The sequence below is a fragment of the Halanaerobaculum tunisiense genome (assembly GCF_054657635.1).
This window is the reverse complement of sequence record NZ_BAAHYI010000005.1, coordinates 57,672-115,342: the sequence shown is the minus strand read 5'-3', so window position 1 is coordinate 115,342 and position 57,671 is coordinate 57,672. Positions and strand designations below refer to the sequence as shown.

57 protein-coding genes, 1 tRNA gene and 1 other RNA gene (2 of these 59 cut by a window edge) are annotated in these 57,671 nt (G+C 33.4%); 55 read left to right on the top strand and 4 right to left on the bottom strand.

Annotated elements, in window-relative coordinates; all coding sequences use genetic code 11:
• The 11 genes from uvrA to ACYQ3D_RS06235 form a co-directional block, all read left to right on the top strand.
• Nucleotides 1-1,144, top strand: the end of a protein-coding gene (gene uvrA / locus ACYQ3D_RS06285) for an excinuclease ABC subunit UvrA (protein ID WP_459837162.1). Its footprint begins 1,673 nt before the window's first position; the window shows 1,144 of its 2,817 coding nt (coding positions 1,674-2,817); its start codon lies beyond the left edge, outside the window; its stop codon occupies nt 1,142-1,144.
• A 531-nt stretch (nt 1,145-1,675) separates the two neighbouring features.
• Nucleotides 1,676-3,490, top strand: a complete 1,815-nt coding sequence (uvrC, locus tag ACYQ3D_RS06280; RefSeq protein WP_459837160.1) for an excinuclease ABC subunit UvrC — start codon at nt 1,676-1,678, stop codon at nt 3,488-3,490.
• A gap of 382 nt (nt 3,491-3,872) precedes the next feature.
• Nucleotides 3,873-4,082: a heavy-metal-associated domain-containing protein gene (locus tag ACYQ3D_RS06275; protein ID WP_459837158.1), complete on the top strand. Its 210-nt coding sequence runs from the start codon at nt 3,873-3,875 to the stop codon at nt 4,080-4,082.
• Nucleotides 4,083-4,156: 74 nt separating this feature from the next.
• Entirely contained in the window at nt 4,157-4,429 is a 273-nt protein-coding gene (locus ACYQ3D_RS06270) for a metal-sensitive transcriptional regulator (protein ID WP_459837157.1), read from the top strand.
• A gap of 25 nt (nt 4,430-4,454) precedes the next feature.
• Nucleotides 4,455-5,258 carry a Cof-type HAD-IIB family hydrolase gene (locus tag ACYQ3D_RS06265; RefSeq protein WP_459837156.1) on the top strand — a complete coding sequence of 268 codons (804 nt, stop codon included), beginning with the start codon at nt 4,455-4,457 and terminating at the stop codon, nt 5,256-5,258.
• Nucleotides 5,259-5,342: 84 nt separating this feature from the next.
• Nucleotides 5,343-6,380, top strand: coding sequence for a nicotinate phosphoribosyltransferase (locus tag ACYQ3D_RS06260; protein WP_459837154.1), 1,038 nt, complete (start codon nt 5,343-5,345; stop codon nt 6,378-6,380).
• Nucleotides 6,381-6,799: 419 nt separating this feature from the next.
• The gene (locus ACYQ3D_RS06255) at nt 6,800-7,768 is read left to right on the top strand and encodes an ROK family protein (RefSeq protein WP_459837153.1); all 969 of its coding nucleotides are present in this window, start codon (nt 6,800-6,802) and stop codon (nt 7,766-7,768) included.
• Between the two features lie 243 nt (nt 7,769-8,011).
• A complete protein-coding gene (gene hprK, locus ACYQ3D_RS06250) occupies nt 8,012-8,950 on the top strand; it encodes an HPr(Ser) kinase/phosphatase (RefSeq protein ID WP_459837152.1) in 939 nt (312 codons plus the stop codon).
• A gap of 29 nt (nt 8,951-8,979) precedes the next feature.
• Nucleotides 8,980-9,456: a HutP family protein gene (locus tag ACYQ3D_RS06245; protein WP_459837150.1), complete on the top strand. Its 477-nt coding sequence runs from the start codon at nt 8,980-8,982 to the stop codon at nt 9,454-9,456.
• Between the two features lie 386 nt (nt 9,457-9,842).
• Entirely contained in the window at nt 9,843-10,718 is an 876-nt protein-coding gene (locus ACYQ3D_RS06240; RefSeq protein ID WP_459837148.1) for a glucodextranase DOMON-like domain-containing protein, read from the top strand.
• A gap of 75 nt (nt 10,719-10,793) precedes the next feature.
• Nucleotides 10,794-11,114, top strand: a complete 321-nt coding sequence (locus ACYQ3D_RS06235) for a carbohydrate-binding protein (RefSeq protein ID WP_459837146.1) — start codon at nt 10,794-10,796, stop codon at nt 11,112-11,114.
• Between the two features lie 138 nt (nt 11,115-11,252).
• Here the strand turns inward: ACYQ3D_RS06235 and ACYQ3D_RS06230 are convergent, their stop codons facing one another.
• Nucleotides 11,253-11,513 (bottom strand): hypothetical protein, encoded by a 261-nt coding sequence (locus ACYQ3D_RS06230; RefSeq protein ID WP_459837145.1) that lies wholly within the window; start codon nt 11,511-11,513, stop codon nt 11,253-11,255.
• Nucleotides 11,514-11,708: 195 nt separating this feature from the next.
• Here ACYQ3D_RS06230 and ACYQ3D_RS06225 point away from each other — a divergent pair, with 195 nt between their 5' ends.
• The 22 genes from ACYQ3D_RS06225 (at nt 11,709) to ACYQ3D_RS06120 (ending at nt 32,298) form a co-directional block, all read left to right on the top strand.
• On the top strand, nt 11,709-12,623 hold the full coding sequence (locus tag ACYQ3D_RS06225) for a hypothetical protein (protein ID WP_459837144.1): 915 nt from the start codon (nt 11,709-11,711) through the stop codon (nt 12,621-12,623).
• Between the two features lie 4 nt (nt 12,624-12,627).
• Nucleotides 12,628-13,371, top strand: a complete 744-nt coding sequence (locus tag ACYQ3D_RS06220; RefSeq protein WP_459837143.1) for a phosphatase — start codon at nt 12,628-12,630, stop codon at nt 13,369-13,371.
• Nucleotides 13,372-13,548: 177 nt separating this feature from the next.
• Nucleotides 13,549-14,298: a PHP domain-containing protein gene (locus tag ACYQ3D_RS06215; protein WP_459837142.1), complete on the top strand. Its 750-nt coding sequence runs from the start codon at nt 13,549-13,551 to the stop codon at nt 14,296-14,298.
• Nucleotides 14,299-14,393: 95 nt separating this feature from the next.
• Nucleotides 14,394-15,251, top strand: coding sequence for an RNase adapter RapZ (rapZ, locus tag ACYQ3D_RS06210; RefSeq protein ID WP_459837141.1), 858 nt, complete (start codon nt 14,394-14,396; stop codon nt 15,249-15,251).
• 12 nt (nt 15,252-15,263) lie between these two features.
• Nucleotides 15,264-16,553, top strand: coding sequence for a gluconeogenesis factor YvcK family protein (locus ACYQ3D_RS06205; protein WP_459837140.1), 1,290 nt, complete (start codon nt 15,264-15,266; stop codon nt 16,551-16,553).
• Nucleotides 16,554-16,571: 18 nt separating this feature from the next.
• Nucleotides 16,572-17,258 carry a response regulator transcription factor gene (locus ACYQ3D_RS06200; protein WP_459837139.1) on the top strand — a complete coding sequence of 229 codons (687 nt, stop codon included), beginning with the start codon at nt 16,572-16,574 and terminating at the stop codon, nt 17,256-17,258.
• Nucleotides 17,245-18,186, top strand: a complete 942-nt coding sequence (locus ACYQ3D_RS06195; protein ID WP_459837138.1) for a sensor histidine kinase — start codon at nt 17,245-17,247, stop codon at nt 18,184-18,186. The genes ACYQ3D_RS06200 and ACYQ3D_RS06195 overlap by 14 nt, the downstream gene beginning before the upstream one ends.
• Nucleotides 18,187-18,359: 173 nt before the next feature.
• Complete coding sequence (locus tag ACYQ3D_RS06190; protein WP_459837137.1) at nt 18,360-19,043, top strand: sensor histidine kinase; 684 nt, start codon at nt 18,360-18,362, stop codon at nt 19,041-19,043.
• 76 nt (nt 19,044-19,119) lie between these two features.
• A complete protein-coding gene (locus ACYQ3D_RS06185) occupies nt 19,120-19,302 on the top strand; it encodes a hypothetical protein (protein ID WP_459837136.1) in 183 nt (60 codons plus the stop codon).
• A 52-nt stretch (nt 19,303-19,354) separates the two neighbouring features.
• A complete protein-coding gene (locus tag ACYQ3D_RS06180) occupies nt 19,355-19,816 on the top strand; it encodes an OmpH family outer membrane protein (protein WP_459837135.1) in 462 nt (153 codons plus the stop codon).
• Nucleotides 19,817-20,038: 222 nt separating this feature from the next.
• Nucleotides 20,039-20,983 (top strand): DNA-binding protein WhiA, encoded by a 945-nt coding sequence (gene whiA, locus ACYQ3D_RS06175; protein ID WP_459837133.1) that lies wholly within the window; start codon nt 20,039-20,041, stop codon nt 20,981-20,983.
• Nucleotides 20,984-21,208: 225 nt separating this feature from the next.
• Entirely contained in the window at nt 21,209-22,225 is a 1,017-nt protein-coding gene (locus ACYQ3D_RS06170) for a sugar-binding transcriptional regulator (protein WP_459837131.1), read from the top strand.
• A 45-nt stretch (nt 22,226-22,270) separates the two neighbouring features.
• Nucleotides 22,271-23,266 carry a type I glyceraldehyde-3-phosphate dehydrogenase gene (gene gap / locus ACYQ3D_RS06165; RefSeq protein ID WP_459837129.1) on the top strand — a complete coding sequence of 332 codons (996 nt, stop codon included), beginning with the start codon at nt 22,271-22,273 and terminating at the stop codon, nt 23,264-23,266.
• A gap of 151 nt (nt 23,267-23,417) precedes the next feature.
• Nucleotides 23,418-24,605, top strand: coding sequence for a phosphoglycerate kinase (locus ACYQ3D_RS06160; RefSeq protein ID WP_459837127.1), 1,188 nt, complete (start codon nt 23,418-23,420; stop codon nt 24,603-24,605).
• Nucleotides 24,606-24,810: 205 nt separating this feature from the next.
• On the top strand, nt 24,811-25,563 hold the full coding sequence (gene tpiA, locus ACYQ3D_RS06155) for a triose-phosphate isomerase (RefSeq protein WP_459837126.1): 753 nt from the start codon (nt 24,811-24,813) through the stop codon (nt 25,561-25,563).
• Nucleotides 25,564-25,581: 18 nt separating this feature from the next.
• Nucleotides 25,582-27,126, top strand: a complete 1,545-nt coding sequence (gene gpmI / locus ACYQ3D_RS06150; protein WP_459837124.1) for a 2,3-bisphosphoglycerate-independent phosphoglycerate mutase — start codon at nt 25,582-25,584, stop codon at nt 27,124-27,126.
• Nucleotides 27,127-27,143: 17 nt separating this feature from the next.
• Nucleotides 27,144-28,424, top strand: coding sequence for a phosphopyruvate hydratase (eno, locus tag ACYQ3D_RS06145; protein WP_459837123.1), 1,281 nt, complete (start codon nt 27,144-27,146; stop codon nt 28,422-28,424).
• Nucleotides 28,425-28,567: 143 nt separating this feature from the next.
• Nucleotides 28,568-28,789 (top strand): preprotein translocase subunit SecG, encoded by a 222-nt coding sequence (gene secG / locus ACYQ3D_RS06140; protein WP_459837121.1) that lies wholly within the window; start codon nt 28,568-28,570, stop codon nt 28,787-28,789.
• Between the two features lie 129 nt (nt 28,790-28,918).
• On the top strand, nt 28,919-31,057 hold the full coding sequence (rnr, locus tag ACYQ3D_RS06135; protein ID WP_459837120.1) for a ribonuclease R: 2,139 nt from the start codon (nt 28,919-28,921) through the stop codon (nt 31,055-31,057).
• A 119-nt stretch (nt 31,058-31,176) separates the two neighbouring features.
• Nucleotides 31,177-31,644, top strand: a complete 468-nt coding sequence (smpB, locus tag ACYQ3D_RS06130) for an SsrA-binding protein SmpB (RefSeq protein WP_459837119.1) — start codon at nt 31,177-31,179, stop codon at nt 31,642-31,644.
• Between the two features lie 130 nt (nt 31,645-31,774).
• Nucleotides 31,775-32,136: a transfer-messenger RNA gene (ssrA, locus tag ACYQ3D_RS06125) on the top strand.
• 86 nt (nt 32,137-32,222) lie between these two features.
• Nucleotides 32,223-32,298: transfer RNA gene (locus ACYQ3D_RS06120), tRNA-Trp, on the top strand.
• Between the two features lie 105 nt (nt 32,299-32,403).
• Here the strand turns inward: ACYQ3D_RS06120 and ACYQ3D_RS06115 are convergent.
• From ACYQ3D_RS06115 to ACYQ3D_RS06105, 3 genes are all read right to left on the bottom strand, one after another.
• The gene (locus ACYQ3D_RS06115) at nt 32,404-33,549 is read right to left on the bottom strand and encodes a site-specific integrase (RefSeq protein WP_459837118.1); all 1,146 of its coding nucleotides are present in this window, start codon (nt 33,547-33,549) and stop codon (nt 32,404-32,406) included.
• A gap of 123 nt (nt 33,550-33,672) precedes the next feature.
• Complete coding sequence (locus ACYQ3D_RS06110) at nt 33,673-34,173, bottom strand: ImmA/IrrE family metallo-endopeptidase (protein ID WP_459837116.1); 501 nt, start codon at nt 34,171-34,173, stop codon at nt 33,673-33,675.
• Between the two features lie 23 nt (nt 34,174-34,196).
• Nucleotides 34,197-34,622, bottom strand: a complete 426-nt coding sequence (locus tag ACYQ3D_RS06105) for a helix-turn-helix domain-containing protein (RefSeq protein ID WP_459837114.1) — start codon at nt 34,620-34,622, stop codon at nt 34,197-34,199.
• A gap of 166 nt (nt 34,623-34,788) precedes the next feature.
• On the opposite strand from ACYQ3D_RS06105, the gene ACYQ3D_RS06100 reads away from it, so the two are divergent.
• From ACYQ3D_RS06100 to ACYQ3D_RS05995, 22 genes are all read left to right on the top strand, one after another.
• Complete coding sequence (locus tag ACYQ3D_RS06100) at nt 34,789-35,073, top strand: hypothetical protein (RefSeq protein WP_459837112.1); 285 nt, start codon at nt 34,789-34,791, stop codon at nt 35,071-35,073.
• Nucleotides 35,074-35,122: 49 nt separating this feature from the next.
• A complete protein-coding gene (locus ACYQ3D_RS06095) occupies nt 35,123-35,416 on the top strand; it encodes a helix-turn-helix domain-containing protein (protein ID WP_459837111.1) in 294 nt (97 codons plus the stop codon).
• A gap of 111 nt (nt 35,417-35,527) precedes the next feature.
• The gene (locus ACYQ3D_RS06090; protein ID WP_459837109.1) at nt 35,528-36,439 is read left to right on the top strand and encodes a hypothetical protein; all 912 of its coding nucleotides are present in this window, start codon (nt 35,528-35,530) and stop codon (nt 36,437-36,439) included.
• Entirely contained in the window at nt 36,360-37,184 is an 825-nt protein-coding gene (locus ACYQ3D_RS06085) for an ATP-binding protein (protein WP_459837107.1), read from the top strand. The genes ACYQ3D_RS06090 and ACYQ3D_RS06085 overlap by 80 nt, the downstream gene beginning before the upstream one ends.
• A gap of 88 nt (nt 37,185-37,272) precedes the next feature.
• Nucleotides 37,273-37,428: an aspartyl-phosphate phosphatase Spo0E family protein gene (locus tag ACYQ3D_RS06080; protein WP_459837106.1), complete on the top strand. Its 156-nt coding sequence runs from the start codon at nt 37,273-37,275 to the stop codon at nt 37,426-37,428.
• A gap of 63 nt (nt 37,429-37,491) precedes the next feature.
• Nucleotides 37,492-37,839 (top strand): hypothetical protein, encoded by a 348-nt coding sequence (locus ACYQ3D_RS06075; RefSeq protein WP_459837105.1) that lies wholly within the window; start codon nt 37,492-37,494, stop codon nt 37,837-37,839.
• Between the two features lie 204 nt (nt 37,840-38,043).
• Nucleotides 38,044-41,973 (top strand): YecA family protein, encoded by a 3,930-nt coding sequence (locus ACYQ3D_RS06070; RefSeq protein ID WP_459837103.1) that lies wholly within the window; start codon nt 38,044-38,046, stop codon nt 41,971-41,973.
• A gap of 648 nt (nt 41,974-42,621) precedes the next feature.
• On the top strand, nt 42,622-43,032 hold the full coding sequence (locus tag ACYQ3D_RS06065; RefSeq protein WP_459837102.1) for a phage holin family protein: 411 nt from the start codon (nt 42,622-42,624) through the stop codon (nt 43,030-43,032).
• 25 nt (nt 43,033-43,057) lie between these two features.
• A complete protein-coding gene (locus ACYQ3D_RS06060; RefSeq protein ID WP_459837101.1) occupies nt 43,058-43,567 on the top strand; it encodes a glycoside hydrolase family 108 protein in 510 nt (169 codons plus the stop codon).
• A gap of 17 nt (nt 43,568-43,584) precedes the next feature.
• The gene (locus ACYQ3D_RS06055; protein WP_459837099.1) at nt 43,585-43,953 is read left to right on the top strand and encodes a hypothetical protein; all 369 of its coding nucleotides are present in this window, start codon (nt 43,585-43,587) and stop codon (nt 43,951-43,953) included.
• Nucleotides 43,954-43,955: 2 nt separating this feature from the next.
• Nucleotides 43,956-44,165 carry a DUF3006 domain-containing protein gene (locus tag ACYQ3D_RS06050; RefSeq protein ID WP_459837098.1) on the top strand — a complete coding sequence of 70 codons (210 nt, stop codon included), beginning with the start codon at nt 43,956-43,958 and terminating at the stop codon, nt 44,163-44,165.
• A gap of 190 nt (nt 44,166-44,355) precedes the next feature.
• Nucleotides 44,356-46,749, top strand: coding sequence for a DEAD/DEAH box helicase family protein (locus ACYQ3D_RS06045; protein ID WP_459837097.1), 2,394 nt, complete (start codon nt 44,356-44,358; stop codon nt 46,747-46,749).
• The gene (locus ACYQ3D_RS06040; RefSeq protein WP_459837096.1) at nt 46,749-47,336 is read left to right on the top strand and encodes a class I SAM-dependent methyltransferase; all 588 of its coding nucleotides are present in this window, start codon (nt 46,749-46,751) and stop codon (nt 47,334-47,336) included. The genes ACYQ3D_RS06045 and ACYQ3D_RS06040 overlap by 1 nt, the downstream gene beginning before the upstream one ends.
• Before the next feature lie 52 nt (nt 47,337-47,388).
• A complete protein-coding gene (locus ACYQ3D_RS06035; protein ID WP_459837095.1) occupies nt 47,389-49,533 on the top strand; it encodes an McrB family protein in 2,145 nt (714 codons plus the stop codon).
• On the top strand, nt 49,517-51,379 hold the full coding sequence (locus ACYQ3D_RS06030; protein WP_459837094.1) for a hypothetical protein: 1,863 nt from the start codon (nt 49,517-49,519) through the stop codon (nt 51,377-51,379). Before ACYQ3D_RS06035 ends, ACYQ3D_RS06030 begins: the two co-directional genes overlap by 17 nt.
• Before the next feature lie 248 nt (nt 51,380-51,627).
• The gene (locus tag ACYQ3D_RS06025; RefSeq protein WP_459837093.1) at nt 51,628-53,304 is read left to right on the top strand and encodes an AAA family ATPase; all 1,677 of its coding nucleotides are present in this window, start codon (nt 51,628-51,630) and stop codon (nt 53,302-53,304) included.
• A gap of 470 nt (nt 53,305-53,774) precedes the next feature.
• Nucleotides 53,775-53,948 carry a hypothetical protein gene (locus ACYQ3D_RS06020; RefSeq protein ID WP_459837092.1) on the top strand — a complete coding sequence of 58 codons (174 nt, stop codon included), beginning with the start codon at nt 53,775-53,777 and terminating at the stop codon, nt 53,946-53,948.
• Between the two features lie 6 nt (nt 53,949-53,954).
• Nucleotides 53,955-54,104: a hypothetical protein gene (locus ACYQ3D_RS06015; protein ID WP_459837090.1), complete on the top strand. Its 150-nt coding sequence runs from the start codon at nt 53,955-53,957 to the stop codon at nt 54,102-54,104.
• 636 nt (nt 54,105-54,740) lie between these two features.
• Entirely contained in the window at nt 54,741-55,814 is a 1,074-nt protein-coding gene (locus tag ACYQ3D_RS06010) for a TRAP transporter substrate-binding protein (RefSeq protein ID WP_459837089.1), read from the top strand.
• The gene (locus ACYQ3D_RS06005; RefSeq protein WP_459837088.1) at nt 55,807-56,322 is read left to right on the top strand and encodes a TRAP transporter small permease; all 516 of its coding nucleotides are present in this window, start codon (nt 55,807-55,809) and stop codon (nt 56,320-56,322) included. Before ACYQ3D_RS06010 ends, ACYQ3D_RS06005 begins: the two co-directional genes overlap by 8 nt.
• The gene (locus ACYQ3D_RS06000; protein WP_459837087.1) at nt 56,319-57,602 is read left to right on the top strand and encodes a TRAP transporter large permease; all 1,284 of its coding nucleotides are present in this window, start codon (nt 56,319-56,321) and stop codon (nt 57,600-57,602) included. The genes ACYQ3D_RS06005 and ACYQ3D_RS06000 overlap by 4 nt, the downstream gene beginning before the upstream one ends.
• A 57-nt stretch (nt 57,603-57,659) precedes the next feature.
• Nucleotides 57,660-57,671 carry the beginning of a M15 family metallopeptidase gene (locus tag ACYQ3D_RS05995; RefSeq protein WP_459837085.1) on the top strand. It continues 741 nt past the right edge of the window, so only the first 12 of its 753 coding nucleotides appear in the window; it begins with the start codon at nt 57,660-57,662; its stop codon lies off the right edge, out of view.

Genomic DNA, 57,671 nt, shown 5'->3' with positions numbered 1-57,671 from the left:
TGGCCCAGGAGCAGGCCGGCATGGAGGAGAGATAGTAGCCCAAGGTGATTTAGAAGATATCAAACAAGAACCAGCCTCAATTACTGGTCAGTATTTGGCAGGAGAGAGAAAGATAAAAGTACCAAAGGAGCGGACTAAACCAAGTGGTGATTTGCTAACGATTAAAGGGGCTCAGGAGCATAATCTCCAGAATATTGATGTCGAGATTCCTTTAGGAGTTTTCACCTGTGTAACAGGAGTTTCTGGCTCAGGGAAGAGTACTTTAATTGATGAAACACTTAAGCGACGCTTAATGCAGGAGTTTTATGATTCCAAGTTAAAGCCGGGCCAACATGAGGCAGTAGAAGGTTTAGACCAGGTAGATAAGATAGTTAATATTGACCAGTCCCCAATTGGGAGGACGCCTCGGTCTAACCCAGCTACCTATACTAAAGTATTTGATTATATCCGCGAAGTCTTTGCTAAAACGCCATTGGCCCAGGAGAGAGGTTATAAGAAAGGACGGTTTAGTTTTAATGTCAAAGGAGGCCGCTGTGAGTCCTGTAAAGGCCAAGGAATCGTTCAGATAGAAATGCACTTTTTAGCTGATGTCTATGTGCCGTGTGAAGTCTGTGATGGAGCAAGATATAACCGGGAGACACTAGAAGTAACCTACAAAGGAAAGACAATTGCCGATGTGTTGGATATGACAATAGAAGAAGCATTAGATTTCTTTCAGAATATCCCGAAGATTAAACGTCGGCTCCAGACGTTATATGATGTAGGGTTAAGTTATATGAAGTTAGGCCAACCATCTACTACGCTCTCAGGTGGGGAAGCCCAGCGAGTTAAATTAGCTTCTGAGCTGAGTAAGCGGAGTACAGGTAGTACAGTTTATATCTTAGATGAGCCAACGACTGGTCTCCACTTTGCAGATGTAGATAAATTATTAAGTGTCTTACAGCGATTGAAAGAAGGCGGCAATACAATTATTGTTATTGAGCATGATCTTGATGTTATTAAATCAGCTGACCATATTATTGATCTTGGTCCTGAAGGTGGAGACAAAGGAGGAGAAGTAGTAGCTACTGGAACTCCAGAAGAGATTGCCGAAGTAGAGGAGTCTTATACAGGACAGTTCTTAAAACAAATAATTGAGAATTGATAATTGAGAGTTAAAAATCAAGTCCAAAACCAACTACTTTTATAGTTTACTAGGCAAGAGTTTTCTCACTTTCTGAATTTTTTCAAACTCATCTACAGCTCACTGCTTAAAAATAAGGCTAATCTAATTTAATGTCCTGCAAATTAGATTAGCCAAGCCTTATTTTTATTCCAGATCGCTAAGATTCGTTACTAAAAAATTCAAATTTCGTTGTGAAACTCTTACCTAGTAATATCGTTTTAGTTTTGGTTTAATTTAAGTAGAACAATCAGTGCCCTGTGATTAAAATGAGTGGATAATATATGCTCTAGAATTACTTTAAATGCTGTAGAAACTTTTTAATGGTATAAAACATTGATTGTTCTACCCTTGAAATCTTTTGGTAACTTTTATAGTTTAATAAAAGTTACTCGGAAAAAAAGCTACTTTGTAGCTTTTCCGAACTAGCTGTTGAATTTTTATTACTAACTTTTTATTAAAAAGTGAAGTATTATACTGTCAATTGTAAATTGAAGTTTGGGGGTGTTACTAGTGGAACTAAAAGAAAAAGCTAAGAATTTACCTCACGAACCAGGAGTCTATCTAATGAAGAACCAACGAGGCGAGATAATTTATGTGGGGAAGGCTAAATCTTTACGCCGGCGAGTTGGTTCTTACTTTAAACAAGCTAAGCACCAGCGGTTTAAGACAACAGTTTTAGTCAACCGAATTACTGAGTTTGATTATATTATTACGGATACCGAGATGGAAGCTTTGATTTTAGAGAATAATCTGATCAAAAAGCATAATCCAAAGTTTAATATCCAGCTTAAGGATGATAAGACCTATCCTTATATTAAGGTAACACTAGAGGATAGATATCCCCGCGTCTATAAGACAAGACTAGTCAAACAGGATGGGGCGCGTTATTTTGGCCCTTATACTGATCCTAAGGCAGTAAATGATATGTTGGAATTGCTTCATGATCTCTACCCTTTACGGACCTGTAAGCAAGAGTTAACAGCTCAGAAAAAAGATCGGGCTTGTCTGAATTATCATATTGATAAGTGTCTAGGGCCTTGTATTAATCAAATTAGTGTAGCTGATTACCAAGCTATGGTTGAGCAAGTAGTTATGATCTTAGAAGGTAAAGCAGCTGATTTACAAGATGAGTTAGAAGAAAAAATGGAAGCCGCAGCAGAAGAGTTAAATTTTGAAAGAGCAGCTCAACTGCGAGATCAGCTAGATGCTATTGATCAGATCACCCAACAGCAGAAGGTGGTTACAGAAGAGTTAGTGGATCGAGATGTAGTTGCTGTAATTGAGCAGGAAGAAGTTATCTGCTTACAACTGTTGATTATTCGCAATGGTAGATTAATTGGGCAAGAGGACTTTATCTTTACTGAGGTACAGGATAAACGGATTACTTTAACTTCTTTTCTACAGCAGTATTATGATACTGCTTATTATATTCCGCAAGAAATCTTAGTAGATACTAAATTAGAAGATCAGGATTTGCTTGTTGATTGGTTATCAGAACGAGAAGGACGTAAAGTAGAGCTTAAAGTACCTCACCAAGGAGAGAAAAAAGAGTTAGTAGAGATGGCAGTTCGCAATGGCCGGCAAAATCTAAAAGAGTATAATCTCCAGCAGGTATTACATTCGGCGGGGACTGGCTCAGGGGTAAAGGAGCTACAACAAGAACTAGAACTGCCCACTCCTCCCTACCGGATTGAAGGATTTGATATTTCTACTATTCAGGGCCAAGCTACTGTAGCTTCATTAGTTGTCTTTGAGAATGGGCAGCCAGCCAAGAGTGACTACCGCCGGTTTAAGATCAAGAGTTTAGAGGGCCAAGATGACTTTAGAGCTATGCAAGAGGTGATCAAGCGTAGATATTCTAAATTATTAGATGAAGGAAGAGACTGGCCTGATTTAATCCTGATTGATGGCGGTAAAGGTCAATTAAATGCTGCTTATGATGTTTTAGCAGAATTAGGGAGAAGCTCTCAACCAATTATTAGCCTGGCTAAACAGGAAGAAGAGATCTTTAAACCTGGTAGAGAAACCCCTGTTATCTTACCTCGCGATTCAGCTGCTTTATATCTAGTCCAGCGAGTTAGAGATGAAGCTCATCGCTTTGCTGTTAGTTACCATCGTAAGTTACGCTCGCGGAGACTAACTCATTCTATGTTGGATGATATCCCTGGGATAGGGAAGCAAAAAAGACAGGCTTTATTACAACATTTTGGTTCGCTTAATGATATCAAACAGGCTGCTCCAGAAGAACTAACAGCAGTAGAAGGGGTTGGGCCTAAGTTGGCCCGACAGGTTAGAGACTATATTAAGGCCAATTTGCGTCCGTGATAAAGCAATAGTTGTCTAGTGGAGCTGTTACTTGTTTTCAGAAAATTAATTCATTTCATAAAAATTTGATAATTAGTCAGAAATAGTGTATACTGAATATCTAATAAAAGAAGTATACTAAGCAATTTTTATTATGAATATAAACCAGGCCAATATCTAGCTTATCCTTGCCAATGTTGTGGACAGAAGATGCAGTTAGAGGATGAATTCTCCCGTAGAGATAAAGTTGCTTTAAAATGTAATGATTGTAAAGAATAAACAAACTTTTTAGTTGGTAAGTAATGACTTTCATAACTCATTATGTTGAATTTAGTATAAAAGTAATGCTCCTAGAACACAATAATTAAGTAGTAACAGATAGATTGTTTTAGGAGGCGGTAAAATGAAACATGCTACCTTTAAGGTAACAGGTCCGGCTAAAGTTAGCGGTAAGCAAGCTATCAAAGCAGCTTTGACTCAGGTGGAAGGGGTTAAAAAAGCCCAAGTTAATCTTAACCGAGATCAAGTTACAGTTCGGTTTGATACTTCACAAACAGAATTAAGTCGCCTGAAAGATGAAGTGAGAGCTGCTGGATATGAGGTTAGTAGTTAATTTTAGACCACTTCCTAGGAAGTGGTTTTTTATTTTGCTTGATTTATTATATAATAGACTAAGAGGTGATTAAAATGGCTTCTTATCAAGATCAAAAAGAGGAATTAGTTACTCGATTAAACAGAATTGAAGGTCAAGTGCGAGGAATCAAGAAGATGATTAAAAAAGAAAAATACTGTGTTGATGTTTTGACTCAGATAGCTGCTAGTAAAGGAGCATTGAATAAAGTTGCTAGGAATATTTTAGAGAATCATATTCATGGTTGTGTTCAGGAAGCTATAGGTAATGATAATGGTGAGGAGATGATTGATGAACTAATGGAAGTGATTGATAAATTCACTAATTAAATTAGAATTTAGGGGAGGGATTAAAATGGAGTATGAATTATTAGCAATAGATTTAGATGATACACTGCTAGGAGATGATTATAAGATAGCAGCTCGAACTCAAGAAGCAATTAAACAAGCTGAAGAATTAGGAGTCAAGGTAGTGATTGCTACTGGTAGAATGTATGCTTCTGCACTACCTTATATCAAACAATTAGAGTGTACAGAAGAAGTGATTACTTATAATGGAGCTTTAGTCAAGGAAGCAGCTACAGATGAAATTATAGATCATCAACCCGTTCCTTTGGAGTTGGCCCAGCAAGTAAGTACTTATGTAGAAGAGCATGATTTACATTTAAATCTGTATGTGGATGATTTATTATACGTTAATAAAGTAGGGCTTGAAGCTGAATATTACGAAGAAGTTTCAGGAGTTAAACCAATCCTGATTGAAGAAGAAGTAACAGACTTTTTGGATCAACCTTCTACTAAGTTATTAATTGTAGAGAAAGATTTAGACCGAGTAGAAGAAATTTTGGCTGATTTAGAAGAACAGTTAGGCTCGCAATTATATATTACAGCTTCTAAGTCGTATTTTATTGAGATCATGACTCCTGATGTATCTAAGGCAGCTGCCTTAGATAGAGTAGCAGAAAAAGCAGGGATAGCTGCTGAAGATATAGTAGCTATTGGAGATAGTTATAATGATTTAGAGATGATAGATTATGCTGGATTAGGAGTAGCTGTTGATAATGCTCGCGGGCAGGTTAAAGAAGTAGCTGATTACATTACTTTATCCAATGATGAAGCAGGTGTAGCAGAAGTTATTGAAAAGTTTATTTTAGACTAGTTAGAGGAGATTAAAAGGTTGAAGGAGGATATTTAAGATTAATTTAGAAGCTAATAATAAACCCCAGAGAAAGGAAGGTTAAAAATGAATCAAGAGATAGAAAATTTACAGGAAGTAAAGGAATTTACGCCAGGAGACAAAAGACTAGTTTATTCAGCTACTCCAGAAGAGATTAAACAGGGGGCTACTACAGATGTTTATTTCATCAAGACTAGAGAAATTTTACAACAGTTAGACCACGCTGCTACTCCAGTTGTAGCTGAAATATTTGCTGGTAGTTCAGGAGTTGTAGCAGGGATCGATGAAGCTCTTAACTTATTAGCTGATAAAGAAGTACAAGTTTGGTCGTTAGAAGAAGGGGCTGAAGTAGAAAAAAAAGAAGTAGTTATGCGGATTAAAGGATCTTATAATGAATTCGGGATTTTAGAGACAGCTATTTTAGGTACTTTAGCTAATTCTAGTGGTTGGGCTACTGCTGCTAAAGAGTGTAAAGCAGCTGCTGGAGATAAGCCAATGTTATGTTTTGGGGCCCGACATGTCCATCCTGCTGTAGCACCAGTAATGGAGCGAGCAGCTTTGCTTGGTGGTGCTGATGGAGCTAGTTGTATTTTAGGAGCTAAATTAGCTGGACAAGAACCCTCCGGGACTGTACCTCATGCCTTGATTTTAACAGTAGGAGATACTTTAGAAGTAGCTAAATCCTATCATGAAATAATGCCGGAGCAAGAACCGCGGACTATCCTAGTGGATACTTTTCAGGATGAAGCAGTTGAGTCTTTAAGACTAGCTGAGGAATTAGGCCAGGATTTAGATGGGATTAGACTGGATACTCCTTCAGAGCGAGGCGGCGTAACCCCAGGTCTGCTCAAAGAGGTTAGAGCTAGACTGGATCAAGCTGGCCATGAGCAGGTTGATATTTTTGCCTCTGGGGGGTTAACGCCCGAACGGATTAGAGAATTGAAGAAGGTAGGAGCGGCTGGTTTTGGTGTAGGTAGTTATATTTCTTCTGCTGAAGCAATTAATATGACTATGGATCTTAAGGAAGTGGCTGGTAAACCAGTTGCTAAACGAGGTAGAATTCCGGGAGTAAGTGATAATCCGAGATTAGAGGTTAGACTATAGGTTTGATTTGTAAAAAAATCAGGATATAAAGTGGGGGGATAAAGAAGTATAAATTCTAGTAATTGTTGATTATTATTTACATAATGCGGAAAGGTGAAACTATGGGGATATGGGGTTTAATCAAGAAGAATTATGCAGAAATTTATAAGCATACATTTCCAGTTTTACTATTTAGCTTTTTTTGGTTTTTTACTGCAGGTCTCTTATTGATCACTAGTATTGTAGGACTGCAGGCTAAGTTTCTATTACCAGTTATTTTAGGGCTGGTTTTTGTAGGCTCTGCTACTGTTGGAAGTTTCTATCTGACTAATGCGGAATCAGTTTAATGGCTAGTAATACAACTGTTAATCTGTTAGTTAAATACAGAGTTAAAACTGATGTTAGTGGGCCAAATGAATTCCAGTAAGGAGCGGATAGTTATGGCAAAAGAGTATGTAGTAGGTATTGACTTAGGTGGAACTAAAATTTTAACAGCTGTAGCTGACTTAGCAGGGAATATCATAGCTGAAGTTAAAGTAGCAACAGAAGCAACTAAAGGTAAAGATACAGTAGTTACTAAGATTAAGGATACTGTCTATCAAGTAATAGATCAAGCAAAGATAAGCATAGAACAAGTAATCGGAATTGGGTTGGGTTCTCCTGGTCCGTTAAATATTGCAGAAGGTATTATCCATCATACACCTAATTTAGAATTAGATAATGTTAATATCATTGCTGAGTTAAGTGACTTAGAACCACCTGTTTTTCTGGAGAATGATGCTAATGCTGCTGCTTTAGGAGAGAAATACTTTGGGGCAGGCCAAGAGGTGGCAGATTTAATTTATGTCACAATCAGTACCGGTATTGGAGGCGGCATTATTATTGATGGGGAAGTTTATCATGGGGCTTATGATGGCGCTGGTGAGATTGGTCATCTGACTTTAGACCCTTTTAGTGACCGCCAGTGTGGTTGTGGTAATCATGGTTGCTGGGAAGCAGTAGCTTCAGGAACAGCTCTCAGTCGATTAGGTCGTGAAGCCTTAGAAGCTGGGCAAGATACCTTGTTAGCTGATTTAGTCGAGCAGTCAGCCGAGGTTAATGGTGCTGTAATTGCTCAAGCAGCTCAAGCAGGAGATGAGATAGCTTGTAATATATTAAACCAGGTGGCAGAATACTTAGGGATTGGTTTTGCTAGTTTGATTAATATTTTTAATCCGCAACAAATTGTAGTTGGTGGTGGTGTGGCAGAGTCTTGGGATTTGCTGGAGGATACTATCCAGGCTACAATTAAGAAGAGAGCAATGGCTAGTTTAGTAGATCAAGCTGAACTTGTTACTTCGCAGTTAGGCTCTAAGGTAGGGGTAATAGGAGCAATTGCTACTGCTCTAGTAGGTTTAGGTAGGTTATAGTGCATAACAGGAAGTTAATTTCAGATTAGGGGGCAATGCAAGGATTTAGCTCATGATGCTCTAACAGAGGCTAAACAAGGTAATTAGGACACAGCCGAAGAATATTTAGAGGAAGCTAGAGAGGGATTGATTGAGTTACACCAAAAAGTTGAAGATTAAAGGATTAATTTATTGGAAGCTTCATACACTAAAAATGAAGTTTCCTGATACATAAATTTTTAACTAGTAGTTTGGAGTGAAAGTATGGAAAAAATAGCTGTACAAGAAATGGTATCAGAATTTGAATTAGAAAAGTTGAATCAGGTAACTATTGATAGAGATATTACAGTTAGTGACATTAAGCGACCGGGATTGGAATTAGCTGGTTTTTTTGATTATTTTACTCCGGAACGAGTTCAGATTCTAGGGCGGACTGAAATATCTTTTTTAGAAGAATTGCCTGAAGAGTTACTCCAGGAAAGACTGACTAAATTTGTATCCTATGATGTTCCTTGTATTGTGATTACTAGAGGGATGAAACCATTACCTGAATTGACAGAGTTAGCTACAGAAGCTAATGTGCCGATTTTAGCTACTGATTATTCAACGACTAGTTTTATCAGTCGGTTAATTGAATACTTAGAGGAGAAGTTTGCTCCAGAAGTAACTAAACACGGAGTTTTAGTGGAAATTTATGGTGTAGGAGTCTTGATTAAAGGGAGTAGTGGAATTGGTAAAAGTGAGAGTGCTCTGGACTTAGTTAAACGAGGTCATCGTTTAGTAGCAGATGATGCAGTAGTTATTAGAAGGGTAACTCGGAATACCTTAGTGGGATCTGCTCCTGAGATTTCTAAGTACTATATGGAGTTAAGAGGTTTAGGAATTATTAACGTCAAAACTCTCTTTGGCGCAGGATCTATTAGGGAAGAACAGAATATAGATTTAATTGTAGAATTAGAAGAGTGGAATAATGAGGAAAACTATGATCGGTTAGGTCTAGAGAATGAAAAAGAAGGAATTTTAGATGTCACTGTACCTAAAGTTACTATTCCTGTTCGGCCGGGGCGGAATTTAGCTATGGTAATGGAAGTAGCAGCTATGAACTTCAGATTAAATAGTATGGGGTATAATGCAGCAGAAGAATTTACTAAAGGATTAAATGATGTCTTACAACATAAAGAAGATCAGTTTGATAATTTATAATTATAATTAAATAAATGGGGTGAAGTAGTGTGGAATTAAGTAATTTTACAGCAGAAGATTTTGTTACAATTGGAAGTGAAAAATCTTTAGGAAAGATGGCTAGTATGTTAGCCATGGTAGGCGATGATGCAGATGATAAATTAGTAGAAACCTTTATTGAAGATGATTATAATGCAGTAATTACTAGAGCTGGCGGAAAAGGAGAAGAATTAAAGAATAAAGTGTTACGGAATGCTTTAGGAGCTGCTGTGAAGGGTAATGTTATTGCTGATGATATCCAGAATCGGAGAGTATTAACTCGCTGTGTGGAACGAGCTTTGGCTGGTCTAAATGGGCCAATGAGCGGTATCTCAGGGGCAGGGATTAAGATTGGAATTGTTAAGCATGATGTTCATTTAGCAGTAGCTATTTATGGTAAGATTGGAATTCCTGGTTTAGAAGTTGATCATGAAATTTCTGGATTAGGAGTTCACTACTACGGATTAAAAGAAAACAAAGGAGAGTAAGTCGCTTCCAGGGCAGATGTTAATATCTGCTCTTCTTTTTTTATTTGGAGCGCTTCATAGTTGTCGTGTGCTGTCTGCTGTCAGTCAATTCAAAATCTAAATCGTACTAAATTAAATTTAGAAGCATCTTTCAAATATCTGCAGTTTAGAGAGTAATTAAGCAAGGTTTTGCCTGTGAATGGATTTTTCTTTGGCGGTTTTAGATAAAAAATTAACTTTATCAAATTGATAAAGTTCTATTATAGTTTGTTTTTTAGCTCACGACACACAGCTAATAGCACACGACTAATAACAGACAGCAGATGGCAGATAACTGATAACAGACGTAATATTCTTTCATCTCGCTCATAAGTATAGGTAGTAGAAGGAAAAAAGGGGCGAGATCAATGAATAAACTACAGTGGAGTTTATTACTTTGTTTAATTTTAATTCTATTATTTACAGTGGCAGTTGATGCGCAAAAAGAAACTATTTTTGAAACGGCAGATCCTGTTGGGGATGATTTTGGGCCTGGTAGTTATACTTACCCGACAAGTGATCAATTTAAACCATACGAAGGATTATTTGATCTAACAAACTTTAAAGTTGAATCTGCTGACGGAAATTATAATTTTTATTTTAAATTTAAGGAAGTGACTAATCCTTGGCATGCTGATTATGGTTTTAGTCATCAGATGATCCAGGTATATATTGATAATCAAGATGGTGGTAGCACCCAAGTCTTTAAACCAGGGGCTCATGTAAAGTTTGAGTCTCAGCATCCGTGGAATCAGTTAATTAAGTTAACTGGTTGGTCAGTAGAGATGTATTCTCCTAGTGATGACCCTCAACAGACACAGAGGTTACAGCAAGTTGATGTTACTTTAGAGGATCAGGTAATTAAGTTAAGTATCCCGCAGGAGAAAATAGGTTCCTTACAGGAAGCTCATTATTATGTATTAGTAGGTTCTTTAGATGGTTTTGGCTATGATAATTATCGCTCTGTAGTTGAGGAAGCAACAGGTTGGAAGTTTGGTGGCGGAACAGATACCGATTTAAATCCTAATCTGCTAGATACATTAGTTCCTGAGGGAATGAGCCAAAAAGAAGTATTAGGTAGTTTTGATCTAGAGGAAGGAGAGTTAGCTACTTTAAGAGCAGTTGGCCCGGAGTTGAGTCTACCGGTTAAATTTATAATTATTATTGCTTTTGCGATTGTCTTATTGCTTACAGTGGTAGGGGCTATAGTTAAATATATAATGAATAGATTTAAAGGAGTTTAAAATGTTACTTATAAAATAATATAATTAGTATAAACTATATAAAGAAATAATCAGGTAATCTAAGGAGGGAATATAATGCAACAAGAGGAAGTAGAAGTTACTCCTACCCCTATTACTACTGGAGAGCGAGTCTCTATTAATTATGAAGGGTTACTTTCTGAAAGTGGAGCTGACCAAGTTTATTTACATGCGGGAGTAGGTTTTAATGATAATTGGGAGGAAGTAACTGATATTGAGATGCATCCTAAAGGTGATGGTAGTTGGACAGCACAGATTAGAATCAATAGTGCGGATCGATTTAATTTCTGTTTTAAGGATTCCGCTAGTAATTGGGATAATAATAATGGTAGTGACTGGAGTTTTGAAGTGCATAACGGAGAATTATATACGCAATAATATAATGAATTGGCCTTCGGCTTACTTGTGCCGGAGGCTTTTTGTGTTGATGTATGGTGTCAAGAACAAGTGTGGTTAACTTTAAACTATTAAAAATAAATTAAAAACAGGGAACGAATATTCGTTCCCTGAATTAATTTAATCTTCATCTTTGTGGAGTACTTCTATCTTAGGTGCCAATTCTTCACTTGCTTCTAGATCATTAGCCTCATCGTCTGTTTCAGGTTTGAAGGTTTTGATTGATTTCTCTGTAGTTGGATTAAGCTCGTCACTAGTTTCTAGATCATAATCAGCAGTTTCTAATTGTGTTCCTTCCTCTGTTTCTTCTTCTTCTCTAAGCCAGTAATAATAGAAGATTAATACTCCTAACAAAGTAATACTAGCTGAAATCCATAACATAAGCCCACCTCTTTCAATCTATTTTATTTTTAATATGTTTTAAATCAGTATCAGATATTCGATTTCGTATAAAATTATTAAATTGATTTATTATAATTAACTAGACTACACCATTAATTTTTTATTTTAGCAGGATTTCCAACTAACTTATGGAAATAGTCATCATGGAGACTAACTTTAAGTGAGGAGGAAGTTATGTTAACTAAATTAATTTTGGCTGCAGTAATTGCTGTCTTATTTTATTTATATCGAATAGTTGATTTTAAGTTACAAGTATTATTACATCCTATTTTATTAACTCCCCTACTTGGTTCTTATTTTGGCTGGGGTGGATTTACTACTGGTATTATTCTAGGTGCTTTAGTAGAATTATTATGGGGAAGTAATCTAGTTGATTATCTTGGAGGCCTGAAATATGGTTTATTAGTTAGTTTACTAACAGTAGTATTGATGTATTTAACCCAAAATATTAGTTTGTACTTTAATCTTTCGCTAGTCTTGATTTTAGTCTTTAGTTTACAACAGAGTTTAGGTTTTTTAGAAGAAGAAAAATATTTTGTAGGGTTAGTATTTTTATTCAATTTAGTTGTATTAAGCAGTGCTCCTTTAATTAAGCTAATACTAGGCTGGATTCCAGCTCAATTTATAGATAGTCTACAAATCAGTGGTGGTTTATTTCCTCTAGCTGGATTAGCTATTTTTGTAGTGCAGGGCTTAGATCCTACGTTAAGACGGGATAATGTCTGGTATTATGCTTATGGATTAGCTACTTTAGTAACTATCGTTTTTGTTTTTAATAAGTACTATTTTGGGCTTATCTTTTTTCCTTTAGTCTGGTATACAGTGTATTACTTATGGCACTCTATACGAAAAGTTGAGTTTAAAGACTATCTTAAGTGGGCAGTAGCTATTTTAGCATTTATTTTGGCTCCAGAGATTGTTGAAATCAGTAGTCCGTTAGTTACAGGTTCTGTAGGTTATATTTTGTTGGTAGATATTTTATTAACTGCAATTGTTGGATTACAGTTTATGGAGTTAACAGCTTTGGAAAGTTACTTTATTATTTTATTATTAGGAGTTATAGGTTCACAATTTTCTATTATGGGGTGATAAAATGGAATTAATTGCTGATTTACATACTCATACAGTTGCTAGTGGTCATGCTTATTGTACAATTCAGGAATTGGCTACTGTAGCAGCTGAAAAAGAGATTGAAATAATTGCTATGACAGATCATGGGCCAAATATGCCTGGAGGAGCTCATCCTTATCACTTTGGTAATTTAAAGGTTTTACCGCGAGAAATTTGTGGAGTGCGAGTTTTAAAGGGAGTAGAAGCAAATGTAACTGATAGACATGGTACTTTGGATTTAGGAACAGAATATTTGGCTAAATTGGATCTTGTTTTAGTTGGTTTTCACGAAGATGCTGGTTATAATCCAGGAACTAGAGAAGAGAACACAACTGCTATGGTAAATGCTATAGTTAATCCTCTAGTTGATATTGTTGTTCATCCTGGTAATCCAGCTTATGAAGTGGATATTAGTAGAGTAATCAAGGCAGCTAAAGAGAATAATACTTTATTAGAGATTAATAATAGTTCCTACCGTAGTAGGCCAGGCAGCAGAGAGTATTGTATTGAGATTGCTCAGAGAGCACAAGAAGCAGGTTTGGAGTTGATTTTAGGTACTGATACCCACTATAGTGATCAATTAGGTGAATTTCCGCAGGCCTTAGAGATTGTAGATCAGGCTGGATTAGAAGCTAGTAATATTGTTAATACTTCTTTAGAGCGAGTAGAGAAGTTTATTGCTCAGAAGAGGGAAGTTAAAGAACAGGTATTAGAGGAAATCAATTAGAGTTGTGAGTCTTGTGTCGTGTGCGGATGCTTTTTATCACGGAAAGTTTCTGTGAAACTTGTAGGGGCAGCTAATTCAAAACCTTTAAATTAAAAATCTAACCTCACTTCAGATTACAGATAGCAGATAGCTGAGGCACGAAGTGTTATATTATATCTAAAATAAAGGGTGAACTAGATGCAAGTTTATGCTGACTATCATACTCATACTAAATATAGTCATGGTACAGGCAGTATTCGGGAAAATATTGAAGCTGCAATTGAAGCAGGTTTAGAAGAGATAGCTATTGCTGATCATGGCCCAGCTAGTTATAGTCTATATCAGTTAGGGGTAACAAGAGCGGAGACGTTACTGGAAATTAAAGATAAAGTAGCTTATTATAATCGGCTCTATCCTGAGATTAAGGTATTAGCAGCAACAGAAGCTAATATTGTCAGCCTTACTGGAGAGTTGGATGTGCCTCAGTCTATCTTACAGGTTCTAGATAAAGTTTTAGTTGGTTTTCACTTGTTTATTAAGCCTGTTAGTTGGCAAGCTGGAGTGGAGTTGATAGTCAAGAATTTAGTTCATGAAAGATTAGGGTTTAATAGCCAGGAGATCCGCCAGCAGAATACAGAATTATTAATTAAAGTGCTGAATAATTATGATATTGATATTATCACTCATCCTGGTTACCAGATCAATATAGATACTAGGTTGTTGGCCCAGGAGGCAGTTAAATCTAATGTAGCTTTAGAGATTAATGCTAAACATTTACCTGGGGTTGATTATGTACTAGCAGCTGCTTATGAAGGAGCTAACTTTAGTTTAGGTAGTGATGCTCATCAACCATCGCGAGTAGGAGATCTCAAACCTGCTTTAGAAGTAGCTCGACAGGCAGGCTTAACAGCAGATAGAATTATTAATGTGAAGCAAGGTAATTCTTAAGGTGAATATAAATTTTCATTTTATTAATTATTTGAATGTTAACTATCAACTATAAATTGTAAACTATAAACTAATACCAGGTGGGGTGAAGTATAGTGACAGAAGATATATTGGTAGTTACAGGAATGTCTGGCGCTGGAAAGTCAGAAGCTATTAATGTTTTAGAGGATTTAGGTTACTTTTGTGTTGATAATCTACCACCTGCTTTAATCTCTAAGTTTGGTGAATTATGTAGTCATTCTAGTGATCAGATTCAGCGAGTAGCTTTAGTGATTGATATTCGAGGGCGAGACTTTTTTGATAGTTTATTTGAAGAATTATCTAAGTTAGAAGAGGCTGGATCTGATTATCGGATTCTATTTTTAGAAGCTTCTACTGAAGCTTTAATTAATCGGTTTAAACAGACTCGACGGCGTCATCCTTTAGCGCCAGAAGGAAGGATTTCAGAAGCAATTGAGCTAGAAAGAGAGAAGTTAGAAGAGATTAGAGGAACAGCAGATAAGATAATCGATACAACTGAATTAGATCCTAAAGGATTAAAGGAAGAAATTGAAGGTAGTTTTGTGGAAAATACTAAACAAGATCAAATTACGTTATCTATTTTATCCTTTGGGTTTAAATATGGAGTGCCTTTAGATGCTGATTTGATGTTTGATGTTAGGTTTTTGCCTAATCCGCATTATGTTGATTCTTTACGTTCTTTGACTGGTGAAGATAAAAGAGTTCAGGATTATGTTTTAAAGTGGCCAATTACTAATCAGTTTAAGAGAAAATTATTTGATATGATTGATTTTTTACTGCCTCAATATATTAAGGAAGGTAAGACTCATCTAACAATAGCTATTGGTTGTACCGGAGGGAAACATCGGTCGGTAACTTTCGCTGAAAAATTATATGAGGAGTTTGAAGATGAATATAATATATTGATTAAACATCGTGATTCTGATAAATAGGGAGTGGGAGTGGTGAAGAAATTAAAGTGGTTGTATCCAGGGATGAGATTTAAAAGATGGTTGTTGTTAGTAGGTTTAGGTATTTTATTAGTTAGTGTAGGAGTAGCAATCCTGATTGGTTTTGAAGCATTGAGTGTAATTGAGAATGTCTTAATTGAGTTTGTTTATCTGCTGACAGGAGAGTTTACATTAGTAATTAATAAGGTATTAGGAGTTATAATTATTATTAGTGGTTTATATTGTGTAGCTGTAGGAATTAAGCGAATGATTAATTCTGTTTATGAGGTAGTATTACCAGAACAAAATACTGAACTAGTGGATTTATTCTTACAGAAAAGATATTTAAATAAAGGCCCTAAGATTGTAGTTGTTGGTGGGGGAACAGGCTTATCAACCTTATTGCGTGGTTTGAAGAAATATACAACTAATGTTACAGCTTTAGTAACTGTTGCTGATGATGGTGGCAGTTCAGGTATGTTAAGAGATGAATTAGGTGTTTTACCACCAGGTGATATCAGAAATTGTTTGGTAGCTTTAGCTGATACAGAACCACTAATGGAGAAGTTGTTTCAGTATCGGTATACTAAAGGAACAGACTTAAAGGGTCATAGTTTTGGGAATTTATTTATTGCTACTATGTCAGAGGTATTAGGTGATTTTGAAAAAGGGGTTAAGGCTTCTAGTGAGGTACTGGCAATTAGGGGGCAAGTGTTACCTGCTACTTTAGAGGATGTAACTTTATCAGCACGGTTACAGGATGGTCAGATCGTAAAAGGAGAATCACAGATTCCTGAAGCAGATGGAGCTATTGAAGAAGTGTTTATTGATCCGGTTGATAGTGACCCTGTACCTGAGGCTTTAGCAGCCATTGAAGACGCTGATGCAATTATTTTAGGTCCTGGTAGCCTATATACTAGTGTATTACCGAATTTATTAGTTGAAAATTTAAACCAGGCGATTAAAGATTCAGAGGCGATGACTGCTTATGTTTGTAATGTGATGACTCAACCAGGAGAGACAGATGGCTATACAGCTAGCGATCACGTGCAGGCCATTTATGATCATATAGATTCTGAGATTATGGATTATATCTTGGTTAATGACCAACAAATAGAACCTGAGTTACTAGAAAAGTACGCTGAAGAAGGTTCTGAACCAGTAGAAATTGATTTAGCTAAGTTAAAAGAACAAGGAGTAAAGGTAATTCAGGAACAGATGATTAATCAATCTGATTTAGTTAGACATGATTCTGATGATTTAGCTAAAGCAATTATGGATTTAGTTATTAAGAATTTAGAATAGATTGTGGAGGAGAGGATTATGAAGGATAAGAAGATTCTAATCATCGATGATGATAAAAATATATGCCGGATATTGAAAGATTATCTTTTAGTAGAAGGGTTTGAAGTAGATGTAGCTTATACAGGTGCTGAGGGGTTAAAAAAGGCTAAAAAACAAAAGGTTGATTTAATGATTTTAGATATTATGTTACCAGGAATTAATGGTTGGGAAATATGCAAAAGATTGCATGAGAATAAAGCTGAACTTCCAATAATTATGTTAAGTGCTAAAACTAAAGAAACTGATAGGATTACAGGATTGGAATTAGGAGCTGATGATTATATAACTAAACCATTTAGTTCTAAAGAGGTGGTAGCAAGAGTTAAGGCAGTTTTAAGAAGAACAGTAGAGGGAATTGAAAGATTAACCTATCCTTCGTTAGAGATAAATAAAGATTATAGAATAGTTAAAAGTGAGGGCCAAGAGATTTCTTTAACCCCTAAAGAATTTGATTTATTATGGACATTAGCTTCTGCTCCTAAACAAGTATTTTCTCGAGAGAAATTGTTAACTGAAGTATGGGGCTACAATTATTTTGGAGAAGAAAGAACTGTAGATACTCATATTAAATCATTAAGAAAAAAGATTGGCACCCCAGTAAAAAATTATATTAAGACAGTCTGGGGGGTAGGGTATAAATTTGAGGTGGCCAATGATAAAAAATAAGAGTTTGTTTAAAAGGTTAATAATTAGATTTTTATTTATTATATTTATCATTATAATTGTTTTAGGAATTTCAATGATTTATTTTTTTGAAGATTTTTATTTTGAAAAAAAGGAACAAGAAATTATTAATAATAGTAAAGTAATGATTAAACCTATCTCTAAAGCATTAACTCATAATAATGAAGATATTTCTAGGTGGTTACAATTAACAGCTGAAATAAATTCAGGACAAGCGTGGTTAATAAATAGATCTGGTTATGTAATTTCTTCTTATCCTTCTTTATTTTCAGAAGATGAAAAAAGGATTGATTTTGGATTTAAAGAAGTTCTCAATGGAAAAATTATTACTAATAGAATTGAAGTCTCTTATTTTGAACGACCAATGTTGTTAGTAGGATTACCAGTTTATAGTGGGAATTCCGAGCAAGTTAAGGGGGCTTTGTTGATTTTTACTTCAGTGGCAGGAGTTAATTCTACAATTAGACAGGTTCAGAAAATGATGGTCTATTCATCACTATTAGCTATTTTTCTAGCATCAATAGTAGCTTATAGATGGTCGAAAAGTTTATCTGAACCTTTAAGAATGATAAGTAAGACTGCAATGAAGTTAGGTGAGGGCCAATTTGGAGAACAGGTCAATATAGAAGATAACAGTGAAATTGGTACATTAGCTGCTAATATAAATTATTTATCGCAAAAACTAGAGCTAACAGTAAATGATTTAATTGAAGAGCGAAATAAATTAAAATATGTTTTAACTGGGATGGAAGAAGGAGTAGTTGTGATTGATAATGAAGCAGAAATAATTTTATTTAATGATTCGTTACAAAGGTTATGTTGTCTAGAGACTAATAAACAACTACTAGGTCAGGATTTAGATGATATTATAAAGGATGAAGATATAAAAAAACGTTATTTAAAGCATTAATAGAAGAAACAGCAACTAAGAAAGAACTTACCTTTTCTTGTTCAGGCCAAGAAAAAAGAGTACTTATTAATTGTAATCCTATTTATATTGAGCAAGACCAATTATGGGGAGTAGTAGGATTATTTAATGATATTAGTGAACGATGGAGATTTGAACAGCTACAAAAAGATTTTGTGGCTAATGTTTCTCATGAATTAAAGACTCCTTTATCTTCTATTAAAGGATCAGCTGAAATATTAATTGATGGAATAATAACTGATCGTGTAAAACGCAAAGAATATTTACAGATTATTTTTAATGAAGCTACTAGATTATCAGATTTAGTAAATGAAATACTCCAATTAGCTGAACTTGATACTATGAATTTTAGTCTTGATGTAGAACAAATAAATGTAAGGGATTTTTTACAGAATATCAAATCAATATTTAGTAAAAGATTAAAGCAGAATAGAGAAATATTTAAAATTAATGTTCCTAATATTCCATTATATATTCAAGGAGACCGAGAGAAGTTAAAACAAGTTTTATTAAATTTATTAGATAATGCTTATAAGTTTTCTTCTGTTGGTAGTTCAGTTACAGTTGGAGTAGAGATTGAAGGAGATAGAGTTAAGTTTTGGGTCAAAGATAAAGGACAAGGGATTAAAGCTGATCAATTAGATGATGTTTGGAAAAGATTTTTTAAAGTTGATCAAGCTCGCACTCCAGGAAAAAAGGCAGGTAGTGGTCTAGGATTAGCTATTATAAAACAAATAATCAATCAACATGGAGGAGAAGTTTTTGTAGAAAGTGAATATAATAGTGGGTCAATCTTTGGATTTTATCTAGTAGATTATCAAGTTAATGATTTTAAATAAATCTTCAATCTTTTCTCAAACTTTTATCACAAAATCCCTTTATAATATAAGTAACAAATAATCAGGAGGGATAGAGATGATGAAAAAAGGTGTAGCGGTTTTAATGGTTGTTTTGATTAGTGCTTCATTATTTGTTGGTTGTACAGGAGGTCAGCAAGGAAATCCAGAAGAAGGTCAACAGCAGCAACAAGAAGAATTAGAAGTAGACCAACAGCCAATGGAGGAAGAACAGCAAGAGCCAATGGAAGAAGGACAATAAGAGTAAAGGTTTATTTAAGATCATTTATAGTGTAATGTAAAGGAGGTTTAAATTGAAAAATAAATTATTTGTACTATTGATTTTAAGTTTATCACTTGTAAGTTTTTTTAGTATAAATGCTAGTGCTGCAAATGATGATTTAGATATTGGTTATATAGACTACAATAAAGTATTTGAAGCTCATCCAGAAATGCAAGAAATGAATGAACAGTTATCTAAAGAGATGCAGGATATAAGAGAAAAGTATCAAACTAAAACCAATAATTTAGATCCGCAAGAAGATAAAGAACAGATGAAAAAGTTACAAGAGGAATTTAGGAATAATGTTCGTCAATTACAGGAGGATTTGGCTCAAGAAGCTAAGCAAAATGTAAAACAAGATATAAAGGAAATAAGAAAAGACCTGGGATTAGATCTGATTATTAAGAAAAAAGGCTTAGTAAGTAGTAGAGAGGATTTAGAGTCAGAAGATGTAACGGAAGAAATAGTAAACCGATTTAAAGATTATGACTAAATAACTATCTATAAGAGGGGCTCATAGCCTCTCTTAATTATATTGGTGTATATTTTATTTGTTATTTAATGAAATAAATATTTATAATTTCCGAAGCAAGAAAAGAAACTAGTAATGAAGTAGTAGCAGAAATTGCAGGAATTATATAAGTATAAGGAGTTTGTTGTTTAGGTTTTCTTTTGATATAATGTATTATACACTACATAAATTCAGGTGATAGGAATGTCTTTTACAGATGAAGTTAAACATGAAGTAATTAGAAAAGATAACTCTAATCGGTGTTGTCATTTAGCAGAATTAGCTGCTTTAATTAAATCAGAAGGTAGTCTCAAGATAGTCAATCAGCAGTTAGCTCTAAAATTAGTTAGTCAACAGGCAGTTGTAGCTCGCAAATTATATAATTTGCTCCAGGAAAGATTTGATTTTATAACAGAAATTATAGTTAGAAAAAAGATGTATTTAAATAAAGATAACTACTATATAATTAAAGTGGCTTCTCAACCAGGAGTCAAAGAATTACTAGTTGATTGTGGGTTGATAGATAAATCATACCAGTTGAATTACCAAATTAAAGAGGAGTTTAAAGAAAAAGAGTGTTGTAGGCAAGCTTATTTGAAAGGACTCTTTTTAGCTACTGGTTCGCTGACTCACCCAGAAAAGGAGTATCATCTAGAGTTGAGTATAGATTACCAGGAGTATGCTGTTGAATTAAAGGACTTTTTTACTCAGTTTGAGATAGATATTAAATTGCGCCAGCGAAATGATAATTATCTATTGTATCTTAAAAAAGCAGATGATATTATTAAGGTGCTTAATCTAATCGGGGCCCATTCAGCTTTATTACAGTTTGAAAATGCTAGAGTTCATAAAAAAGTTCGTAATAGAGTAAATAGGCTAGTTAATTGCGAGACAGCTAATTTAAATAAGACAGTAGCTGCTGCGCAAAGACAGTTAGAACATATTGAGTTAATTGATCAGTTAAAAGGTTTAGAGGAATTGCCTGCTAGTCTGCAAGAGATAGCTGATTTAAGAAGAGAGAATCCTTACTCTAGTCTTAAAGAGTTAGGAGAAATGCTAGAGTTAACTAAATCAGGAGTTAATCATCGCTTCCGGAGAATTAAAAAGATAGCTCAACAACTACAGGAAAGCAAATTTCAGTCCAAATAAAAAATTAATTTTTTTGCAGGACTTTTGTTTTTCGGCAAGAAAGATTGATGATGGAGAGTCCGGAAAGAAAATATATTTTTGGCAGGAGTTTTAGTTTGGAGTAGGAAATACTAATAATGGAGATAAAAAAAGAATACAATAATGATGGAGTTTATTTTTTACAGAGTATGGGACAATTTTATAAGAGCGGGATAATTATGTCCCACTAAGGATTGAGGGATAGGAATGGTTAATTATTTTAAGTTGCAGCAAAAGATAGCTCCAGAGTTAGTTAAAGTTGTAGAGCGCAGATATGTAATCTTAACAGAAATTTATCGCTTAGGGCCAATTGGCCGGCGGTCGTTGGCTCAGAAACTAGATTTAAGCGAAAGAACTGTCCGCAAAAATTTAGATTTCTTTCAGGAAAACCAGTTTGTGGAAGTTACTAATGCCGGGGCCAAAATTACAGATTCTGGAATCAGAATTTTATCCGACTTCGATGGTTATATTAAAGAACTGAGGGGAACTAGAAAGCTAGAACAACAAATTGAAGCTATTTTAGGGGTAGAGGTACATATTATCCCACGAGGATTGAATTATAGCCAATCTAAGGGGGAGTTAGGTAGATTTTCAGCTGATTTTGTAACAGAATTGATTACTCCTGAAGATATAATTGCTGTAACTGGAGGAACAACCTTAGCTACTATGGCTCGGATGATGAATCGTAGTAATCATGATTTAGAAGTTACTGTGGTTCCTGGGCGAGGTGGCTTAGGAGAAAAGGTGGAAATTCAAGCTAATACAATTGCTGCTAAACTTGCTAATAAATTAGGTGGAGAATATCACCTATTACATATACCTGATAATTTAGAAAAGGATACTATTTCTAAATTAGTGATTGAACCTTCGATTAAACAGGTGCTTGATTTAGCTAAGGATGCTGATATATTAGTCCATGGAGTAGGTACAGCTCAAGTAATGGCCAAGCGTCGTAAAATAGCAACTGCTAAAATTAAAGAACTAAAAGATAAAGGAGCTGTAGGAGAAAGTTTTGGTTACTACTTCAACCAGCAAGGAGAAATTGTGTATTCTACTACTAGTGTTGGATTAAAGTTGTCTGATCTGGTTAAGATAAAAAAGGTAGTAGCTATTGCTGGTGGCGAGCACAAAGCAGAAGCTATTCTAGCTGCTGTTTCTAGTAAGTATCAAGATGTCTTGATCACTGATGAAAAAGCAGCTCATAAGATCTTAGAGCTAGTATAAGTTTACAATTTAAATTTATAATAAATTTTATAAGGAGGAGTTAATATGACAAAAAGAGTTGCAATTAATGGATTTGGGCGAATTGGGAGAGGTTTCTTACGACTAGTTACACAACGAGGTGTAGATTTAGAGATTGTTGCTATCAATGACTTAGTTGATGTAGAGAACTTAGCTTATTTACTTAAGTATGATTCTGTACATGGTAAGTTTGATGGTACAGTAGATACTAAAGATGGTAACTTAGTAGTTAATGGTAATGAAATCGAGGTTAGTGCTGTTAAGAATCCTACAGAATTACCATGGGATGAGCAAAATATTGATCTTGTAATTGAATCTACTGGAGTATTTAGATACCGAGAAGATCTAGAACAGCATTTAGAAGCTGGCGCAGACAAAGTTCTGTTAACTGTACCTGCTAAAGACGAGTTAGATAATACTATTGTATTAGGTGTTAATGATGATGAGTTATCAGATGATGATAAGCTTGTTTCTAATGCATCATGTACTACTAACTGCTTAGCTCCATTAGCTAAAGCATTAAATGATGAATTTGGATTAGAGCAAGGTTTAATCACTACTGTACACGGCTATACTGCTAGCCAGTCTATCTTAGATGCTCCTGCAAGCAAAACAAGAAGAGGTAGAACTGCTGCGGAAAATATTATTCCTACTACTACTGGTGCAGCTGTTGCTACTACAAAAGTACTACCTGAATTAAAAGGTAAGTTAGACGGTATGGCTATGCGAGTACCTGTACCTAATGGTTCTTGTGTTGATGGAGTATTTACTCTAGGAAAAGATGTTACTGTAGATGAAGTAAATGCTGCTCTTAAAGATAAAGCTGAAGGAGAAATGGAAGGCATCTTAGGCTACACTGAAGAGCCACTTGTTTCTAGAGATATCATGGGCCAATTTGAATCTTCTAAAGTTGATGGCGGAGCTACTATGCAGGTAGCTGGTAATATGGTTAAGATTGTTTCTTGGTACGACAATGAGTTAAGTTATACTAATCGAGTTGTTGATTTAGCTCTTAAGCTGTAATTATATTAGTTAGAATTTAGGGCCAACTTAGTTTTGGCCCTACCTTATTACCTAATTAATAATGTAGAATTGAGAATTAACTTCAAGTTTTCTTGAATTTGATTTCAATTGTCAATTCTAAATTGTTAATTAAAATGCGGAGGTGGCAGTAATGGATAAAAAAGTTTTAAAAGATGTTGATGTTGATGATAAACAGGTATTAGTTAGAGTTGACTTTAATGTGCCTGTAGATGATGATGGTAATGTAACTGATGATAAAAGAATTGAAGCTGCGTTACCTACTATTAAGTATCTGAAAAAACATGATGCTAAGACTATCCTGATGGCCCACTTTGGTCGACCAGGTGGTGAAGTACAAGAGGATTTACGTTTAAATCCAGTTGCGCAAGAGTTATCTAATAAATTAAACCAAGAGGTTATTAAGTCAGAGACAACTGTTGGTCCTGATGCTAAAGAAGCAGTTGCTAATATGGAAGCAGGCGATGTAGTATTATTAGAAAATACTCGTTTCAATCCAGGAGAGAAGCAGAATGATCCTGAATTTGCTCAGCAGTTAGCTGAATTTGCTGATGTTTATGTGAATGATGCTTTCGGTGCTGCTCACAGAGCTCATGCTTCTACAGCAGGTGTAGCTGAATATGCTCCAAAAGCAATTGCTGGATTCTTAATGCAGAATGAATTAGAGACTATGCAGCCTGCAGTTGAAGACCCTAAGCAGCCTTATGTAGCAATTGTTGGGGGCGCTAAGATCTCTGATAAGATGGATACTGTAGAAACTTTAATGAATAAAGCTGAGACTATCCTGATTGGTGGGGGCATGGCTAATACATTCATTAAAGCTAAAGATTATGAAGTTGGAGATTCTCTACTTGAGGAAGATAAGCTTGATTTAGCTAAAGAATTAATGGAGAAAGCTGAAGCTAAAGGAGTTGACTTAGTACTGCCAATTGATGTAACTGTTGCTGATGACTTTGCTGCTGATGCAAATCATAAAGCAGTTGCTATTGATGAGATTGAAGAGGGCTGGCAAGCACTGGATATTGGCCCAGAAACTATCGAGAAGTTCTCTTCTATCCTAGCAGATGCTAAGACAGTTACTTGGAATGGACCTTTAGGTGTCTTTGAAATGGAGGCCTTTGCTAAAGGAACTAATCAAGTAGCTGAAGTGTTAGGTGATATTGACGCGACAACTATTGTTGGTGGTGGAGAATCTGCAGCTGCTGTTAAGCAGGCAGGATTAGAGAATGCAGTAACTCATATTTCTACTGGTGGTGGAGCTTCCTTACGAGTTATTGAAGGTAAACCACTTCCTGCAGTAGATGCGTTGGATAACAAGTAGAGATTGTGTTTCAATAAACTAGATAATGTCTTAATAGGGATTTATTTCAATGTACACAACCAGTCTTGGTTTCTAGACGTGTTAGATAACAAATAGAGAGTAATTTTAGGTTGAGGCTGAGGCTAAGGTTAACTCAAGCCTCTATCTTGCCTTAACTTTTAATAGGTCTTACATAATTCAAACTATAAAAAAGGAGTGATAAATTATGCGAACACCTTTTATGTGTGCTAACTGGAAGATGCATAAAGATGTTGATGAGGCTGTAGAAATGGCCCAAGAATTTAAGGAATTAGTAGCTGAGGTTGATGATGTAGAAGCAGGAATCTGTGCTCCAGCAGTTGATTTATATCCACTTAATGAGGTACTAGCTGATACTGATGTTAAACTAGGATCAGAAAATATGTACTACAAAGAAAGTGGAGCTTATACTGGTGAATTGTCTCCAGCTATGATTAAGTCTGTTGGTTGTGAGTATGCAATTATCGGTCACTCGGAACGAAGAGAGATTTTTGGAGAAGATGACCAATTACTTAACCTAAAATTAAAGACTGCTTTTGAGCATGATATTAAGCCTATTTTATGTATTGGAGAAAAGTTAGAGGAAAGAGAAGCTGGTGAGCACTTTGCTCGAGTTAAGTTCCAATTAGAAGCTGACTTATCTGGTATTCCAGCAGAGGATGTTCAAGATATGGTTCTAGCTTATGAACCTTTATGGGCGATTGGTACTGGCGAAAGTGCTACTCCAGAACAAGCAGAAGAGATAATTAAGTTTATTAGAGAAACAGTTGCAGAAATGTATGACCAAGAGATTGCTGATGCAATTCGGATTCAGTATGGCGGTAGTGTTAAACCTTGGAATGTAGAAGAGATTATGGCTCAACCTAATATTGATGGTGCCTTAGTAGGTAGTGCAAGTCTAGAAGCTGAGTCGTTCTCTAAGATAGTTAAGTTTAAATAGTAGAGAGAGGTGATAACTATGGCAGCTCCAAACCCTTTAGCATTAATTATACTAGATGGATTTGGTTGTAATTCAAATCAGGAAATGAATGGTGTTGAAGCTGCAGATACCCCTAATTTTGATAGATTATGGGATGAATATCCTAGTACACTAGTTCAGGCTTCTGGAAAAGCAGTTGGTTTACCAGATGGTCAGATGGGTAACTCAGAAGTTGGTCATCTTAATCTAGGATCAGGCAGAGTTGTTTATCAAGATTTTACTAAAATTAATCTTGCAATTGAAGAAGATACTTTAGGTGATAATGAGGTTATCCAAGAAGCAATTACAAATGTTAAAGAGAATGATTCTGCTCTACACTTATTAGGATTATTATCTGATGGTGGAGTGCATAGTCATAATCAACATTTATATGGTCTATTAGAAGTAGCTAAAAAAGCGGGATTAGAAGATGTTTATGTCCATGCTATTTTAGATGGGCGAGATACTCCGCCATCTAGTGCCGAGAAGTATGTCCAAGAATTAGAAGAAAAAATGGCTGAGATAGGAGTAGGCCAGATAGCTACGCTTGGTGGCCGTTATTATTACATGGATCGTGATAATAACTGGGAAAGAACAGAAGAAGCTTATAATGCTATGTGCTTTAGCCAAGGTAACAAAGCTGAGTCAGCTTTAGAAGCTATAAAAGCTTCCTATGCTGAAGATACTACAGATGAATTTGTACTACCGACAGTTATTATAGATGAAGCTGGGAATCCAGTTGCTCAGGTAGAGGATAATGATTCTGCTATCTTCTTTAACTTTAGAGCTGATCGAGCTCGGCAGTTGACTCGTGCTTTAAATGATGTTACCTTAAAGGGATTTGAGCGACAAGAAGGTTATCCGGAAGTACATCTAGTCTGTATTACTGAGTATGATGAAACAATTGATGCTCCGGTAGCTTACCCGCCAGAGGATATTAAAAATACTTTACCAGAAGTACTATCTGATAATGATCTGAAACAGCTTAAGATTGCTGAGACAGAAAAGTATGCTCATGTAACCTTCTTCTTTAATGGAGGTAAAGAAAAAGAGTACCAAGGAGAGGATAGAGAATTAATTTCGTCTCCTGATGTTGCTACTTACGAGCAGAAACCAGAAATGAGTGCTTATGAGGTAACTGATAGGTTATTAGAGAAAATAGATGATGCAGACCATGATGTAATTGTTCTCAATTATGCTAATCCAGATATGGTAGGCCATACTGGAGACTTCACAGCTGTCCAAGAAGCAATTGAAACTGTTGATGAGTGTCTAGGACAGGTAATTGATGCTCTTACAGAGCAAGGGGGAGCAGTTTTATTGACTGCCGACCATGGTAATGGTGAACAAATGGTTGATTATGAGACTGGAGATCCTTTTACAGCTCATACAACTAATCCAGTGCCCTTAGTGTATATTAATGATCAAGCTAAAGATGCTCAGCTGATTGAAGATGGAAAATTAGCTGATTTTGCACCAACTATGTTAGACTTATTAGGCATTGAAGTGCCAGAAGAAATGACAGGTCAAAAACTTATTAAATAAAACTAGGAGGGATTAATATGTTAGAAATTGTTGATGTAGTTGCTAGAGAAATTCTTGATTCTAGAGGTAATCCAACAGTTGAAGCAGATGTTTATTTAAATGGAGGTGCTCGTGGTAGAGCTGCTGTACCATCTGGTGCTTCTACTGGTGAAAATGAAGCATTAGAACTAAGAGATGGTGGTGACCGTTATAACGGTAAAGGTGTTCAAGAAGCTGTTGAACACATTAACCAAGATATTGCACCGGAGATTATTGGCATGTTTGCTGATCGTCAGGTTGAGATTGATAATAAGATGATTGAATTAGATGGGACCCAAAAGAAAGAAAACTTTGGTGCTAATGCTTTATTAGGTGTTTCTATGGCAGTAGCTAAAGCAGCTGCTAACCAATTAGGTTTACCTTTATATCAGTACTTAGGTGGAGTTAATGCTAAAGAATTACCAGTTCCAATGATGAATATCCTAAATGGTGGAGAGCACGCTGACTCTGCTGTAGATATCCAAGAGTTTATGATTATGCCAGTTGGATTCGATAATTATAGTCGTGCTTTACGAGCTGGTTCTGAGATTTTCCATGCTTTACAAGATATCTTAGCTGAAAAAGGTGATGTAACTGCAGTAGGTAACGAAGGTGGATTTGCTCCTCGTAATATTGATGGTACTGAAGGAGCTATTGAGATAATCCTAGAAGCAATTGAAAAAGCAGGATATACTCCAGGTGATGATATCGTACTTGCTTTAGATGCAGCTGCTAGTGAATTCTATGAAGATGGCAAGTATAACTTCAAGCGTGAAGGAGCAGTCAGAACTAGTGAAGAAATGGTTGACTTTTATGCTGATTTAGTTGATAAGTATCCAATTCAGTCTATTGAAGATGGATTAGATGAAGAAGACTGGGAAGGTTGGGTCCAATTAACTGAAGCACTAGGAGATGAGATCCAGATCGTTGGTGACGATTTATTCGTAACTAACACTGAATTCCTAGCTAAAGGAATTAAGATGGGTGCTGGTAACTCTATCTTAATCAAGGTAAATCAAATTGGTACTATTACAGAAACTCTTGATGCTATTGAGTTAGCTAAGAGAAATAACATGACTGCTGTTGTATCACATCGTTCTGGTGAAACTGCTGATGATACAATTGCTGATCTTGTTGTTGCTACTAATGCAGGTCAGATCAAGACTGGTTCTGCTTCTCGTTCTGATAGAATGGCGAAGTATAATCAGTTATTAAGAATTGAAGAAAGATTATCTGAATCTGGTCAGTATAATGGGTTAGCTAATTTCTATAACTTATAAATGAGTTAGTAAGGTTTGAGTTAAGGGCAGGTATTGTACCTGCCCTTATTATAATACTTATAGATTGCTTTTTTACCCCAGTTGTGTTAAAATATTTAATGTCATTATTATAAGTTGGTTTGTTGAAAGAGGGGGTAACATAGATGGCATTTTTTCTTAAAGTATTATTGATGATTGTATCTATTATTTTAATTGCTTCTGTATTATTACAATCAGGTAAAGGTGGCGGTCTTGGCGGACTTGCTGGTGGAGGAAATTCTGTACTTGGTGACCAGGGTAAAGCTTTAGATGAAATTCTAAGTAAAGTAACTACTGTTGCGGCTGTTTTATTTATGGTACTATCCTTAACAGTTGCAGTTATATAGTAATTAGAATTTGTTATAAACTCTTGGTTGGATTTGTATCTAACTGAGAGTTTTATTTTTTATTTACTAGTATAGAGAAGTTAAATTTGAGAATAATATATTGTGAATTAAAACTAATGGAGGTAAAATATGAGTGTAAAGAGTACTATTTTAAATTTTATGGAAGAAGAAGCCTACAAACCGCTAACTGCTGATGAATTATTTGATGTATTTGAGATTCCTCAGGCAGAGCAAGATAGATTTTTAGCAGTATTAGAAGAGATGGAGAGTGTAGGTTCGATAGTTAAAAATGAGCAGGAGAGATACGGCACGCCCGAGAGAATGAATGTAGTAGTCGGGAGATTACAAGGGCATGCTAAAGGATTTGGATTTTTAATTCCTGACAACCCTGAACAAGAAGATGTTTATATTAACTTTAAGGATCTCAATGGAGCAATGCATAATGACCGAATAGTAGTTAGGTTGATCGATAAAAGAAGTGGTAAACGATTATCAGGTGAAGTTATTAAAATTTTGGAAAGAGCTAACGAAGAAATAGTAGGTACTTATGAGGATAGTGAAAACTTTGGTTTTGTTGTACCTGATGATTCGCGGATTAATCATGATGTATTTGTTCCTAAAAAGGAAAGTCAAGGAGCCGAAGAAGGCCAAAAAGTTGTGGTTAAGATTACTCGGTGGCCAGAAAAGAGTCGTAATCCCGAAGGTAATATAGTAGAGATCTTAGGCCATCAGAGTGATCCAGGAGTAGATATTGAAGCTATTATCCGTAAGCTAGAGTTACCAGGAGAATTCCCAGTCGAAGTGGAAAAGATGGTAGCTGATTTAGGAGAGGATATTCCTGCTTCTGAGGCCGAGCGGAGAAAAGATCTAAGAGATGTAACAATGGTAACAATTGATGGAGCAGATGCTAAGGATTTTGATGATGCAGTCTCCCTTGTTGATTTAGCTGGTAACCAAGTAAGATTAGGAGTTCATATTGCTGATGTAACCTATTATGTAGAAGAGGGCAGTGTTTTAGATCAGGAGGCTTATCAGCGAGGAACTAGTATTTATCTAGTTGATCGAGTAATTCCTATGCTCCCTGAGAAGTTATCTAATAATTTATGTAGCTTGCGGTCTAATGAAGATAGATTAGCTATGTCGGTCTTGATGGATTTTGATCTGACAACAGGAGAATTGGTTGACCATGAGATTACTGAAAGTATTATTGAGGTTGATCATCGTCTAACTTATAAGCAGGCCAATAAGATGCTAATGGAAGATGAGCAAGAGTTAATCACCCAGTACCAAGATGTGATAGATAACTTACGATTAATGCAGGACTTAGCAGCTCGTTTAAAAGATAAGAGACAGGAGAGAGGTAGTGTTGATTTTGATTTTGCTGAGATTGAGATTGAATTAGATGAAGCAGGTAGTCCAATAGATATAGTGAATAGAGACCGAGGATTAGCTGAGAGATTAATCGAGGACTTTATGATTAAGACTAATGAAGTAGTAGCTGAAGAGATGCATTATAGAGAAGTACCCTTTATTTATCGAGTCCACGAGCAACCTAATCTAGAAGGACTTAAAGAATTAAATGAATTCTTACATAATCTAGGTTATCACATTAAAGGATTAGAGGAGAAGGATGAAGTCCATCCTAAATCTTTACAGACGGTTTTAAGTAAAGTAGAAGGGGAAGCAGAAGAGAAAGTAGTCAATACTGTGTTATTAAGATCTATGCAACAGGCCCATTATCATCCCCAAAATATAGGCCACTTTGGGTTAGCTTCTAATTGTTATTCTCACTTTACTTCTCCTATTAGACGTTATCCTGACCTTATGATCCATCGAATTATCAAGGAAGTAATCAATAAAGGTGTTTTAGAACAAGAGAGAAGAGAAGAACTACAGGAGGAATTATTCTCTATAGCAGATCATTGTTCGATTCAAGAACGGAAAGCTATGGATGCAGAGATGGAATCTAAGGATCTTAAAAAGGTAGAGTATATGCAGGATGAGATTGGAATTGAATATCAAGGAGTTATTAGTGGGATCATGCCTTTTGGATTCTTTGTGGAGCTAGATAATGGAATTGAAGGTCTAGTCCATGCTAGTACAATGGCTGATGATTATTATCATTACCATGAAGACAAGCATGCCTTTATTGGCGAAAGAACAGCGAAGATATATCGCTTAGGTGATGAGGTAGAAGTGGAAGTCAGTAAGGTTGATTTAAGTGAACGAGAGATTGATTTGGAGTTAGTGGATACAGATTCAGAGTAATTAAGTGGAGGTCGTAGGCTATAGTGGCCTGCGACTAAATATTTATTTTTCCTAGTTGGCCCTTGACAAATTAGATATAAGTGATATAATAATAAGTGGTCTTTAAGAGGTGAAGAAAAATGGGAGAGCAAAAAGTGATTGCTAAGAATCGTAAAGCACGACATGAATATCATATTGAAGAGACTTTTGAAGCCGGAATTGCTTTACAAGGAACAGAGATTAAGTCTATCCGGGAAGGTAAAGCTAGTCTCAAAGATAGTTTTGCTTTAATTAGAGATGGAGAAGCTTTCTTGCATAATCTGCATATTGCCCGTTATAAAGAAGGAAATCGGCATAATCATGAACCAGAGAGAAAGAGAAAGTTGTTATTGCATAAACATCAGATTAAACAGTTGATCGGTAAAACTAAACAAAGTGGATATACTTTAATTCCTTTACAGCTCTATTTTAAAAGACAGATGGTTAAGGTTAAACTAGCCTTAGCTAAAGGTAAAAATCTCCATGATAAGCGACAAGATATCAAACGTAAAACTGCCCAACGAGAGATGGAACGTGCTATTAAGGATCGCCAAGTAGGCAGGTCTTAGTAATTGAAAGTTAAGAATTGATAATGTATAATTAAGATAAATTAATAAAAGTTTAGGATTATAAGTTTCTATTGGTTTATGTTTTTGAATTTAACTGTAAATTGTTAATTATAAATTGTCAATTGATTATGGGGGTGTATATGGGACTCGACCTATGGAGTATGAGGGAGCAAGCGAGTCGAGATTACTATTAAGCTCGTAACATTAATAGTATCTAAATTTATTTGCAAACGATACTAACGATTACGCTTTAGCGGCTGCGTAACGCACCCGCTACGCTTATAGAGATTTTGTCTGTGAATGTCTATAAGTGTCATAATTAGCAGGCTACCTATTCTCTAAAGCTTGTAGGAGAATAGGGAATTTTGCAAGCTAGCGCTTTAGATCCTGTCTGGGGGAGCTAAAGTTGCGAAGTTAAAACACAGACTACACTCGTAGAACCTCCTAGGGTATTCTATAGGGACACCGGTTCGACTCCGGTCACCTCCACCAATTTATATAAATTTCTTGACAAGACAGGACTTATGATTTATAATGTATGTTGGTTAATGAGAGAAGTAGTTAAATATTTGTAATGTACGGGAATAGCTCAATTGGCAGAGCACTGGACTCCAAATCCAGGTGTTGCGGGTTCAAGTCCTGCTTCCCGTGCCATTTTTAGTTTTTGATATGACAGGGCTCAGAGAGGTTTTTAAAATTTAATAGTGGAAGGCAAAAAAGTGGTTTGTCGCCATTTTGACGCCATACTAATTTAGTACCCTATTTATTAAGGGTATTTTTTAATTTTTTGACTGCTTCTTTCTGCATGGAAGGAATTACATGAGAGTAAGTGTCCAAAGTTTGATTAATAGAAGAGTGACCTAATCTTTCCTGGACTATTTTAGGATGAACATCAGCTTTTAACATTAAAGTAGCATGAGTATGCCTTAAATCATGCAATCTAAATTCTTCTAAGTCAGCTTTTTCAGCAACAGCATTAAATTTCCGAGTTGCATATTGGGGTAAGAAAGGATCACCATTTACTTTACAAAAGACCAAATTGTATTTGGTATTGTATTTTCCTCCTAATCTTAATTTATTCTGTTTTTGTTCCTTTTTTCTTCTGTTGAGTATTTTAATAATATCATCATCTACATTAATCGGTCTAATACTTGATTTAGTTTTAGGCTTTCTGAACTCTAAATCCTTTCCAGTTACTTTGGTAACGCTTTGTTTAACTTGGATAATCTGTTCAGAAAAGTCTATATCATTCCATCTCATAGCTAGTAATTCTCCTCTACGCATCCCAGTAAATACTGCTATATAAATAAGATCATAGACCCAACCTTCTGCTTTATCGAGTAATTTATTCACTTCTTCTTGAGTTAGTGCTTTAATCTCTGGAGTATCTGGTGATGGAGCTTCTATAACTTCAGCTGGGTTAGTGTCAATCACTCGCCACTTAACAGCATGTTTAAGAGCTTTAGATAATACCCGGTGATGATACTGAACAGTTCGCTTGGAGAGGCCACCTTCTTTACCATCTCTACGACCTTTCTTTAATTTATGAGTCTGGTATCTTTTAATATGCATTGGTTCTAAGTCACTGACTTTGATGTTACCTAAAGCAGGGATTAGATGGGATTTGATGATTATCTCATAACTTTCTAGAGTAGAAGGGGCCAAGTTACTTTCACAGTAATCCTCAAACCATTGTAGAAGAAAATCCTTAACTGTCATCTCTGATGGTTCTATATAAGCTCCAGTTTCTACTTCATGGGCCAACTTATGCATTTCCTTTTCTGCTTCTTTCTTAGTCCCATTAACAGTCTTATAAATCCTCTTGCGTTTACCTGTGATCGGATCACGTCCTTTTTCAATACAGATTTGCCAACTATTCTTGCCTCGTTTTCTGAGATGTGCCATTAGTAATTCCTCCTTAATAGTAGTGTTAGTTTTATAGGCTAATTTTAATCAAGTGTTTTATGTTTGTTATTTTTGGATAATATACGCTAGATACCAATTATGTTATTTTTTTCTTAAAATGGTTTAAAAAAAGTCGCCATAAGATTCATTATGGCAGTTATAGGGGATATTCTTAATATCTAATTTGGTGGCCATGGCTTGTCTAGTTACTTTAAAAGATTTGGCTAGCTTATCTAAGTCATACTTGCACCGGTGAACTTTCTTTTTTAGAGCTAGAGTAGGGATCAAAAGTTCACTGGCGCAAATATCAGCTTGTTTTTCCCGCAGAGGTTTAGTCTTTTCTTCAGCCTCATAGGAAGTAAATACTTTTCCCGTATGGTTAAGTAGAAGATGGGCTAGTTCATGGGCTATATTAAATCTTTGTTGGGCTTTAGATTGGTGTTGGCTGATAATTATTAGATTCTTATGTCTTCCTTTATAGAGTGTAGCTGACTCAGTATTAATATCTGCAAGTTTGATTTTAACTTTTAGTAGTTTTGCTGCTCGATTAAGGTTGATAGGAATTTCAAAATTGTATTGGTTTAAGAAGTTTCTTGCTTTAAGTTCAGCTTGTTTTAATTTCATTGCCAACTCTCCTTTGAAGGTATTTATTCAGCTGGTAGATCCTCTTCTTCAGCGAAAGTTCTAATAATTTTAATAATTTTAGCTAAGTCATCATCAGATAATTTTCTGCTTTCTCGCAGGAGCATTTGTCGCTGATCATCCTGGGATAATTCAATCAGAAATTCTAGATCTTTTTCATCTAATGATTCAAATGTTTCCTGGGGTAGTTTTTCTTTTAGCTGCTTAGCCTTATTATCCTTATTATCTTCTAAGTAACCAGCTGTTGCTAATAGTTTGTTTTTAGGTATATCTGTGCCAGTTGAGATCTTATTAATAGTTTTGATAGAAGGTTGCTTTCCTTTGGCTAATCTACTTATTTCAGCATGGCTTATATTACATAATTGACCCATTTGCCTATATGAGAGGTTATGTTGCTTCATATAATCAGTAATAAACTCAGTAAAATTCATAGGATACCTCCTTGTTAGGTTGTAACATTGATGTTACAGCTATTTATTATAATAATATGAAATGGCATAAAAATCAAGAAATTTTATATTTCTCTTGCATAATTGTAACCATATTGTTACAATATAAGTAGTGTAACATATTAGTTACAGAGAAAGGAGTGATAGAGTGAGCTTAGATAGTAATCTATTACTAAAAGTAGCTCAAGGAGATGTTAAAGCTAAGCTTAACCAAGAGCTACTCTTGCAGTTGGCCCAGGAAAAAGATCTAGATTCTAAGACAGAACTGGCAGCTGAAGTAGAATTAAGCCGAATGCATCTTTATCGATTACTAAGAGGAAATAATGTAGGACTTGATGCTATGAAGAAGATCTCTGAAATATTTCCTCAGCACTCAGATGAATTATTTTTTTTACAGGACTGTAACAAAAAAGACACAAAAAGGCTTACTTAACTTTTATAATATCCAAATTTAAATTAATTATTATTTAGGAGGGAGTAAAATGGGAGTGATGGAGAAAGTATTAGCAGAGCTTAAAGAGATGAATCAAAAGCTTGATCAGTTATCTACTTCAGATGATAGTAGAGAAGATACTATGTTAAATGTAGAAGAGACAGCTGAATTTTTAAAGATTAGTACTACTAAGGTATATGAGTTAATGAAGCAAAAAGAGATTCCCTTTGTTAAAGCGGGAAGAAGAAAGTTAGTTCCGAAGGGAAGATTAGTAGGATGGATTAATGAAAATGCTGATAGTAATAAGCAAAGTGAGGTTCGAGATGTTTATCAAGCAGGATAAAGAAAGCCACTTGCTTTAGGGCAGCAAGTGGCTCAGTAAAAATATTACTGTTAAGTTTATTGTAACATAAGAGTTACTTGATTACAATTCAGAGAGAGTAAAGGTGGTAAGATGGGAAACTTATTATTAGATGAAAGTCCGTTAGTTATTCAACAAGGATTAGCCAAAAAGTTAGGTTTAAATAAAGCAATAGTGGTCCAACAGGTGCATTATTTGCTTAAACAGCGCAAAGAAGAGGATAGAAATAAGTATTTTCATCAGGGGAAGTGGTGGGTTTATAACACTTATACTGACTGGAAAGAAAACTTCTTTGACTTTTGGAGTGTCCGGACAGTAAGAAGGACTTTTAATGAGTTAGAAAAAGAAGGGATTTTTATTTCCTCAGATCAATTTAATCAAAAGAAGTATGATCAGACTAAGTGGTATACTATTGATTATCAATCTCTTGATAGATACATGGCAGAGGAAGAAGAAAAACCCCCTGGTCAAAATGGACAGGGGGGTGGTGGTCAGAATGACCAGCCGGGGGAGGACAAGATGACCACCGGGGGTGGACAAAGTGGCCAAACCAATACCAAAGAAGTCCCAAAGAGTAATAATCATTTATCTATAGATAAGGGGCCTTCAGCTGAGAAAAGTAATTCTGGAGAACCAACTGCAATTCGAGATGCTTTTGAGAGATATTGGAGAATTACAACTCCTAATCCGTCCCAGCTATTAAAGTTGACTGAAGTTGCTACTGAATTAACGACAGAAGTAGTAATTGAAGGGATGAAGAGAGCTAGATATAAAGATGATCCTTTTCAGTACTGTTTTGGGTTGGACCCTGAGGAAGGTAAGGGATTGATTAATAAGTGGATGCAAGCTGGAGTTAGTTCACTAGAGGATATAAAAGAATTAGACCGTAAGCATCAGGAAGAGAAACAGCTCCGGAGGGATCAAGATGGAAGGAGTCAAGAAGGAAGTCCAGCTGAAAGTAGAGGAAGCCAGGAAGAAGTGGAAGAGAAATATACCGACTACTAATAGATCTGCTACTAAGGAAGAATATGACTGTCAGATTTGCCAGGATAAAGGTTTTTATCAGTTAGATGATCAAGAGAAGATGGTCCGGTGTAGTTGTAGTAAAGATAAACAGCTAAAGAAAAAGCTTAGTTCGGCCAGGATTCCAGCTAGGTTTAAAGAGAGTCGCTTAGATAATTTTAAGTTTAAAGCTACATCTCATAAGCAGGCCTATCAACATGCCTTAGTCTTAGTGCAGGAGATAGATAGATTTATCCAGAATAACTGGGGGCTATATCTACAAGGCCCTCCTAGTCAAGGTAAGACTAAATTACAAGCCAGCATAATCAATGAATTATGTGTAGATGATGATTATCTGGGAGTCATGGTTAATGTCCGAGAGTTATTGAGTGATTTAAAGGATGCTATTGGGGAAGGCAGACTGAATGAAATGTTAAGAGCAATTGGAGAGAATAAAATAATAGCGCTTAATGATTTAACAGGGGGTAAGCGTCCCACAGATAGTTTTACCGAGTTTGAACGTGGGATTATCTATCGCTTAGTAGATGCTGTTTATGAGAAGAGTAAGACTATGATTATTACAGCTAAGTATAATTACGAGTGGTTGCAGGATAAATTAGGCCAGGATGTTAGAGATAGAATCCAGGAGATGTGTGGCCAATCAGTAGTGATGAAGGGATATAACTGGAGAAGGAAAGCAGGGGAGAAGAGAGATCAAGTTGTGCAGCAAATGATTGGTGATTTATAAAAATATTTCTTATTTAATGCAGGATTTTCTTATCAATAATAGTAATTATTATTTATAAGGATATTTAATCCTGGAAATGAGGGATAAAATGAAAAAAATAAAAGAGGAAATCAAAGAACTTAAGCAACAGTTAGTGGATAAAGCGAATCAGAAAGAAGATTTATTGAATGGAGAAGTGTATGATCTAAGTCGAAAGTTAGATGAGAAAATTTTAGCTTATTATAAAGAGGAAATCGGCGGATAGATATTTGTACTACACCCTTGTTATCTCGACAAGGGTGTTTTTTGTTTTAAAGGGGGCTTAGAGATGGGAGAGTATGATAAGTTGATTGACTACTTGTCTAATTATAAACAGTTTAAGAGTAGATTAGAGGCGCTTGAGATTGAATTAGAGTATACTGGGGAGCTAGATGAGGAGTTGGCTAAGGAAAAGGAAGAGTTAGAAAGAAAGATTGGTCTAATAGAGGCTGGATTGGATTCTTTGGATCAGGACCAGGAGTTACCATTGATTAAGGCTAAGTATCTCCGAGGAAGTATTGAAAGGGATAATCTGATTTATGATAGTAGATTATTCCCTTATTCTAGTAGTCAGTATTATCGAGTAAAGAAGCAAGTTCTAGAGAAATTGAAGGCAGGTATTGGTGATTTATTGTAGTTGATGAATAATAAAGTAAATTTTATACTTAAATTACAAGGATAATAAGAATTTATAGCGAATAATTGAAAATGACAGATCACTTAATTTATTTATAATATTAGGATGAAAATAATGTAATTTCACTTTTTATATTTTGTTTATGCTATTTGTATTATCAAAAATAAGATGTTACTTTTTAAATTAATTTAAGGAGGGAATTTATTGGGAAAAACGATTAAGAGAAAAAGAAAAAAAGTTGGCAGAAATGAACCTTGTCCTTGTGGAAGTGGTAAAAAATATAAAAAGTGTTGTATAAATAAAAAAGAGTTTTCAGATTTATATACATTTGAAGAGAAAACAAAAAATAATTCAGATGTTAATGATTCTTTAGAAGAAATCGTTGGACAATTACCTAATGATAAATTTACTCATCAATATACTTCTAATTTAAAAGATGAATTTAGAGATTATAAATCAATGGAATTAATTACAACTTTAGCAGGGTTAGAAATTTATCCAGAAAATCATTCCCATATTGTTCGTTTGGATGAAGCATTAAAAGTTGGGTGTTCTTTTAGTGAATTAAAGGGAAAAGAAATTAGTAATTCACAATTTGAAAAAACTATTAATGATTGTTTACCGGCAGATGGTTATTTAGGTAGACAGGAAGATCCTGTTGAAAATCTATTTACAAATAATATTATTTTTCATGGAGGAAATTATATTGTATTTCCTGGAATTACTGATGGAGGATCTTTTATCCTAAAAAATATTTTGAATACTATTTTTGATTATAATAAAGAACTATTTCCACAGGAATTTGTAGAAGTTATTTGGGATAGTGCTTTAGCCATATTAACTTTAAGTGATGAAGTTGCAAAAAGAGCGGGATATTCACGTTATTTAGATAGTCCAAATGAGTGGGGAAAAGATATAGAAGTTCCTAAAGAAGAGAGATTTAATCAACTTAAAGAATCTGTAAAATTCACTAGAGAGAAAATTGAATCTTTATTTGAAAATTTTAATATTAATTTCTCAGCTTTAGAACCTTTTATTATAAGAGTAGGAGATGATAGTTTTTCTAAAGAGAATCCATTAAAAAACCCACTATTTTCGAGCCCATTTGTTGAAATAGATGATAAAATAATTCTTGCATCTCCTGTATCAATATTAGTAGCATTAAGGCATTTCATTTTTGTTCTAGCAAAAGAATATAATATACTCGATTTATTTGCTAGCAAATATAATGAAGTGGTTTGGGATGGGATAAAAGAAAATTTAAAATTGATGTCTTTTAAAAGGCAACCTTTAATTAGATTGCCAACAATTGAAGAGGAGATTCCTATTAAGGAAGGAGTATATAAATTTGATTCTGATAAGATTGCTTATGTGCAATTAATTACTGATGATGCGACTAATTATGATATTGAAGATCCTTATGGTATGGGGGAATTATCTGAAAAAGTTATAAAAACTATAAATGATAGAATAGAAGAGGTAATAAATAAATTAAGTGATAGTTTTTATAGTAATGAAATTTTTTTGATTATAATTATAGGCGGTATAGGTAGAATAATATCGTTTGATATAAAAGTTCCTTTTGATGAAATTAAACATTTATCGATGTCTGCAGAAAATTTGGATATTATAACGCAGCTTCAAGAATGTGATAATTTAACTTTATGGAAATATGCAGAGTCTAAAGAAAAATTATATAAAGAAGCAGAAGGAGAGCCTTTTAGTCCTATAATAAATTTTTTAGATAGGTTCTCATTATATCTTGATCATGAGCATTCATTTTATATTACCGATGATAAAACGCCAAATTTTGTTAATATATTACCAGGGTATGGTATACAGTTAAGAATAAAAGCTTCTAAAATAAATGATGAGCATGCAGTATTAAAAGGAACTCCTTCACATTATATTACTGTTCGTAAAAGATATAAAGATGATATTCCTATTTATTATCCTAAAGGAGCTATAGGGATATCATTAGAACAACTTGTGAAAGGTTATTCTCAACCTTTATGGATTGATGCAAAACCTAACATAAACGATATTTCTACTGAACTCAAAAATGTTTACTTTCAATTAATAGAAATGTTATCCTATTGGCTGTGGCAATTAATTCCTAGTTTATCCTCATATTTAAAAAAATTGCATGCTAATCCTATAAATGTGTTGGTAAATCTTCAAAATCATAATAAATGGGTTAGTAAATTGGAAGATGATTTTGATAAAAAAGAGAAGAATTTAGATTTTGGTTGGAAAATAAATAATCGGACTATTGTTTTCAATATTTCATCTAAAATCCAATCGTTTTTAGCTAGAAAGGATAATTATGGTGAACGATTAATTTTAGATGAATTATTAAAGTCTTTTAATGATATGCTAAAAAGTTATGGATATCATAATGCGTTAAATTCTAAAGTAAGAAGTAGTATTTTAGACAATCATATACCAATTGGAATGAAGAAAAAAATTTTTATATTAAATTCTGAAAAAAGTATCTCGTTAAATTCTAATCATCTTCCAATATTAAGAAGGCTTCAAAAGCATGATATACAATTTGAATTAGATAATATTGTAGAAAAATTAGATGATAAAATTGTTAGTAATAAAAGATTAGTTAATAAAAAACAAAAAAATAAACTTTGCAATAATGTAGTTGATATATACTATCAACGTTTAAAAAAGTTTATTGCTAAGTTTTCTTGGAAAGAATTGTTAAATAAATTGATGGCTAATAATGAAGCAATTTGGAATTTTAGATCTGATTTACAATTAACTACCCCTACTAGAATAGAATGCTTTTCAGATATAGAAATAGAAAGAGAAAATTTAAAATCAGAGATTAAGAATACTAATTCTAGTGCATTGGCTAATAGGATATTAATTGAAATAATTGTTGCAGATCCACCAAAAGGTTCAAAAAAAGTCAGCACTACTGATTTAGATAAAATGTTAGCTATAGTGTATCATTTGATAAATTGGGCTATGTTAAGTGATTATATCAATCTCGAATTATTTGATGTTGAATTTAGCATTCTAGAATCTAATAGGATTGGAGTGGAGTTGTCAGACATAAATAATTTCTGGGAAGATTTTTGGGATGCTAAAACAACTGAAGGAATATTGGCTTCAATGAGCAATTTTCAGGAGCAGTTTGAAGTGGATGATAATTTGGATAATAAAAAAATTAATTTGAACGATTATAATTCAGTTTTTAAAGCTGAATTTGGACTAACTTTTTCTCAAATAACAGAATTTTATAGAGGGTTAATATCCATTGGAAAAAAGCAAAAAAAGTCAGTAGCTTCTCTTCAATTATCAGATTTAACAAAGAAATTAGAAAATAAACTAGAATGGTCTAGTGATAAGATTAATAAATCTATTGAATTGTTCTCTCTTACTTCACGGGAGAAGTGGGAGAAGCCTCCAGAAGGATTTAGTGAAGAGGATATTTGGCCTTGGCACTATAATCGAAGATTATCATATTTAAGAAAGCCAATTATATTGCTTTATAACAATAAAAATGATACTTTTATAACTTTTTGGGGAATAAGACATGTAGAGGAATCTTACAGGTACTTAAAAAAAGTTATTTTAACTGGACGTAATAAAGGTTTTCAGTCTTCAGAGATGGAGGCATTGATGAGTCAAATACAAAGTTATAAAGGGAAGGAATTTACTAATAAAGTAAAGAAGTGGTTTGAGAATAATTTTCAAAAAAGATCTAATCAGATCATAGATGCTGAAATAGAGATAGGTCCCGGAGAAGAATTTGAATTTAAAAATGATATTGGAGATATAGATGTTTTAGTTATAGATAAGGATACTAAAAGTATATTTCTTATTGAATGTAAAAATATAAATTATGGAAGAAATCCACGTGAGCTTGCAAATGAAATAGATAAATTCGATGATGAAGGAAAAGCTTGGGTGAAAAAGCATTTGAGAAGAGATAAATGGGTTAAGGACAATATTGAATATGTATGTTTCTATTATAATTTAGATTGGTCAACTGTGAATATAAACTCGTTCTTTATTACATCTGAAGAAATTCCAACACCATATATTAAAGATTTAGAATTGCCATTTATTTCATTTTCGAAGTTGAAACATGAAGGGTTAGAAAGCATATTTTAGTTTATTCAAAATTTCGGGCCAACTTTGAGACAAATTTGGGAGAAATACCAACTAGTTATCTGATACAATAAAAATATAAAATATTGTCATTTAAACACCTAGAGTTCATTCTAGGTGTTTTTTGTATATTGTTTTGGTTTTATGGTTGTAGAATCCCCGAAAGCAACCTGAGAATAGATGAGAAATTGATGCGTCATTTCTCATCAGCTCAAATCGTGTCCCTCAATCTTCCCTTTCCCCAAATTTAATGCAACCTTATTTGATCGGCTGGTTTTTGCCGATCTGTCGGGAAGGGAGTTAAAGGGTTAGGGGGTTTGGGGGAAAGGGAATGAGGGATACAATGTGGTTGCGAAAGGGACTAAGATATTACATTAGAATTATTGATTTGCTTTCTCTTTACAGCCAGCATGGTTTTTATGCTGGCTGGTTCGGGGATTGGTTTAGCCTAGTGGAAGGAATGGAGTTCAGCATATCTACCGGGTGCTGATATGGTTTCTATGGTTTTCACGGAGAGTCCGATGGGACTCGTAGGGACTTTATCAGCTTGTAGATATGCTGAATGTAATGACTGGAACTGGGCGTTGGTCTTCAAGAGTTGTGATGCTGGTTTTTAGCATGACAATTCGTTATGATTGGAGGTTTAATAATATGGATTGGCTCGATAAGGTACTAGAATATTTCAATTATATTGTGGGCTTCCTTGGTGGGGGGATTTGTTATTGGTTAGGTGGTTATGATCAAGCTCTAGAGATTTTATTAGCTATGGTTGTAGTTGATTATCTGACTGGGTTGTTATCGGCTTATGTGTTACAAGAGATTGATAGTGTTATAGGGAAAAAAGGAGTAGCTCAGAAGGTAGGAATGTTTTTGACAGTTGCAATAGCTCATTTGACAGATCAGATATTAGCAAGTGGAGGGATGATTAGATTAATGGCTATTTGGTTTTACATTTCCAAAGAAGGGATTAGTGCATTAGAAAATCTAGGCCAAGTGGGGGTTCCTATTCCAGAGTTTCTCAAAAAATCGCTAATACAACTTAAAGATAAGAAAAACTATTAAGCTGAGTTATTGGAAGGTGGTTAAAATGAGGAATAGATTTAAGAAGATCCTACAGGAAGTTTTAGAATATGAAGGCGGCTATACAGAGGATGAGGATGATAGCGGCGGGCCAACTAAGTTTGGAGTTACTGAATCTACTGCTAGAAGGTCAGATTATGAAGGAGATCTAAAAGAGCTTACTAAAAAGGAAGCAACTGAAATATATTACGAAAATTATTGGGCCAACCTTAAATACAATCAGATTGAAGATGATCGAGTGGCTCTTGAAGTTCTTGATCAGGCGATTAACTTTGGCCCACAAACTGCCAACAGACATCTACAGAGAGCTTATAATCTTTTAAAAGAAGAGGAAATTGCAGTTGATGGAGTAGTTGGCCCAGTTACTTTAGAAGCAGTTAATAATTGCAGCTATAAAAGTGAGCTGATTAAGCTACTTAATATTCTACAAGGCGTTAAATACATTCGAATTGTAGAACAGGATAAGTCACAAAAGAAGTTTATTAGAGGTTGGTTGAAGCGAGTACTAATTTTATAATAAAGAGGAGTGATAAAATGAAAGAGTTAGTAGAGCAGACAGTTAGGTTGGTAGTGGCTAGTGTACCTATGCTTAGTGCTTTAATAGTTGTGCTCAAGAAATATAATCCCCAAGTTGATTCTTATTTTCAGACCGGAAGTATTATTTTGGCTGAGGTAGATGATATTTTGGATAAGATTTTATTGGAGTATTCAGAGAGTCCGACTTTAAATAAAGTAGATGATGTAGTTGAGAAATTGCTTACCGAGTTAAAAGAAGCAGGTTATCAGATTGATCAGTCTACTAAGGCTAAAATTGAGAATAGAGTTAAAGGACAGTTAAAGCGAGATGGAAAAGCTAAGGTATCGTGGCAGAATGGAGAGTTAAAGTTGGAGAGGGAGGACTAAATATGAGAGCAGTCATTGATAGATTTGTAGGTAATTATGGTGTGTTGCTGGTAGGTCCAGAAGAAGTAGAACTTAATGTGCCTAAAGAAGAATTACCGGATAATGTGGCAGAAGGTGATTGGCTGAGATTAGATTTTAGATTAGATAAGAAGGTTACTACTAAAAGAAGTGAGAAGTTGGAAGATTTGTTATATAGTTTAATAAATCAGTGATTATTTAGACCTCCTGGGGCAGTTGGCCCTAGGAGTTTTTTATTTTATTATAATTATTGGTGTGGATAAAATTTGATTATGATTATTAAGAAATAAGATTATTCTAGTTATTTCTGTTTAAACCAATTGGATATTATTATCAAATTTTGCTATAATACACATAGATGTTTAAGGATTAGGAGGGCCAAAGATGTTAAATGCAATCACAGGAAATCAAGTGAATTTGTATGATCATTTAAAAAGTGAAATAAAGAAGGCTAAAGAAATTAAAATAATTGTATCTTTTTTAATGGAGTCAGGTGTTAAATTAATTATAGATGATTTAAAGAAACAAGCTTTAAAAGGTGCTGAAATAAAGATAATTACAGGAAAATACTTAAATATTACTGAACCTTCTGCATTATATTTGCTAAAAAAAGAGTTAGGAGACATGGTCGATCTAAGATTTTTTAGTAAAAGTGATATTTCATTTCATCCCAAAGCATATTTCTTTAAAAATGATGATAGTAAAGTATTATTTATAGGGTCCTCTAATATATCAAAGTCTGCTTTGATTTCAGGAATTGAATGGAATTATAGAATGGTTGATAGTAAAGATGAAACAACTTATCAAAACTTTGAAGAGGAATTTGATAGAATTTTTGAGGAAGAGTCAATTGAGATTGATGAAAAAGAATTAAGGAAGTATGCTAGCTCCTGGAAAAAGAGTAATCAGCTAGAGAGTGATATAGTTGAAGATGAGACTAAAAAGTTGGACAAGCCAGAGCCTAGAGGGGCTCAAATTGAGGCCTTATACGAATTAGAGTTGGCCCGTGAAGAAGGTATTGAAAAAGGGATGGTAGTGGCTGCTACTGGTATAGGAAAAACTTATTTAGCAGCTTTTGATTCAATTGAATTTGATAAAGTATTATTTGTTGCTCATAGAGAGGAAATTTTAAAGCAAGCTAGGGATTCTTATAAAGCTATAGAGCCTAATTTAAAGACAAGCTTTTTTAATGGAGATCAAAAGAATACTACAGGAAATATTGTTTTTGCAAGTGTACAGACCTTAAGAAAAGATGATTATTTAAATGAAGATTACTTTAAAGAGACTGAATTTGATTATATTATAGTTGATGAATTTCATCATGCTGCGGCAGATAGTTATAGGCAAGTTTTAGATTATTTTGAGCCAGATTTTTTATTAGGTTTGACTGCTACTCCTTATCGGATGGATAATAAGGATATTTATGAATTATGTAATGATAATGTCATTTACGAAATTGATTTAAAAGATGCAATTAATAGAGATTTATTAGTTCCTTTTAAATACTATGGAATTTATGATACTGAAGTAGATTATGATGAAGTAAAGATTTCTAATGGAAAGTATAATCTGAAAGATTTAGAAAAGAAGTTATCTACTCATAAAAGGGCAGATTTGATTTTAAAGAATTATAATAATTTAGCAGGAGATAAAACATTAGGTTTTTGTGCTTCAATAGAACATGCTAAGTTTATGACTGAGTATTTTAATGAACATAATATTAGAGCAGTCTGTGTTCATAGTTCTCAAAATAAGGGTAACTACTTTATGGAGAGAGATGAGGCTATTGAGCAGATTGATAATGGAGAAATAGATGTTATTTTTGCAATTGATATTTTTAATGAAGGTGTTGATATTCCAGTATTAGATACAGTTTTATTTTTAAGGCCAACAGAATCCTATGTTGTATTCTTACAACAACTAGGTCGAGGTCTAAGAAAATATGAAGATAAAAAACATTTAAGGGTGCTTGATTTTATAGGAAATTATAAACGAGCTCATTATGTACCATTTCTATTATCAGGTAAAAATCCTATGAATAATAAGAAAAAGGATATTAATGAGTTAGAAGAATTTGAATATCCTGAAGGATGCAAGGTTTCTTTCGACTTTAAAGTTATTGATTTATTTAAGGAAATGAGGACCAATGATCCTTTACGAAAAAGAATGAGAGAAGAATACTTTAGACTAAAGCGATATTTAAATAGAAGGCCGCTTAGAAAAGATATTTATGATGGAGTTGATATTAAAACTAGAGAATATTTAAATAGACAATATAAAGGGCAAAAAGGATATTTAAGATTTTTAGCTAGTATTGATGAATTAACTGAAGTTGAACAAAGTTGGCTTAATACAATAGTAGAAGACTTTTTATTAGAGCTTGAAAGTACTAGAATGAGTAAATCTTATAAGATACCGACTTTATTATCGTTAGTTGTAGATGATAAGTTAAACAGTGAAGTTAGTATAGAAAAAGTAGGAGAAACTTTTATGAATTATTACCAGGATCATAAACTTCATCAAAAAGATTTAAATAATAAGAGACATAAGGGTTGGAGAAATTGGGGCCAAGAAAAATTTATCAAAGAAGCAGTAAGAAATCCAGTGAAATACTTAAGTAAGAGAAAATATTTTATTCATGATGAGGTTAATAAAAAGTTTATGTTACATAAAGATCTAAAGCCTTATCTAGATGAAGAATTAACAAAACATTATCTAGATATTTTAAGCTATAGAGATACAAGATACTTTGAAAGAAGATTTAAGGAGGAAGATTAATGACTACAATAGATTATTATAATCAACATGCAGTAGATTTTTATGAAAATACAGTTAATGTAGATATGAGTAATCAGTATCAGGAATTTTTAGAGCATGTAAAGGATAATGGTCATATTTTAGATGCTGGCTGTGGCTCAGGAAGAGATAGTTTATATTTTTTAGAACAAGGATATCAGATAACAGCTCTTGATGCTTCTCAAGAATTAGTCAAATTAAGTTCAGAGTTAATCGGCCAAGAAGTTTTACATATGAGTTTTCAAGATATGGAGTTTGAAGAAGAGTTTGCTGGGATTTGGGCTTGTGCTTCTTTACTTCATGTTAGTAGAGAAGAGATTGAAGAAGTGTTTAGAAAGCTTACTAGAGCTTTGGTTACCGATGGAGTAATTTATATGTCATTTAAATACGGCAATAGAGAAGTTTATAGAAATGGTAGATTATTTAACTATTATGATGAAGATTCTTTTATGGAGCTAAAAGATAAGTTTGCTGAATTAGAAGTAGTTAAGATGTGGAAGACTGTTGATGCTAGGGAAAATCGAGAGGATGAATATTGGCTTAATGTATTGATGAGAAAAACTAATTAGTGCAATCAGATACTAGAAGAGAATTTAGAAATAATAATATGGGGGAATATAAATGAGTAGTAAAAAAAATAGAAAAATAAAAGATAGTTATATGCTTGGAATTTTAGCAACTGAAGAAGATACATATCCTAGATTAGGAATAAATCAGGAGCCTGTAACTTTTATGATGACTTCAAAAGGAGATAATGTATTATTTTATGTAAGACGAATATCTTCTGATCCTCAAACATATTTGCAACATAATGTTGATGATAGATTATTTATAGGTTTTTCCCAAAGTTTTAAGAAACTTGATGATGACGTAACTAATAAATTAAATTATCCACAGATAAGTACTAGTGAGAAAGAAAGAATAGTGAGAGAAAAATTAGAAGATAAAATAATTTTATTTGAACCATTATTTAAATATGAGAATGAAGAAAGAAAACACAAAAATTTAAATATTTTAGATTTAAAAGATATTGATGATATAGAATGGATAAATGATATAAAAGAATTAGAGAAGACTGAATTCAAACCTATTCCAACTTTAGATTTAGATAAAAAAGAATTTGGAGAAAAATTATTTAATGGAGAAAAAGTAGAATTTTCTAATTATAATTGTAATGAGATGTTAGAGCCTGATATAGTTTTAGTAGATGATATATTATATACTAATTTAGAATTAGGTTGGGCGAAAAGTAAAGATGCAAATTATAATATTTTAGAATATAAAAATGAAGATACTATTGGGATATTACGATTACCTGATAACTTCCAACAAAATTGTATATATGAATATCAAAACTTACTGTTTATTTCTGATGAGTATTATAGAGAATTAAATGAAAAAAGTAAAGAATTTAATCGAGAAAGATTTAATCAAGAAATGATAAATAATATAGAAAAAATAGATGACGATAATGCTAATTCAATTAAAAATAACAATCAAAATATAAGGGAAAATAAAAAAGAAATGGAATCAAATAAAAAAAGTGAGGAGTTTAAAAAAAATATGATTGAAGAAAAAGAAATAAATATGGATTCAGTAAAAAATAATAAAAATATCGAAAATAGTCAGAATGAAATTAAATATAATGAACGAGAAAATCAATTTTTAAAAAGACTTTATAATAATGCTTTACGAAAGAAACTTTATTATGATAAAGAAGATTTATATAATTTGCATACTAGTATAAAAACTAGTCCATTGACTATTATTAGTGGTATGTCTGGGACAGGAAAAACAAGAATGGCTCAATTATATGCAGAAACACTTGGTTTGAAAAGCGAATATATAATTTTGGATATTAGACCTTCATATACTGAACCTAGTGATGTATTAGGATATTTAAATACCATAAATGGTATATATACTCCTGCAGAAACAGGTTTAGTTGATATTTTAATAGAAGCTAGTAAAAATCCAAATAAAATATATATGGTTATATTTGATGAAATGAATTTAAGTCAAGTAGAACATTGGTTTTCCCCATTTATATCTTTATTAGAATTGGATGAAGAGAATCGGAAATTACCATTGTATGGAGAAAACAATATTTGTCATAATAAACGTTATCCATCATCTATTTCAATTGGTGATAATGTAGTTTTTATAGGAACTGTAAATGTTGATGAAACAACAAAAGATTTTTCAGATAGGTTATTGGATAGAGTTAATGTAGTTACTCCTAAAAAATTAGAATTTTGTGAGATAAAAGATAAAATAAATAATAATCAATTTGCAGAGAGTGATGATAAAGTTAGAACATATAAAGGGGGAAGTATTTTTAATGAATGGAGAAAGAAAGTAGAAGACCCAATAGAATTTTTGAAAAGGGAAGAATTAGAACTATTGGATAAACTGCATCATGAAATAAATAAAGTGGATGCTCAAAAAGGTGTTTCATTTAGGATTATTAAGAATATTGCTATATATTTAAAAAATATTCCTCTAAAAAAGAATGGAGAACCTTTTATTTCTAGAAGTGATGCTTTTGATATTCAGTTAAAACAAAGGTTACTGACTAAATTAACTGGACATCAAGAACAATATGGTAACTTAATAGGAGAATTTAAAAATGATGAAATATTTAATAGTAAGATTTATGAAATATTAACTTCAGAACTTGGACAGCAAATATCTGATTTTAATAGGTCAATAAAAGAGTTAAAACGTAAAGCAAAGGAGATGCATTTTAATGGATATGCTTTATAAAGATGACCTCCCTTTTTCTGTAAAAGTAAAATCTTCTTGGGGCAGTATTAAGCGAGTAGAGGATATAAAGGAAATTAATTATTTTAAAACTGAAGAGGAAGGAGGGGTAAGAGAAATTGAAGATAAAGTAGTTCTTACTGAATACAAAGAATTTAAACTAGAATTTATTACAAATGATGATGTAGATGCTGTATTAAAAGTTGAGAATCCTGGAAGGTTAAAAGAAAACAAATTAATAATAGAACCTAATACTGAAAGAACTTTATTTGAAAGAGAGAATGGGAAAAAATATCCTTGGGTTCCTGATGAATATTTAATTACTATAGAAAGCAATAATGAAAAATATTACGCATCATTTGTTATTGAACCTAATAGTATTTCAAAAAAACAAATAAAAAAATTACGAGATATGATAAATGATTTAGTAAAAGGGCTTATATTTGATATTAGATATGAAAAGAGAGATATTTTAGCAGTTACTGATAACTGTTTTTTAGAAACAGAACTTTTTTTGTTAGATATAATTGAGAATGAATTAGATCAAATTTTGAAAAATAGTATTGATATATTAAAAAGACCCATTAAAAATCTTATAAGTGAATATCAAGAAAGAAGAGATAAATTTAAATTAGATAAAAAATCAGTAAAATGGTTGGCTAGTAATAAGGGAGATGCATTAAATAATTCAGTACATAATCCAGATATTATTTATCAAAAAAGAAATAAAACTTCTGTGGATAATTTAGAAAATAAATGGTTTATAAAATGTATTTTTTTTATTAAAAAACAATTGAAAAACTTAAAAGCTAAATTAATTTTAGAAATAGAAGAGCAGAATAATAGAGTAGAACAGCTTGAAGATAAAAAAAGTAAAATAAAGAGTGAATTAAAAAAGTTAAATCAATCATGGAATAACAAACGTTTTTCTGATGACATTTCTATTAAAAAAGGCCAAATTAAAGGAATTAATGAAGAGATTAATGATTATAAAAAATCAGTAAATATTATAAAAAATAGAGTTAATAAAGCTAATAAATTGCTAAAATCATTAAATTTTATTATGGAGAGTAATTTATATTTAGAAAATAAAGATTTTATGAAAATCAATAAACCTAGTAAAAAATTATTTAAAGATCGAAGATATAAGAAAATTTATAACGTATATAAAAATATTTTTAATCATAAAAATAATAAAATTAATTTAAACAATAAGTTATATCAATTTAAAAATACAGAAAAATTATACGAGTATTATATATTAATAAATACTATAAATGCTTTTAAAGATATTGGATTTAATTGGGAAGAAGACTGGCTAAAAAGAAAAATTAAAAATGAATTTTTACCTATAGAAATTCCTAAAGGAATGGCATTAAAATTTGAAAATGATAATTATTATATAGAGGTAAAATATGATAAAGAAATAGATGTTTTTTCTGAAAATAAAGTTCGGGATAAGCAAAGTGGATTTCTAGGAAGAAAAAATTGGAGACCAGATTTGAGGGTGGATATATATTCATTAAATAAAGACTATATAAAAAGTTTTATAATTGAAGTTAAGTACAGAAAATTTCGAAATTTATACAACAATAATTATAGAACAAAAGTTTCAAATCAGTTAAGAAATTATATAAATGAAATAGAATATACAACTTCTGAGGGAGAATTATTGACAAGTCCAATTGATAAGATTATTATTACATATCCAAAAGAGTCTAGAAGTATAATTACTGAAAGATATGGTAATAAATTTATTTTCATTCAATTATCGCCTGAAGAAAAATCAGAAGAACAATATGGATATAGTCAATTTAAACAAAAAATTAAAGAAATTATTTTGTGTTGATAAGTTTATTTAAAAATATAAAGGCTATACTATAACTCCATATTAAAATAGGACGTCGTGAACTATGCGATTAGGAGACATCGTCACCTAATCGAAAGTTAACGACATCCAGTTTCAGGTGGTTAGAATAAAAACCAGATCCAAAGTGCAGGGATTTATAAGCAATTATAGAAATTATAATATAATCTAATTCTTTATAGTGACTAAAGATATACTAAAAGTAGAATAATATAGAGAGGTGAAGTTAAGTGGCTAAAAAATTACCAGTGGGGATTGATGATTTTAAAAAGATCCGAGAAGAAGATTTTTATTATATAGATAAGAGTTTATTTATTAAAGATATAATAGATGAGGGAGCTCAGGTGATTTTATTACCTCGTCCTAGACGTTTTGGAAAGACTCTTAACTTATCAATGTTACGGTATTATTTTGAAAAATCTGCTGCTGATTATAGTGATTTATTCAGTGGTTTGCAGATAGAAGAAACTGGAAAAGATTATCTTGCTCAGCAAGGAAAATATCCAGTAATAGATATTACTTTTAAAGATATAAAAGAAGAAAACTGGCCTAAAGCTAAGTTGAAATTAAAGAAGATGATAGCTAGAGAATATAAACGACATAGATATTTGTTAGAAAGTGATCAGCTAGATAAGCATGATAAAGAATTTTTTAATAAAATTTTATCATTAGAAGCTAATATAGCATTTTATGAAGAAGCACTAAAGGACTTATCTGATTATTTAGCGGCTTATCATAATGAAAAAGTCATAATTTTAATTGATGAATATGACCAACCAATTCAGAGTGCTTATACCAATAACTTTTATGATAAAATGATAAATTTCATGAGAAACTTTTTAAGTGGTGGATTAAAGAATAACTCTGCTTTAGAAAAAGGAGTACTAACTGGAATACTTAGAGTTGCGAAAGAGAGTATTTTTTCAGGATTGAATAATTTAGTAGTTAGTACTTTATTAGATCAAGAATATAGTAAATACTTTGGTTTATTAGAAGAGGAAGTAGAAGAAATATTTGCTTATTATGGATTGGACTATGAAATTGAAGAAATTAAAGATTGGTATAATGGTTATAACTTTGGTAGTCAGACTATTTATAATCCCTGGTCAATAATCAATTGTATTCGTAAAAATGGAGAAGCTGCTCCTTACTGGGCCAATACTAGTAGTAATGATTTGATTAGAGATTTAATAATTGAAGGTGGGAGTGAATTAAAGACTGATCTTGAATTATTGATTAAAGGTGGCACAGTAAATAAAAAAATAGATGAAAATATTGTTTTTGGTGATATAGATAAAAAGAGCAATTTGATTTGGAGTTTTTTGTTATTAAGTGGTTATTTGCGAGCCAACAGCCAAGAGAGAAAAGGAGGAAGGTTATATTGTGATTTAGATATTCCTAATCAAGAAGTTAGATATATTTATGAAGATATAATTTTAGATTGGTTTGAAGGTAGTATTAGTAGCCAAAAAGTAAAGTTAATGTTAAATAGTTTAATCACAGGAGATGTAGAAACTTTTGCTGCTATTTTTAAAGATTTTGTATTAAATAGTATGAGTAACTTTGACCCTACAGGAGATGAAGCTGAGAAGGTTTATCATGCCTTTGTACTAGGATTATTATTAAACTTACGTGATGATTATCAAGTCAAATCTAATCGAGAAAGTGGTTACGGACGTTATGATGTAATGATTATTCCAGAAGATACTGCTAAATTAGGGATAGTTATAGAATTTAAAAAGGTTAACCAGTATACTAATGAAACTTTAGAAGAAGCAGTTGAAAAAGCCCTAGAGCAAATTAAAGAAAGAGAATATAAGCAAGAATTGATTAGTAAAGGAGTAGCTGAAGTTTTAGAGTTAGGAATAGCTTTTTCTGGTAAACAAGTACTAGTTAAAAGTCAATAGTCATGTACCAACTGTCTGTGTGATTAAAAGTTGCTCATCATTATCGAAAGTTAACGACATCCAGGTGCAGTATTTGACGTCAATTTGTCGCCATTATGTCGTCAGACTAAAGGGCAATATTTTATCTTAGTTTGATTATTATTAAATATTTAGCGTGACTATAGGCTTTATTGGACTTATATATGTTAGTTGTACTAGAAAAAAACCTCCCGGGGAGGACTCCAAATCCAGGTGTTGCGGGTTCAAGTCCTGCTTCCCGTGCCATTTTTAGTTTTTGTCCCCTTTTTTTGAAGGGGAATTTTTTAGTTTTTTGTATAGAGAAGTGTATGATATAAATTAAAAGTTAGATGAGAAAATTTTAGCTTATTATAAAGAGGAAATCGGAGGATAGATACTTGTACTCACCCTTGTTATCTCAACAGGGGTGTTTTTTGTTTTAAAGGGGGCTTAGAGATGGGAGAGTATGATAGTTGATTGACTACTTATCTAATTATAAACAGTTTAAGAGTAGATTAGAGGCGCTTGAAATCCAATTAGAGTATTCTGGGGAGCTGGATGAGGAGTTGGCCCGGGAGAAGGAAGAGTTAGAAAGAAAGATCGGTTTAATAGAAGCAGGATTGGATGCTTTAGACAAGGACCAGTAGTTACCATTGGTTAGAGCTAAGTATCTCCAAGGTAAGATTGAGCGGGATAATTTGATTTATGATAGTAGATTATTTCCTTATTCTAGTAGTCAGTATTATCGAGTGAAGAAACAGGTTTTAGGAAAACTGAAAGAAAATATTGAAGACTTATTATAGTAATAAGGAATAAATTAAATTTAAGATTTATTTACCTATGCTTAATTATTAAAAAGTTAATTTTGTAATAAGTGAGTTCTGATTTATTCTTAAAATAATAGTAAATTGTTTCAATTTCCCAATGTTTTGAATAGTAATTTCTTATATTTTACAATGCAACGCTAGTGTCCTGTTTTCTAAATTTAAGAAGTAATTTTTGGAATAATATCTAAATTTAACTATAGGGTGTTTATTATAATATACTAATTTTTCTTATAAGAAAGTAATAGGTTTAAAAAAGAATAGTATATCAAGAAGAAAATTTTTCTTATAATATAACCAGTTGATTGTTAGTTTCATGTGATATATTGAATAAAAGATAGAAATATATCTAATTACTTGACATTAAGTTAAATAATATCTATAATTAATACAACACTAACATATATATCACATGTAATTAACATAAGTTGTTACTGAATTTATATAAATAAGTAGCGATAGAGCCGGGAGGGATAATTATGATTTAGATAAGAATGTATTTTAAAGAATATTTAGACGAAACGGTAGGGAGTTATCTCTGTCTATATAGCTTTAGCAGTTTTAATTTAGAAGTTAAAGATCACATAGTTTATATTATACAAGGGGGGGATTAGAGTGAAGTTTTTAACTAAAAGGATTATGCTGGTAGTAGCTGTCTTGTCAATAACTGTCTTATTAAGCGGAGTAGCCAGTGCTGGCTTGTTTGGTGGAGATGATGAAACTAAGAAAGAATTAACTGTCAAGATGTCTTATAATGGACCTGCCAATGCTGAAAAGAATCCTGTCCATGGGTATGCCCAACGGTTGAAAAATATGGTTGAATCACGTTCAAATGGACGTATTAAAATTTCTCTTTTTGCTAATAGTCAATTAGGAAATGAACAACAGCGGATGGAACAGACTATGAATGGACCTATGATCAATATTGCTTCTAATGCAGGTATGGTTTCGGTTTCTTCGGAAGTTTATGCTGCGACTGTACCGTTTATGTTTAAGAATTATAAAGCAGCCCATATCTTCTTCGGTGAAAGTAAGTACTGGAAAAAATTAAAAGAAAAGTTTAGAAAGAAAACAGGAATTGTTCTTTTAGAAGCAATAGAAGAAGGGGGATTTCTTGCATTTACTAATTCAAAAAGGCCAATTCATTCTCCTAAAGACTTTAAAGGATTAAAGTTTAGAGCAATGGATGCAGGACAGGTTGCTTTATATGAATCATTTGGAGCTAGTGGAACTCCTATTCCTTGGACTGAAACATACATGGCTCTACAGACGGGAGTAGCTAATGGACAGATGAATCCGCCGACTTATATTATATCTGGAAGTTTGTATGAGGTACAAGACTACATGACTCTTGCTAATGTACAATATTCCTGCCAATTCTTAACTATTAATGAAGCATTATTTGAATCTTTATCTACTAAAGATCGTAAAATGATTAAACAGGCAGCTTATGAAGCTAATGTGGCTAATCGACGTGAGGTAGAAAATAAAGTTAAGGATAGAATTAAATTTATAAAGAATAAAGGGGTTAAAGTTTATAAACCAACAGTAAAAGAATTGAATTCCTTCCAAAAGGTTGGTCAACAGGCTTATATTGCGTGGATTAAAGAAAAGTTGGACCAAAAGTGGATTGATTTAGCTTTAGAAAGTGCTAAGAAGGCTAATCAGGAGGCTATAGCCCATGAATAAATCCTTTGAAAACTTTTGTAGAAAAGCATCTATTATTTTAGAGCGCCTCAGTATTTGGGCTGCTGGGGTGTTCGTTATAATTAATCTATTAGACATCTCGATTGCTGTTTTCTTTCGTTATCTCTTTAATAAGTCTTGGATTGGAACTGAAGAGATAGCTCGCTTTACACTTATCTGGGCAGTAATGTTTGCCGCTAATTCTGCATTACGCTGCGGAGAACATGTAAGTATAACATTCTTAGATAGATTTCTGCCGGATTTAGTTAAGATTTTCTTAAAGTGGTTTAAACGGTTGCTAATTATCTTTATTACAGGCTTAATGACCTATTTGAGTATTAAGTATGTCTCTAATGCTTGGGTATTTAAGACAATAGGTTTAAAGATATCTAAGGCTATTCCTTTAATGGCTATACCGATTGGCACTGGATTATTCTTAGTTCAGTATATTTTAATTCAAATTGCTCCTCCAGATATAGAAAACCCGATAGATGATGAGGTGAAAGCATGAGTATTGTAATGTTACTGGTATTTCTCTCTTTAATGGTTATAGGAGTTCCTATCTTTCTTTCTTTACTTTTGACTGCTTTTGTAGGGTTTGTATATATAGGTGATCTGTCTTTATTAAGAATGATGGTTCAACACTTCTTTGGGGGAATGAATGTTGTTACTTTAATGGCTATTCCTTTCTTCATTTTAACTGGTAACTTAATGAATAGAACAGGAATTACTGACAGGTTACTGGATTTTAGTAGAGCCTTAGTAGGACATCTCCGGGGCGGATTAGGACATGTTAATATTGTGGCAAGTATAATATTTGCTGGAATAAGCGGTTCTGCTGCAGCAGATACTTCTGCTTTAGGCTCAATATTAATTCCAGCAATGGCTAAAGAAGGCTATTCAAGACCTTATGCAGCTGGATTAACAGCAGGAAGTTCACTAATTGGTCCAATTATTCCTCCCAGTATATTTATGGTTTTATATGGTACAATGACAAATGTATCAATTGGGGCTTTATTTATTGCAGGAATTATTCCTGGATTGATTTTAGGAGTTTCCTTTATAATAATGAATTACTATTATTCTAAAAAGAATGATTATCCTGTTTCAAATGAACGGGCTAGCCTAAAAGAAATTCTACAAGTAGGATGGGAATCTTTAATTGCGCTTTTTGCTCCTCTAATAATTATTGGAGGTATCGTATTAGGAGTTGTTACACCTACTGAAGCCGGAGCTTTAGCAATAGTTTATGCGATTATTATAGGATTTTTCGTTACCAAACAGTTAACACTGCAAGGTCTGATGACGGCTATCTTTGAAACTATCCGTAATACCAGTGTTATTTATGTAATTATGGGAGCTGCTTCGATTATAAGTTGGTTACTTAAGTGGGAACAGGTTCCTCAGCGTTTTGCCTCGTTTATGATGAATGTTAGTGATAGTAGTACAGTTATATTATTGATCTTGAGTTTAATTATATTTATAATTGGAATGTTTATGGAAGAGGTTGCTGCTTTAACATTATTAACTCCTATTTTTGCTCCAGTTGCTATCACAGCAGGAATTAATCCGTTACATTTTGGAATTGTTATGACGCTTAATATTACTATTGCTTTAATTACTCCTCCAATGGGAGCCTGTGTATATATTGCAGCAGCTGTCGGTCAAGTAAAATTAGAAGAATTATTTAAAAGAATTTGGCCGTTTGTGGCAGTAGCTTTGAGTGCCGTTTTGATTATTATTCTTTTCCCTCCTCTAACGGTAGGTTTACCTAAATTATTAGGGTTTTAAGTTTAAATAAATTTAATGATTTTACTAAATTATTAAGTAATTAAGGAGGGGGTTAATTTGGCAACATCT

Coding starts and splice junctions, on each gene's coding strand:
- ACYQ3D_RS06275 (WP_459837158.1), top strand. CDS start 3,873: ATGAAACATGCTACCTTTAAGGTAACAGGTCCGGCTAAAGTTAGCGGT.
- ACYQ3D_RS06075 (WP_459837105.1), top strand. CDS start 37,492: ATGGGAGAGTATGATAAGTTGATTGACTACTTGTCTAATTATAAACAG.
- ACYQ3D_RS06095 (WP_459837111.1), top strand. CDS start 35,123: ATGGGAGTGATGGAGAAAGTATTAGCAGAGCTTAAAGAGATGAATCAA.
- ACYQ3D_RS06005 (WP_459837088.1), top strand. CDS start 55,807: ATGAATAAATCCTTTGAAAACTTTTGTAGAAAAGCATCTATTATTTTA.
- ACYQ3D_RS06115 (WP_459837118.1), bottom strand. CDS start 33,549: ATGGCACATCTCAGAAAACGAGGCAAGAATAGTTGGCAAATCTGTATT.
- ACYQ3D_RS06040 (WP_459837096.1), top strand. CDS start 46,749: ATGACTACAATAGATTATTATAATCAACATGCAGTAGATTTTTATGAA.
- ACYQ3D_RS06170 (WP_459837131.1), top strand. CDS start 21,209: ATGGTTAATTATTTTAAGTTGCAGCAAAAGATAGCTCCAGAGTTAGTT.
- ACYQ3D_RS06220 (WP_459837143.1), top strand. CDS start 12,628: ATGGAATTAATTGCTGATTTACATACTCATACAGTTGCTAGTGGTCAT.
- ACYQ3D_RS06035 (WP_459837095.1), top strand. CDS start 47,389: ATGAGTAGTAAAAAAAATAGAAAAATAAAAGATAGTTATATGCTTGGA.
- ACYQ3D_RS06110 (WP_459837116.1), bottom strand. CDS start 34,173: ATGAAATTAAAACAAGCTGAACTTAAAGCAAGAAACTTCTTAAACCAA.
- ACYQ3D_RS06265 (WP_459837156.1), top strand. CDS start 4,455: ATGGAGTATGAATTATTAGCAATAGATTTAGATGATACACTGCTAGGA.
- ACYQ3D_RS06080 (WP_459837106.1), top strand. CDS start 37,273: ATGAAAAAAATAAAAGAGGAAATCAAAGAACTTAAGCAACAGTTAGTG.
- rnr (WP_459837120.1), top strand. CDS start 28,919: ATGAGTGTAAAGAGTACTATTTTAAATTTTATGGAAGAAGAAGCCTAC.
- ACYQ3D_RS06030 (WP_459837094.1), top strand. CDS start 49,517: ATGGATATGCTTTATAAAGATGACCTCCCTTTTTCTGTAAAAGTAAAA.
- ACYQ3D_RS06270 (WP_459837157.1), top strand. CDS start 4,157: ATGGCTTCTTATCAAGATCAAAAAGAGGAATTAGTTACTCGATTAAAC.
- ACYQ3D_RS06260 (WP_459837154.1), top strand. CDS start 5,343: ATGAATCAAGAGATAGAAAATTTACAGGAAGTAAAGGAATTTACGCCA.
- hprK (WP_459837152.1), top strand. CDS start 8,012: ATGGAAAAAATAGCTGTACAAGAAATGGTATCAGAATTTGAATTAGAA.
- ACYQ3D_RS06050 (WP_459837098.1), top strand. CDS start 43,956: ATGAGAGCAGTCATTGATAGATTTGTAGGTAATTATGGTGTGTTGCTG.
- ACYQ3D_RS06215 (WP_459837142.1), top strand. CDS start 13,549: ATGCAAGTTTATGCTGACTATCATACTCATACTAAATATAGTCATGGT.
- whiA (WP_459837133.1), top strand. CDS start 20,039: ATGTCTTTTACAGATGAAGTTAAACATGAAGTAATTAGAAAAGATAAC.
- ACYQ3D_RS06055 (WP_459837099.1), top strand. CDS start 43,585: ATGAAAGAGTTAGTAGAGCAGACAGTTAGGTTGGTAGTGGCTAGTGTA.
- ACYQ3D_RS06255 (WP_459837153.1), top strand. CDS start 6,800: ATGGCAAAAGAGTATGTAGTAGGTATTGACTTAGGTGGAACTAAAATT.
- ACYQ3D_RS06225 (WP_459837144.1), top strand. CDS start 11,709: ATGTTAACTAAATTAATTTTGGCTGCAGTAATTGCTGTCTTATTTTAT.
- ACYQ3D_RS06045 (WP_459837097.1), top strand. CDS start 44,356: ATGTTAAATGCAATCACAGGAAATCAAGTGAATTTGTATGATCATTTA.
- gap (WP_459837129.1), top strand. CDS start 22,271: ATGACAAAAAGAGTTGCAATTAATGGATTTGGGCGAATTGGGAGAGGT.
- ACYQ3D_RS06195 (WP_459837138.1), top strand. CDS start 17,245: ATGATAAAAAATAAGAGTTTGTTTAAAAGGTTAATAATTAGATTTTTA.
- ACYQ3D_RS06230 (WP_459837145.1), bottom strand. CDS start 11,513: ATGTTATGGATTTCAGCTAGTATTACTTTGTTAGGAGTATTAATCTTC.
- ACYQ3D_RS06090 (WP_459837109.1), top strand. CDS start 35,528: ATGGGAAACTTATTATTAGATGAAAGTCCGTTAGTTATTCAACAAGGA.
- eno (WP_459837123.1), top strand. CDS start 27,144: ATGTTAGAAATTGTTGATGTAGTTGCTAGAGAAATTCTTGATTCTAGA.
- ACYQ3D_RS06160 (WP_459837127.1), top strand. CDS start 23,418: ATGGATAAAAAAGTTTTAAAAGATGTTGATGTTGATGATAAACAGGTA.
- ACYQ3D_RS06240 (WP_459837148.1), top strand. CDS start 9,843: ATGAATAAACTACAGTGGAGTTTATTACTTTGTTTAATTTTAATTCTA.
- gpmI (WP_459837124.1), top strand. CDS start 25,582: ATGGCAGCTCCAAACCCTTTAGCATTAATTATACTAGATGGATTTGGT.
- ACYQ3D_RS06065 (WP_459837102.1), top strand. CDS start 42,622: ATGGATTGGCTCGATAAGGTACTAGAATATTTCAATTATATTGTGGGC.
- ACYQ3D_RS06000 (WP_459837087.1), top strand. CDS start 56,319: ATGAGTATTGTAATGTTACTGGTATTTCTCTCTTTAATGGTTATAGGA.
- ACYQ3D_RS06185 (WP_459837136.1), top strand. CDS start 19,120: ATGATGAAAAAAGGTGTAGCGGTTTTAATGGTTGTTTTGATTAGTGCT.
- ACYQ3D_RS06060 (WP_459837101.1), top strand. CDS start 43,058: ATGAGGAATAGATTTAAGAAGATCCTACAGGAAGTTTTAGAATATGAA.
- ACYQ3D_RS06235 (WP_459837146.1), top strand. CDS start 10,794: ATGCAACAAGAGGAAGTAGAAGTTACTCCTACCCCTATTACTACTGGA.
- ACYQ3D_RS06105 (WP_459837114.1), bottom strand. CDS start 34,622: ATGAATTTTACTGAGTTTATTACTGATTATATGAAGCAACATAACCTC.
- secG (WP_459837121.1), top strand. CDS start 28,568: ATGGCATTTTTTCTTAAAGTATTATTGATGATTGTATCTATTATTTTA.
- smpB (WP_459837119.1), top strand. CDS start 31,177: ATGGGAGAGCAAAAAGTGATTGCTAAGAATCGTAAAGCACGACATGAA.
- ACYQ3D_RS06200 (WP_459837139.1), top strand. CDS start 16,572: ATGAAGGATAAGAAGATTCTAATCATCGATGATGATAAAAATATATGC.
- ACYQ3D_RS06085 (WP_459837107.1), top strand. CDS start 36,360: ATGGAAGGAGTCAAGAAGGAAGTCCAGCTGAAAGTAGAGGAAGCCAGG.
- tpiA (WP_459837126.1), top strand. CDS start 24,811: ATGCGAACACCTTTTATGTGTGCTAACTGGAAGATGCATAAAGATGTT.